74 protein-coding genes and 3 pseudogenes (1 of these 77 running past the window's edge) are annotated in these 54,440 nt (G+C 47.0%); 71 read left to right on the top strand and 6 right to left on the bottom strand.

The features are described 5' to 3' along the window. The 19 genes from MHB72_RS22690 to MHB72_RS22600 form a co-directional block, all read left to right on the top strand. On the top strand, positions 1 to 541 hold the 3' portion of the coding sequence (locus MHB72_RS22690; protein WP_340904419.1) for a phage minor capsid protein. It extends 284 nt beyond the left edge of the window; the window shows 541 of its 825 coding nt (coding positions 285-825); its start codon lies beyond the left edge, outside the window; its stop codon occupies positions 539 to 541. Then, on the top strand, positions 538 to 1,092 hold the full coding sequence (locus tag MHB72_RS22685; protein WP_340904418.1) for a hypothetical protein: 555 nt from the start codon (positions 538 to 540) through the stop codon (positions 1,090 to 1,092). Before MHB72_RS22690 ends, MHB72_RS22685 begins: the two co-directional genes overlap by 4 nt. A gap of 114 nt (positions 1,093 to 1,206) precedes the next feature. After that, positions 1,207 to 1,938, top strand: a complete 732-nt coding sequence (locus MHB72_RS22680) for a phage scaffolding protein (protein ID WP_340904417.1) — start codon at positions 1,207 to 1,209, stop codon at positions 1,936 to 1,938. Positions 1,939 to 1,991: 53 nt separating this feature from the next. Next, on the top strand, positions 1,992 to 3,083 hold the full coding sequence (locus MHB72_RS22675) for an SU10 major capsid protein (RefSeq protein WP_340904414.1): 1,092 nt from the start codon (positions 1,992 to 1,994) through the stop codon (positions 3,081 to 3,083). Between the two features lie 54 nt (positions 3,084 to 3,137). Beyond that, on the top strand, positions 3,138 to 3,350 hold the full coding sequence (locus MHB72_RS22670; protein ID WP_268327518.1) for a hypothetical protein: 213 nt from the start codon (positions 3,138 to 3,140) through the stop codon (positions 3,348 to 3,350). Between the two features lie 14 nt (positions 3,351 to 3,364). Further along, positions 3,365 to 3,751 carry a hypothetical protein gene (locus MHB72_RS22665; protein ID WP_268302666.1) on the top strand — a complete coding sequence of 129 codons (387 nt, stop codon included), beginning with the start codon at positions 3,365 to 3,367 and terminating at the stop codon, positions 3,749 to 3,751. Then, entirely contained in the window at positions 3,752 to 4,090 is a 339-nt protein-coding gene (locus MHB72_RS22660) for a hypothetical protein (RefSeq protein ID WP_340904402.1), read from the top strand. It begins immediately after the preceding gene. Beyond that, positions 4,087 to 4,497, top strand: a complete 411-nt coding sequence (locus MHB72_RS22655; RefSeq protein WP_340904400.1) for a hypothetical protein — start codon at positions 4,087 to 4,089, stop codon at positions 4,495 to 4,497. The genes MHB72_RS22660 and MHB72_RS22655 overlap by 4 nt, the downstream gene beginning before the upstream one ends. 3 nt (positions 4,498 to 4,500) lie before the next feature. After that, positions 4,501 to 4,875, top strand: coding sequence for a minor capsid protein (locus tag MHB72_RS22650; RefSeq protein WP_340904398.1), 375 nt, complete (start codon positions 4,501 to 4,503; stop codon positions 4,873 to 4,875). Between the two features lie 38 nt (positions 4,876 to 4,913). Continuing rightward, positions 4,914 to 5,459 (top strand): hypothetical protein, encoded by a 546-nt coding sequence (locus tag MHB72_RS22645; protein WP_340904397.1) that lies wholly within the window; start codon positions 4,914 to 4,916, stop codon positions 5,457 to 5,459. Between the two features lie 57 nt (positions 5,460 to 5,516). After that, positions 5,517 to 5,885 (top strand): hypothetical protein, encoded by a 369-nt coding sequence (locus tag MHB72_RS22640; RefSeq protein ID WP_340904395.1) that lies wholly within the window; start codon positions 5,517 to 5,519, stop codon positions 5,883 to 5,885. A 335-nt stretch (positions 5,886 to 6,220) separates the two neighbouring features. Continuing rightward, a complete protein-coding gene (locus MHB72_RS22635; RefSeq protein ID WP_340904393.1) occupies positions 6,221 to 9,037 on the top strand; it encodes a phage tail tape measure protein in 2,817 nt (938 codons plus the stop codon). After that, entirely contained in the window at positions 9,034 to 9,870 is an 837-nt protein-coding gene (locus MHB72_RS22630; RefSeq protein ID WP_340904390.1) for a phage tail family protein, read from the top strand. The genes MHB72_RS22635 and MHB72_RS22630 overlap by 4 nt, the downstream gene beginning before the upstream one ends. A gap of 20 nt (positions 9,871 to 9,890) precedes the next feature. Beyond that, complete coding sequence (locus MHB72_RS22625; protein ID WP_340904388.1) at positions 9,891 to 12,539, top strand: XkdX family protein; 2,649 nt, start codon at positions 9,891 to 9,893, stop codon at positions 12,537 to 12,539. Then, entirely contained in the window at positions 12,536 to 14,404 is a 1,869-nt protein-coding gene (locus MHB72_RS22620; RefSeq protein WP_340904385.1) for a phage tail protein, read from the top strand. The genes MHB72_RS22625 and MHB72_RS22620 overlap by 4 nt, the downstream gene beginning before the upstream one ends. Positions 14,405 to 14,415: 11 nt before the next feature. After that, positions 14,416 to 14,619 (top strand): BhlA/UviB family holin-like peptide, encoded by a 204-nt coding sequence (locus MHB72_RS22615; protein ID WP_088272966.1) that lies wholly within the window; start codon positions 14,416 to 14,418, stop codon positions 14,617 to 14,619. Between the two features lie 67 nt (positions 14,620 to 14,686). Beyond that, positions 14,687 to 15,667 carry an N-acetylmuramoyl-L-alanine amidase gene (locus MHB72_RS22610; protein WP_340904381.1) on the top strand — a complete coding sequence of 327 codons (981 nt, stop codon included), beginning with the start codon at positions 14,687 to 14,689 and terminating at the stop codon, positions 15,665 to 15,667. Between the two features lie 20 nt (positions 15,668 to 15,687). Next, positions 15,688 to 15,918, top strand: coding sequence for a phage holin (locus MHB72_RS22605; RefSeq protein ID WP_003181194.1), 231 nt, complete (start codon positions 15,688 to 15,690; stop codon positions 15,916 to 15,918). Between the two features lie 117 nt (positions 15,919 to 16,035). Continuing rightward, entirely contained in the window at positions 16,036 to 16,338 is a 303-nt protein-coding gene (locus tag MHB72_RS22600) for a hypothetical protein (protein ID WP_340904379.1), read from the top strand. Between the two features lie 14 nt (positions 16,339 to 16,352). Here MHB72_RS22600 and MHB72_RS22595 read toward each other — a convergent pair whose 3' ends face one another. Further along, a complete protein-coding gene (locus MHB72_RS22595) occupies positions 16,353 to 17,348 on the bottom strand; it encodes a Two component regulator three Y domain-containing protein (RefSeq protein ID WP_340904376.1) in 996 nt (331 codons plus the stop codon). A gap of 11 nt (positions 17,349 to 17,359) precedes the next feature. Then, a complete protein-coding gene (locus MHB72_RS22590) occupies positions 17,360 to 17,566 on the bottom strand; it encodes a helix-turn-helix domain-containing protein (RefSeq protein WP_326084815.1) in 207 nt (68 codons plus the stop codon). Between the two features lie 140 nt (positions 17,567 to 17,706). Here MHB72_RS22590 and MHB72_RS22585 point away from each other — a divergent pair, with 140 nt between their 5' ends. From MHB72_RS22585 to MHB72_RS22480, 22 genes and pseudogenes are all read left to right on the top strand, one after another. Then, a complete protein-coding gene (locus MHB72_RS22585) occupies positions 17,707 to 18,489 on the top strand; it encodes a helix-turn-helix domain-containing protein (RefSeq protein ID WP_340904371.1) in 783 nt (260 codons plus the stop codon). Between the two features lie 72 nt (positions 18,490 to 18,561). Further along, a complete protein-coding gene (locus MHB72_RS22580; protein ID WP_326087425.1) occupies positions 18,562 to 18,891 on the top strand; it encodes a YolD-like family protein in 330 nt (109 codons plus the stop codon). Positions 18,892 to 18,971: 80 nt separating this feature from the next. Continuing rightward, positions 18,972 to 20,117 (top strand): site-specific integrase, encoded by a 1,146-nt coding sequence (locus MHB72_RS22575; RefSeq protein WP_340904360.1) that lies wholly within the window; start codon positions 18,972 to 18,974, stop codon positions 20,115 to 20,117. Positions 20,118 to 20,177: 60 nt separating this feature from the next. Next, positions 20,178 to 20,399 (top strand): annotated as a pseudogene (locus MHB72_RS22570) (preQ(1) synthase); the annotation flags it as partial. A 452-nt stretch (positions 20,400 to 20,851) separates the two neighbouring features. After that, entirely contained in the window at positions 20,852 to 21,283 is a 432-nt protein-coding gene (locus MHB72_RS22565; protein ID WP_268387822.1) for a group I intron-associated PD-(D/E)XK endonuclease, read from the top strand. Positions 21,284 to 21,290: 7 nt separating this feature from the next. Beyond that, positions 21,291 to 21,644, top strand: a complete 354-nt coding sequence (locus tag MHB72_RS22560) for a helix-turn-helix domain-containing protein (RefSeq protein ID WP_340904355.1) — start codon at positions 21,291 to 21,293, stop codon at positions 21,642 to 21,644. Between the two features lie 530 nt (positions 21,645 to 22,174). Further along, the gene (locus MHB72_RS22555; protein ID WP_340904353.1) at positions 22,175 to 22,363 is read left to right on the top strand and encodes a hypothetical protein; all 189 of its coding nucleotides are present in this window, start codon (positions 22,175 to 22,177) and stop codon (positions 22,361 to 22,363) included. After that, positions 22,363 to 22,692 (top strand): hypothetical protein, encoded by a 330-nt coding sequence (locus tag MHB72_RS22550; protein WP_340904352.1) that lies wholly within the window; start codon positions 22,363 to 22,365, stop codon positions 22,690 to 22,692. The genes MHB72_RS22555 and MHB72_RS22550 overlap by 1 nt, the downstream gene beginning before the upstream one ends. Before the next feature lie 40 nt (positions 22,693 to 22,732). After that, positions 22,733 to 23,095: a hypothetical protein gene (locus MHB72_RS22545; RefSeq protein ID WP_340904349.1), complete on the top strand. Its 363-nt coding sequence runs from the start codon at positions 22,733 to 22,735 to the stop codon at positions 23,093 to 23,095. Between the two features lie 13 nt (positions 23,096 to 23,108). Then, positions 23,109 to 23,507 (top strand): hypothetical protein, encoded by a 399-nt coding sequence (locus tag MHB72_RS22540; protein ID WP_340904346.1) that lies wholly within the window; start codon positions 23,109 to 23,111, stop codon positions 23,505 to 23,507. Next, the gene (locus MHB72_RS22535) at positions 23,507 to 23,680 is read left to right on the top strand and encodes a hypothetical protein (protein ID WP_340904344.1); all 174 of its coding nucleotides are present in this window, start codon (positions 23,507 to 23,509) and stop codon (positions 23,678 to 23,680) included. Before MHB72_RS22540 ends, MHB72_RS22535 begins: the two co-directional genes overlap by 1 nt. Next, a complete protein-coding gene (locus tag MHB72_RS22530) occupies positions 23,681 to 24,007 on the top strand; it encodes a hypothetical protein (protein ID WP_340904343.1) in 327 nt (108 codons plus the stop codon). After that, positions 24,007 to 24,324, top strand: a complete 318-nt coding sequence (locus tag MHB72_RS22525) for a hypothetical protein (protein WP_340904341.1) — start codon at positions 24,007 to 24,009, stop codon at positions 24,322 to 24,324. Before MHB72_RS22530 ends, MHB72_RS22525 begins: the two co-directional genes overlap by 1 nt. Continuing rightward, a complete protein-coding gene (locus MHB72_RS22520; RefSeq protein WP_340904338.1) occupies positions 24,308 to 24,691 on the top strand; it encodes a hypothetical protein in 384 nt (127 codons plus the stop codon). The genes MHB72_RS22525 and MHB72_RS22520 overlap by 17 nt, the downstream gene beginning before the upstream one ends. Positions 24,692 to 24,707: 16 nt before the next feature. Continuing rightward, positions 24,708 to 24,881: a hypothetical protein gene (locus tag MHB72_RS22515; protein WP_340904337.1), complete on the top strand. Its 174-nt coding sequence runs from the start codon at positions 24,708 to 24,710 to the stop codon at positions 24,879 to 24,881. Next, entirely contained in the window at positions 24,878 to 25,081 is a 204-nt protein-coding gene (locus MHB72_RS22510) for a hypothetical protein (RefSeq protein ID WP_268327428.1), read from the top strand. The genes MHB72_RS22515 and MHB72_RS22510 overlap by 4 nt, the downstream gene beginning before the upstream one ends. An 18-nt stretch (positions 25,082 to 25,099) precedes the next feature. Continuing rightward, positions 25,100 to 25,867 carry an ATP-binding protein gene (locus tag MHB72_RS22505; protein ID WP_340904330.1) on the top strand — a complete coding sequence of 256 codons (768 nt, stop codon included), beginning with the start codon at positions 25,100 to 25,102 and terminating at the stop codon, positions 25,865 to 25,867. After that, positions 25,864 to 26,364 carry a hypothetical protein gene (locus MHB72_RS22500; RefSeq protein WP_340904326.1) on the top strand — a complete coding sequence of 167 codons (501 nt, stop codon included), beginning with the start codon at positions 25,864 to 25,866 and terminating at the stop codon, positions 26,362 to 26,364. The genes MHB72_RS22505 and MHB72_RS22500 overlap by 4 nt, the downstream gene beginning before the upstream one ends. Continuing rightward, entirely contained in the window at positions 26,364 to 26,567 is a 204-nt protein-coding gene (locus tag MHB72_RS22495; protein ID WP_340904323.1) for a hypothetical protein, read from the top strand. The genes MHB72_RS22500 and MHB72_RS22495 overlap by 1 nt, the downstream gene beginning before the upstream one ends. Continuing rightward, positions 26,564 to 27,907: a DNA helicase gene (locus MHB72_RS22490; RefSeq protein WP_340904320.1), complete on the top strand. Its 1,344-nt coding sequence runs from the start codon at positions 26,564 to 26,566 to the stop codon at positions 27,905 to 27,907. Before MHB72_RS22495 ends, MHB72_RS22490 begins: the two co-directional genes overlap by 4 nt. A gap of 11 nt (positions 27,908 to 27,918) precedes the next feature. Next, positions 27,919 to 28,413 carry an HNH endonuclease gene (locus MHB72_RS22485; protein ID WP_340904318.1) on the top strand — a complete coding sequence of 165 codons (495 nt, stop codon included), beginning with the start codon at positions 27,919 to 27,921 and terminating at the stop codon, positions 28,411 to 28,413. A gap of 124 nt (positions 28,414 to 28,537) precedes the next feature. Next, the gene (locus MHB72_RS22480; protein ID WP_340904315.1) at positions 28,538 to 29,518 is read left to right on the top strand and encodes a toprim domain-containing protein; all 981 of its coding nucleotides are present in this window, start codon (positions 28,538 to 28,540) and stop codon (positions 29,516 to 29,518) included. A gap of 29 nt (positions 29,519 to 29,547) precedes the next feature. Here MHB72_RS22480 and MHB72_RS22960 read toward each other — a convergent pair whose 3' ends face one another. After that, a complete protein-coding gene (locus tag MHB72_RS22960; RefSeq protein ID WP_165426398.1) occupies positions 29,548 to 29,796 on the bottom strand; it encodes a helix-turn-helix domain-containing protein in 249 nt (82 codons plus the stop codon). A gap of 165 nt (positions 29,797 to 29,961) precedes the next feature. On the opposite strand from MHB72_RS22960, the gene MHB72_RS22475 reads away from it, so the two are divergent. The 22 genes and pseudogenes from MHB72_RS22475 to MHB72_RS22370 all read left to right on the top strand — a co-directional run bounded on the left by MHB72_RS22475 (position 29,962) and on the right by MHB72_RS22370 (position 46,963). After that, entirely contained in the window at positions 29,962 to 31,188 is a 1,227-nt protein-coding gene (locus tag MHB72_RS22475; protein ID WP_340904313.1) for an AimR family lysis-lysogeny pheromone receptor, read from the top strand. A gap of 259 nt (positions 31,189 to 31,447) precedes the next feature. After that, positions 31,448 to 32,083: a sigma factor gene (locus tag MHB72_RS22470; RefSeq protein ID WP_165426400.1), complete on the top strand. Its 636-nt coding sequence runs from the start codon at positions 31,448 to 31,450 to the stop codon at positions 32,081 to 32,083. A 291-nt stretch (positions 32,084 to 32,374) separates the two neighbouring features. Beyond that, complete coding sequence (locus tag MHB72_RS22465; protein WP_340904307.1) at positions 32,375 to 32,887, top strand: hypothetical protein; 513 nt, start codon at positions 32,375 to 32,377, stop codon at positions 32,885 to 32,887. 247 nt (positions 32,888 to 33,134) lie between these two features. Then, positions 33,135 to 33,926: a hypothetical protein gene (locus MHB72_RS22460; RefSeq protein ID WP_340904306.1), complete on the top strand. Its 792-nt coding sequence runs from the start codon at positions 33,135 to 33,137 to the stop codon at positions 33,924 to 33,926. A 22-nt stretch (positions 33,927 to 33,948) separates the two neighbouring features. Then, positions 33,949 to 34,380 carry a hypothetical protein gene (locus MHB72_RS22455; protein ID WP_326171861.1) on the top strand — a complete coding sequence of 144 codons (432 nt, stop codon included), beginning with the start codon at positions 33,949 to 33,951 and terminating at the stop codon, positions 34,378 to 34,380. Then, positions 34,380 to 35,654, top strand: a complete 1,275-nt coding sequence (locus MHB72_RS22450) for a hypothetical protein (RefSeq protein ID WP_340904300.1) — start codon at positions 34,380 to 34,382, stop codon at positions 35,652 to 35,654. Before MHB72_RS22455 ends, MHB72_RS22450 begins: the two co-directional genes overlap by 1 nt. Beyond that, positions 35,655 to 35,834 carry a hypothetical protein gene (locus MHB72_RS22445; protein ID WP_340904299.1) on the top strand — a complete coding sequence of 60 codons (180 nt, stop codon included), beginning with the start codon at positions 35,655 to 35,657 and terminating at the stop codon, positions 35,832 to 35,834. 170 nt (positions 35,835 to 36,004) lie between these two features. Continuing rightward, on the top strand, positions 36,005 to 38,836 hold the full coding sequence (locus MHB72_RS22440; protein ID WP_340904297.1) for a DNA polymerase: 2,832 nt from the start codon (positions 36,005 to 36,007) through the stop codon (positions 38,834 to 38,836). A 435-nt stretch (positions 38,837 to 39,271) separates the two neighbouring features. Next, positions 39,272 to 39,886, top strand: a complete 615-nt coding sequence (locus tag MHB72_RS22955) for a hypothetical protein (RefSeq protein ID WP_445684630.1) — start codon at positions 39,272 to 39,274, stop codon at positions 39,884 to 39,886. A 148-nt stretch (positions 39,887 to 40,034) separates the two neighbouring features. After that, positions 40,035 to 40,553, top strand: a complete 519-nt coding sequence (locus MHB72_RS22430; RefSeq protein WP_340904291.1) for a crossover junction endodeoxyribonuclease RuvC — start codon at positions 40,035 to 40,037, stop codon at positions 40,551 to 40,553. A 4-nt stretch (positions 40,554 to 40,557) separates the two neighbouring features. After that, positions 40,558 to 40,827: a hypothetical protein gene (locus MHB72_RS22425; RefSeq protein WP_340904288.1), complete on the top strand. Its 270-nt coding sequence runs from the start codon at positions 40,558 to 40,560 to the stop codon at positions 40,825 to 40,827. Beyond that, positions 40,824 to 41,024, top strand: coding sequence for a hypothetical protein (locus MHB72_RS22420; protein WP_340904286.1), 201 nt, complete (start codon positions 40,824 to 40,826; stop codon positions 41,022 to 41,024). The genes MHB72_RS22425 and MHB72_RS22420 overlap by 4 nt, the downstream gene beginning before the upstream one ends. Further along, on the top strand, positions 41,021 to 41,209 hold the full coding sequence (locus MHB72_RS22415) for a hypothetical protein (protein ID WP_340904282.1): 189 nt from the start codon (positions 41,021 to 41,023) through the stop codon (positions 41,207 to 41,209). Before MHB72_RS22420 ends, MHB72_RS22415 begins: the two co-directional genes overlap by 4 nt. Continuing rightward, entirely contained in the window at positions 41,206 to 41,355 is a 150-nt protein-coding gene (locus tag MHB72_RS22410; protein ID WP_340904281.1) for a hypothetical protein, read from the top strand. Before MHB72_RS22415 ends, MHB72_RS22410 begins: the two co-directional genes overlap by 4 nt. After that, entirely contained in the window at positions 41,349 to 41,702 is a 354-nt protein-coding gene (nrdI, locus tag MHB72_RS22405) for a class Ib ribonucleoside-diphosphate reductase assembly flavoprotein NrdI (RefSeq protein WP_340904280.1), read from the top strand. The genes MHB72_RS22410 and nrdI overlap by 7 nt, the downstream gene beginning before the upstream one ends. Then, positions 41,695 to 42,114: a hypothetical protein gene (locus MHB72_RS22400; protein WP_340904277.1), complete on the top strand. Its 420-nt coding sequence runs from the start codon at positions 41,695 to 41,697 to the stop codon at positions 42,112 to 42,114. Before nrdI ends, MHB72_RS22400 begins: the two co-directional genes overlap by 8 nt. Continuing rightward, positions 42,104 to 42,889, top strand: a pseudogene (locus MHB72_RS22395) (ribonucleotide reductase N-terminal alpha domain-containing protein); the annotation flags it as partial. The gene MHB72_RS22400 and the pseudogene MHB72_RS22395, both read left to right, overlap by 11 nt. A gap of 153 nt (positions 42,890 to 43,042) precedes the next feature. Then, positions 43,043 to 43,774, top strand: coding sequence for an NUMOD3 domain-containing DNA-binding protein (locus tag MHB72_RS22390; RefSeq protein WP_340904276.1), 732 nt, complete (start codon positions 43,043 to 43,045; stop codon positions 43,772 to 43,774). 64 nt (positions 43,775 to 43,838) lie between these two features. Beyond that, positions 43,839 to 45,158, top strand: a pseudogene (locus tag MHB72_RS22385) (ribonucleoside-diphosphate reductase subunit alpha); the annotation flags it as partial. Beyond that, on the top strand, positions 45,146 to 45,382 hold the full coding sequence (locus MHB72_RS22380) for a hypothetical protein (RefSeq protein ID WP_146873962.1): 237 nt from the start codon (positions 45,146 to 45,148) through the stop codon (positions 45,380 to 45,382). The pseudogene MHB72_RS22385 and the gene MHB72_RS22380, both read left to right, overlap by 13 nt. 14 nt (positions 45,383 to 45,396) lie before the next feature. Next, positions 45,397 to 46,365, top strand: coding sequence for a class 1b ribonucleoside-diphosphate reductase subunit beta (gene nrdF / locus MHB72_RS22375; protein ID WP_340904272.1), 969 nt, complete (start codon positions 45,397 to 45,399; stop codon positions 46,363 to 46,365). A gap of 52 nt (positions 46,366 to 46,417) precedes the next feature. Further along, positions 46,418 to 46,963 (top strand): dUTP diphosphatase, encoded by a 546-nt coding sequence (locus tag MHB72_RS22370; RefSeq protein ID WP_340904270.1) that lies wholly within the window; start codon positions 46,418 to 46,420, stop codon positions 46,961 to 46,963. Here MHB72_RS22370 and MHB72_RS22365 read toward each other — a convergent pair. Further along, entirely contained in the window at positions 46,956 to 47,324 is a 369-nt protein-coding gene (locus tag MHB72_RS22365; RefSeq protein ID WP_340904267.1) for a DUF2513 domain-containing protein, read from the bottom strand. The two genes, MHB72_RS22370 and MHB72_RS22365, sit on opposite strands and share 8 nt — an antisense overlap. A gap of 99 nt (positions 47,325 to 47,423) precedes the next feature. Here MHB72_RS22365 and thyX point away from each other — a divergent pair, with 99 nt between their 5' ends. The 4 genes from thyX (at position 47,424) to MHB72_RS22345 (ending at position 50,439) form a co-directional block, all read left to right on the top strand. Next, entirely contained in the window at positions 47,424 to 48,218 is a 795-nt protein-coding gene (gene thyX, locus MHB72_RS22360) for an FAD-dependent thymidylate synthase (protein ID WP_340904264.1), read from the top strand. Then, positions 48,188 to 48,760: a 3D domain-containing protein gene (locus tag MHB72_RS22355; RefSeq protein ID WP_340904262.1), complete on the top strand. Its 573-nt coding sequence runs from the start codon at positions 48,188 to 48,190 to the stop codon at positions 48,758 to 48,760. Before thyX ends, MHB72_RS22355 begins: the two co-directional genes overlap by 31 nt. A 93-nt stretch (positions 48,761 to 48,853) precedes the next feature. Then, on the top strand, positions 48,854 to 49,882 hold the full coding sequence (locus MHB72_RS22350; RefSeq protein ID WP_445684631.1) for a hypothetical protein: 1,029 nt from the start codon (positions 48,854 to 48,856) through the stop codon (positions 49,880 to 49,882). Beyond that, positions 49,879 to 50,439: an AAA family ATPase gene (locus tag MHB72_RS22345; RefSeq protein WP_340904258.1), complete on the top strand. Its 561-nt coding sequence runs from the start codon at positions 49,879 to 49,881 to the stop codon at positions 50,437 to 50,439. Before MHB72_RS22350 ends, MHB72_RS22345 begins: the two co-directional genes overlap by 4 nt. On the opposite strand, the gene MHB72_RS22340 is transcribed toward MHB72_RS22345, so the two are convergent. Next, a complete protein-coding gene (locus MHB72_RS22340; RefSeq protein ID WP_340904257.1) occupies positions 50,428 to 50,814 on the bottom strand; it encodes a hypothetical protein in 387 nt (128 codons plus the stop codon). The two genes, MHB72_RS22345 and MHB72_RS22340, sit on opposite strands and share 12 nt — an antisense overlap. A gap of 110 nt (positions 50,815 to 50,924) precedes the next feature. Here MHB72_RS22340 and MHB72_RS22335 point away from each other — a divergent pair, with 110 nt between their 5' ends. From MHB72_RS22335 to MHB72_RS22320, 4 genes are all read left to right on the top strand, one after another. Continuing rightward, positions 50,925 to 52,199 (top strand): HsdM family class I SAM-dependent methyltransferase, encoded by a 1,275-nt coding sequence (locus MHB72_RS22335; RefSeq protein WP_340904254.1) that lies wholly within the window; start codon positions 50,925 to 50,927, stop codon positions 52,197 to 52,199. Beyond that, on the top strand, positions 52,199 to 52,588 hold the full coding sequence (locus MHB72_RS22330; RefSeq protein WP_340904251.1) for a sigma factor-like helix-turn-helix DNA-binding protein: 390 nt from the start codon (positions 52,199 to 52,201) through the stop codon (positions 52,586 to 52,588). The genes MHB72_RS22335 and MHB72_RS22330 overlap by 1 nt, the downstream gene beginning before the upstream one ends. Beyond that, positions 52,581 to 53,069: a hypothetical protein gene (locus MHB72_RS22325; RefSeq protein WP_340904248.1), complete on the top strand. Its 489-nt coding sequence runs from the start codon at positions 52,581 to 52,583 to the stop codon at positions 53,067 to 53,069. The genes MHB72_RS22330 and MHB72_RS22325 overlap by 8 nt, the downstream gene beginning before the upstream one ends. Before the next feature lie 88 nt (positions 53,070 to 53,157). Continuing rightward, positions 53,158 to 53,958, top strand: a complete 801-nt coding sequence (locus tag MHB72_RS22320; RefSeq protein WP_340904246.1) for a hypothetical protein — start codon at positions 53,158 to 53,160, stop codon at positions 53,956 to 53,958. Between the two features lie 33 nt (positions 53,959 to 53,991). Here the strand turns inward: MHB72_RS22320 and MHB72_RS22315 are convergent, their stop codons facing one another. Next, positions 53,992 to 54,324 (bottom strand): hypothetical protein, encoded by a 333-nt coding sequence (locus MHB72_RS22315; protein ID WP_340904245.1) that lies wholly within the window; start codon positions 54,322 to 54,324, stop codon positions 53,992 to 53,994. Positions 54,325 to 54,440: the final 116 nt, after the last annotated feature.

The raw sequence follows: 54,440 nt of genomic DNA, 5'->3' as shown, positions 1-54,440 counted from the left end.
GATCGCTTCCTTTTCACGTCTCAATAAAGAAATGGTTGCGGCTGCGGTTGCCGATACCCAGGCGGACCTATTAGCGGTCACGCAAAATATGGATCGAAAAACAAAAGCGGCCGTCCGCAAGGCCGTCTCCGATTCTATGCGTTATCACATGACGCGAGGTACAAATGGACGTCGTACTATTGCGTCTGATATCCGAAACACGCTTCAGCAGTCGGTGAAAACCGGAATAATTGACGCAGCTGGAAGGCGGTGGCGGCCGGAAGTTTATGCGGACATGGCGACGCGTACAAAAATGATGGAGACCTATCGGGAAGCAACGACGAATGAGGCGCTTAGTAGAAACGTGTATTATGCGAAGATCTCTTCACACGGAGCGAAGGACGCATGTCGTTTCTACGAAGGAAGGATCATGAAATTGACGGAAGACGCGCCCGGTAATTATCCGACGTACGATCAGTTGAAGGCGTCTGGTGAGATATTTCATCCGAATTGTAAACACGTATATTCACCGATCAGAAATCCAGAGGGGGCTTTATTTTGAACGTAAATAATAAAATGCGCGTTGGGATATCGAATGATTCCCACGGCATTAGCAAAGTTGTTGACGAATCGCTTGACGGTACAAAGGCAATTCCGGTTGTGTTCGTTCAGAAGACTGCGGAGGGGAGTTTCTCATACGGAACAGACCCGGAGGAAGGTACTGCGCTAGATAACGAGATGAGTTATCCAGTCGAAACTGACCCGGCTGGATCTGCCGAAGTTGTTGACGAAGATGTCGACGGATTAAAGGCAGTGCCAATCGTTCCTGTTACGAAAAACGCTGAAGGCAAATTCGTTTATGCGAGTATTGGCGGCGGTGATAGAGCCGTTGATTGGTCGGAAATTCAGAACAAGCCGGAGAATTTCCCGCCTTCATCTCATACACATCCAATTTCGCAAATTACCAACTTGCAAACAACGCTAAATTCGAAGCTGACTGCGAAACAGGCGTCTGCACAAGCGGATAGCACCGCAGAGGATATCGCAGGATTAGTCGCGGATTTTAATGCGCTACTTGCTGCTCTTCGCGCTGCAAAAATAATAGCGGAATAACAGTGGACGTCGAATACGGCGTCTTTTATTTTGTCCAAATTCGGTTATGACATTAAACTATCCGATAAATTCGTCGCGTTGGACGTTAAAAACGTAATAGGAGGAAACAAGGTTATGGAACTATCAAAATCTTTATTGTCGTTAGATTTACAGCATTTTGCGGAAGAAACTAAAGACCAGGCGGAACCACCGGCTGCGGAGCCGAAAAACACCGATACACCAGAACCGCCAAAAGACGAAGTAAAAACAATTCCTTACGACAGATTTAAGCAGGTTAACGACGATTTAAAATCGTTTAAGTCTACGTTTGAGGAATTAGGCATTGACGGAGTTGATTCACTTAAATCGCTTGTTGAAGACTATAACGCAAAGAGAACCGCCGAAGAGGAGCGTAAGCGTAGTGAAATGACGGAGCTCGAACGCCTTCAAAACGACTTGAAAGCGAAGGAAGAGGCCGAGAAAACTCTCGCGCAGCAACTTGAAGATCTCCAGAAAGCTAATGAACGCGAGAAAATCCGCAATGAATTTATTAAGGTTGCTACGAGCAATGACATCGCCTACATTGACGACGCCATTACGTTGGCTGACCTATCCGCGGTAAAGGTTGAAGACGGAAAGGTTGTCGGGGTGGAGGACATTGTTAAAACGCTCGTTGACAATAAACCGTTCTTGGTCAAGAAGAAGGCGCCAAAGCCTATCGGACAGAGCTCGAACGGAGATGCCGCAGGGGCTTCCGAAAAGACAGCGGAACAACTATTGAAAGAAGCCGCAGAAAGAGCGAAGCATAGTGGCCGGCCTGAAGACAAAGTGGCCTACGCAAAATTGAAAAGGGAATTATCGAAGTAAACAGTGCCTTAACGGGCGCTTTTTTTTAATGCGAAAATTGAGGGGGAAATCGAATGTCAAAAATTTTATCAGGTGAATTAGTAGGTAAGAAGGAATCCGTTGTAGATGAGATTCTACTTTTAAATGAACACCAAACGCCTTTGTTGAATCTATTAGGATTTAGCAATCCGGTTACTCAAGTCGAGCATCAATGGTTCGAGGACGAAATGATTGCAGATGAGTCCAGAGTCGTCGGAGCAAAAACTAACGCGGACACTGAGGTAGAAGTAGCAGACGCAGAACCTTTCCGTTCTGATCAAGTTGTTAAGATCGGCGACGAACTACTTAAAGTTGTAGCGGTTAATGGAACTAAATTGACTGTTGTACGGGGATATGCCGGAACAACTGCGGAAGCTATCGAAGATGGTGCGGTTATCCAAGTACAATTCGTTGAAGGTCGAGAAGGTGCTGACGCACGTGACGCTAAGTACAAGCCAAGAAAACGCGTATCTAACATCACACAAATCTTCGACGAAACAATTTCAATCACTGGGACTGCGGCAGCAGTAAGTAACTACGGCATCGACAACCTGTACGAGTACGAGAAGCAGAAGAAACAGCTTGAACTGGCGTTGCAGCTTGAAAAAGCCGCGATCAGCGGTATCAAGTACGAATCACCAGACGGAATCGTTCGTCAGATGGAGGGTATGCGCCAATTTATCAAAACTAATGTAATCGATGCACAAAATTCCGCACTAACTGACGAAAAAGTTAACGATGCTATGCAGAAAATCTACGAAAAAGGCGGGTTCACAACGGGTGGTGCGTTTAAGATTATGGTTGGCGCAAAACAAAAACGTGCGATCTCAAACTTCGATAAATCTCAAATCCGCCTGACTCGCGCCGACAATGGCCGCGGACAGGTCGTGGATCACTTCGTTTCTGACTTCGGCCAAGCGGAAATTCTTTTGAACAACAACCTAAACGCAGATGAGTTGTTCATCTTCGACGCAAACCGTACTGAAATCAAACCTCTTGCAGATCGAGGATTCTTCCACGAATACCTTGGCAAGAAGGGTGATTACTACGAAGGTCAAGTCGTCGGTGAATACACACTTCAATTCCTACAAGAAAAAGCACACGCGCGAATCAAAGGATTAGCGTAATCAACGGCCCGCAAATTGCGGGCCTATTTATTTTGACAGAGGTGTTGTGAAATAATGGCGGAATTCAAATCGAAATATCCCGAACTCGGGTTTTACGTGGGCGACGTATTTAAGTCGTTCAAAAACGGTGTATTTAAAACAGAAGAACCGGACGAAATCAAAATTCTGTCCGAACTCGCAGACGTAACTAGAATTGATAAACCAACGGAGGAAGACGCGCCTAAACCGGCAGCGAAGAAACAAACGCGTAAATCCTCCGCAAAATAACAGGAGGTGGCGATATGGCATTAAGCGTTGAAGGTGCTGACGAATATATCAACAGCATTACGATCGATAACGAGGATTGGAACGATTCTCCAAACGACAGGAAGCAGCGGATTTTAAACGTGGCTCATGACGTTCTCGTCCGTAAATTTCCCGACTATAAAATACCGGACGACGCAGTATACGAATTCGCGAACGTGCTTGCGATTGCCTACAACGATACGAACCGTCTGAATAAGCAAGGAATTGCGTCGTTCTCTCTGACCGGAGTGGCGTCGTTTAACTTTAAAGATACGATGAAAGTCGATGATGAATCGTTAATTCCGAAAAAGACACTCGATCTAATCGGAGAAGAGAACGGTGTGAAGCTCGGCGGACGGCGTATTCAGTGGACGGTGTTGTAGATGGCTATCGTTCCTATGCGGCAGACAATAACGGTGGAGCGGGACGGTTCAGGAGAGCTTGATTCATGGGGAAATCCCATAAAAATCGAACCGTTCGCAATTAAGTGCCGGGTCGACGAGGGTTCCCGAATCAGTTTGTCGCGGTCATCTGGCGTCATTAAAAGCGAAGAGTCCGTCGCCACTGCGAGAATTCTAGTCGATAAACTGGCGGATATTCGGTACTCGGATACGATCTTATTTACGAATGAACTCGGAGAGACAATTGCGAGAAAGCCGAAAGAGATCAACGTAAGAAGACACGTATCCGGAAAGCCGATTCTGACGGAGGTGATCGTTTGAGTTTTGATTTCGACGCAAGCGATTTCCTTAATCGACTAAACCGGACGGAACACGGCGCAGAACAAGCGGCAGTCCGAGCGCTGGAGGACAATACTGATGATCTCGCTCGTATCGCCCAAAATATCGCACCTATCGATAAGGCGACGCTTCGTAGAGGGATGCAGAAGAAGGTAAAACTATCGCGAGATCGGTTGATCGGTGAAGTATCCTTCCGTGCAGTAGAAGACGGATTTAACTACGCAATATGGACGCATGAGGCCGATTACAATCTCGGTCCTACATCCGCACAAGCAGGCGGAACGGACGGATATACGGTCGGTAACAAGTACCTTGAGCGTCCGTTAAAAGGAGAGGCCGAAAAGTATATACGGAACGTCGCAGAGGCCGTAAGAGAGGAGTTGAGGTAAACGTTGAAGATACTCGAATTAATATCGTTCATTAAATCGCGGGTTCCTGGCGTTTACTTTCCGAACAGATTCCCTCGCGAAGCACCTGACGAATGTATTTCCGTAAAGCTGACCGGCGGTTTTCCTACGTCACAGTGGACCGGGAAAAAGCAGCCATCATTTCAGATACTTGTAAGAGGGGGCGCAGCGGGCGAACAGGAATGCGAAGATAAAGCTTACGAGCTTTTTAATGCGCTCACCAATTTGAAAGAGGTAATGATCGGCGAGAATTCAGTTGTTATTATTCGCGCTACTACCTCAGTCCCGTTGTTTATTGGATACGACGACAATAATCGTCCTCAATACTCTTTGAATTTTGATTGTGTAATACGCCCCTAATCAGGGGCTTTTTATTTTGAATATAAGGGGGAAATTGCATGGCGGCAGGAATTAGAGGTATTAACGTACCGATCGGCCCAGCAATTGTTGAGTATGGCGAAGGCGCCGATATGGTTACCTATGACATCACTAAGGGCGGAATTCAGTTTAAGGTCCAAACATCAAAGCAAGACACCACCGTCGATCAATACGGAGACACAATTGTTAAGTCTACGATGAAGGGGAGGACCGCAGAAGTCACGATCCCTTTCGCTCTACATGACCTCGATAGACTTGCGGTAGCCATTCCGAACAGTCGGTTGGTGACCGACAGTACCGATTCGACAAAGAAAAAGCTAGTCGTTAGTGGTAAGGCGGGATTCGACATGCTCGCATCCGCAAAGAAACTCGTTATCAAACCAACTGCACCTTCGACAACGCCGAACGATTATATCACAATTCCGTTAGCAGGCGCAGTAGCTGATCCGGAGTACACTTACGATTCAGACAACGAACGGATTGCGAATCTGACCTTTGTCGCATATCCGGATACGGATAACGACGGAGACTTGTTCATTATGGGAGACGAATCCGCAGCAGAATAACCGAGAGACATCGCTTAACCGCGGTGTCTTTTTTATTTAAGAGAAAGGAGATGTTTTATGAAACTGTTCACCAAAAAAGATCCTGAACAGCTTTATTTCGGTGAGTACCCGGTTGAAATTCCGAAGCTCACACCGAAGAAGTGGAAGCAATTATTCGGGGCCGTCGATAAGCTGCCTGGAATTATCGTTCAAGTTCTTAGTGCGCCGCCGGAAGACTTTTACTCGTACGTGGTCACCGGGCTCGAAGTAGGACTCGATGAGATCGTTGGAATTGCCGCTGCTTTAAGCGATGTCGACGCTGATTACATTTCCGAAAACGTCGGGGCTGACGAGATGTTCGAGTACCTTGCCTTGACGGTTAAGAAGAACCGGTTATCTTCGATGGCAAAAAACGTGAAAAGCCTTCTTCCGAACCTCGGCAAGTAGGCGAAGAAGAAGGCGATTCATACACGATCGATGACTACTTAATCGATGCGGCTATTATTCTCGGAGTCACTCAGCGCGAGATTGAAAACGATTATTACATGGTCGATATTCCGAAGCTTATTCACGCCCAGGCAAAGCAGAACGCAATTAGACGCCTTGAAGAAGTCCGTATTACTCTCGCTACGAATAACCGATCAAGTGAGGACGAGGATTTCAAGTCTCTAATGAACGGGCTTACGAGAACAGCAGGAATCGAAAATGCTAATCACTTCGATAGAGATAAATTCGAACAATTGCGCATGATGCAAGCAGCTTTTCGGAAAGGAGGTAATTAGATGGCCGGAGCTACAGTCGGAGAAATACGCGCCCGTTTGATTCTCGATATGGCCGATTGGTCTAAAAAATCCGATCAAGCAAAGAGCGATATGTCGGAAATGGGTAAGTCGTCTAAAACGTTATCGAAGGACATGGGCCTCGTACAAAAGGCGTCACTAGCCGTCGGTGGTGCGGTGGTCGCCGGCATCGGGGCATCCGTCAAGACTGCGGCAGACTTCGAAGCGGCCATGTCGAATGTAAAGGCGATCAGTGGCGCGACCGGTCAGGAATTCGAAGATTTAAAGAATATCGCGTCTAAGATGGGCGCTGAAACGAAATTTACAGCGGTTGAAGCAGCGGAAGGTCTGCAATACCTCGCAATGGCGGGTTTCAGCGTAAAGGATCAAGTCGGATCTTTACCGGCCGTCCTAAACTTAGCAGCGGCATCAAACGAAAGTCTCGGACGATCAGCCGATATCGTATCAAACATCATGACAGGTTTCGGAATCAAAGCAGAAGAGTCCGGTCATGCGGTCGATGTTCTTGTTAAGACGATGACGACGGCGAATACAGATCTCGGACAATTGGGGGACGCCATGAAATATGTGGCCCCGGTTGCGAACGGATTGGGATATTCGATGGAAGACACGGCAGCAGCAGTCGCGAAAATGTCAGACGCCGGTATTCAAGGATCGATGGCGGGTACGGCGCTGAGAGCGACGCTATTACACTTGTCAAATCCGGTAGGGCAGACGGCGAAGGCGGTCAAAAAGTACAATCTCGAATTGGAAGACGCCAACGGAAACTTAAAGTCGCTGCCGGAATTGATCGGATACATTTCGAAGAACCTCGAAGGGATGTCAGACGCACAGAAGACGGCAACAGCGGCACAGCTCGTCGGAACAGAAGCGGCGTCCGGATTTGTAACGTTGCTTGGTGTTGGCGAAAAAGGACTGCGAGATTATTCTAACGCATTAAAGAACGCTGGAGGGACGGCTGATCGCGTAGCTAAAACGCAAATGGATAACCTGAAAGGCTCCTTCGAAAAGTTCAAAAGTGCGCTCGATGGCCTCGGCATCAAGATCGGTAACGAGTTTTTGCCTACTTTCCGAAAAATTGTAGACGAGGGAACGAAAATACTCGATTTCCTTAACAAGTTGAATCCGGGGATCATTACGACCGGCTTAGAAATGGCCGGAACTGCGGCGGCAATTGCGCTCGTAGCTTCCTCAGCCGTTAAACTTGGAGTTGCGTTAAAAGGACTTTTCGTATCAATGGGGCCTGCCGGTTGGGTCATTGCTGGGCTATCGATTCTTGGCGGCTTGTTGGTCGGCGTTGTAGAGGGTTACGATGCGATGAATACGGTCAGCTTAGAGGCAGCGGAAACCAAGCAAAAAGAGATCGAATCGATTGATAGTCTAGCAGTAGAATTCGATAAACTTAAAAACAAGACGAAATTAACTGCGGATGAGTTTGCGCGGTACCTGGACATAAATGATCAATTAAAGACAGAAACGGACCCTGACGTTATTAAGAGGTTAAAAGACGAACAGGCGAACCTCAAGGAAAATTCCGGGTTAACAAATAACGAATTCGATCGCTTTTTAAAGCTAAACGATGAAGTGATTAAAAAATCACCGGATACAGAGGCAGCAATCAGCTCTCAGGGGAACGCAGTCGCCAAGAACACAAATGCGCTTAAAGCGCTGAACGCGGAGAAAGCCGAAGAACTCCGGTTAGAACTTGAGAAACAAAAAAACCTAGCGGAGAAAAATTATGATAAGAACTTAGAGAAACAGAAGGATATCCAAAAAGAAATCAATGATCTCGCGCGAGAACGGCAGAAAATCGAGGCTGATGTTAAAGCGCAGTTGGATATCATAGAGTCAACTGAGCAGAAGATTACTCAAGCTAAATTAGACGGTAACCAGAAAGAGGTTGAATCGCAAGAAACTGTACTCGGAGTCCAAAAAGGAACATTAGCAACCCTTCGCGGACAGTTAGATACAATATACGGGAAAATCAGCGCTAAGAATACTGAGTTAAACAAGGTCAACGAAGAGCTTGGTAAGTTGGATACCATCAAACAAAAGATGGTCGATCTCGAACTCCGTCAAGTCGGTTTGAATGCGAAAAAAGGTGAGGGCGTAAGTGTACTCAAGAAAGAAATCGCTAATCTCAAAGACGCTAAAGCAAACCTAGAAAACAACACGACTGCTGCGGATAAAAAAACGAAGGAGTATCGTGATGCCGTTAAGGCAATAGATAAAGAAATCGCTCAGCTCCAGGCAGCAAAATCGAAGGTCCAAGCGATTACAAATGAAGCCGAAAATATGAACGCAAAGCTAGCGCGAAGGATCAATAAAAAGATCCACGTCACTTACAGCGCGGACGGATCGGAAATCGAAGAGAGTGCAGAGACATTCAAGAAGACGCACGGTAAGGGTGGACGTGAAACTCCGTACCATGTCGGCGGCATCGTCGGTCGCGGACAGATCAACAAGCTCCATACCGGAGGCCTTGCGTCTAAGTTCGAAAATGCTCCGATGAGCCACGAAGTTGACATACGGGCACTGCGGAACGAAATGATCCTGACGGAAGCACAGCAGGCGAATTTGATGCGAATGATTGACGCAGGCCATACGGCCGGACTCAGCGGCAGCATCCCCGAAATGGATCGGTTAGCCTCCGCAATAGAATTGCTTTCTCGAAAAGAAATCCGAGTCGTTTCTCAAATCGGAGGTAAAACGTTGGCTGACGAAACTTATCCGTTTTTTAACCAGAAAATGACGGGCGATCTGAAGAGTGAGATGCGGATTATGGGGGTGAAGGAATGAAGGTTCTTCATAATTTTAAAATCGTATATAAGGACGGCACTGTGTATGATATGGCTTCGGACTTTAACGTTTTGGTTCGGAGCTTTTCTATTTCTTCGCCCAGCCCGAACATCGAATCGGAGACGCTCGATGATGGCGACGGTTATGTTCGGATGGGGAAGACATGGGGGCCTCGAAACATATCAGCGTTATGTATGTTCAGTGCAGTCGATGATTATGACTATTCTTTGCTCGTCAATAAGCTTTTCCGTGTCCTGATGTCGAGAGACGAATACTATCTGATCGCTGATGCAGAGCCGTGGCGTCGGTGGCTCGTCGAGGTATCTAGCGAATGGAGTGCGGATCAGCTCGGATCAACCGGAGAATTTCAGCTCTCGTTTATCAGCGCCAGTCCTTACGCTGAGTCAGTCGGAACGTCTCTTTCGAACTTCACAACCGACGTAAATTTATGGGGATTTGGCAACGGTTTATTTGCGGAGGATTACCGGTACGTACACACGGATAAGTCCTTTCGAATATATAACGCAGGTGATGCGACCGTTGATCCGAGGAATAAACCGTTAAAGATTACGATTAAATCGAAAAAGAATATCTCGAAGGTCTCTATCAGCTTATACAACGCGACAACCAAAGACGAATGGACGTACACCGGAAGTATGAATACGACTCTGCCGATCGTCATCAACGGCACACGGACGGTGAGAAGCGCGACGTCACTGACCGATAAAACGAATTATGGTCTGATTACGCTTGCTCCCGGATGGAACAGCATACAGGTCACTGGCGAAGAGATAGCGGAAGTCTCGTTTGACTTTCGTTTTTATTATTTATAGACACGAAGGGAGGCGGATATATGGCGAATATTAAAGACGTAAAAGCGCCATTAGACCGCGAGTTTCGCAACACGATAAACGAAAATTTCCGGGCTATGAATGGAGATGTATCGGCATCAAAGGCGCAAATGGACGAAGCGCTTTCGGAAGCAAAAGCGGCCAACAAAACGGCAAGCCAAGCGTTAACGACCGCAGACGAAGCCGAACGCGTTGCGAACAATGTTCAGGAGCAATTTAACGGAGTTGTGCTCGAAGGTTCTATTGATCCCGAAACCGCACAAGCTCGTGTCGACTATAACGGAAAAGAGTACGCTACGTTAAAAGCGCGTATTGACGCAAACCAAGTCGAAGTTATGTCGACCCAATCATCGGTTCAATCGCTTAGTCTCAATGCGCTGGATTTCAAAGAGGAAGGCGACACAGATGCGGCGGCCATTAATAAAGCGATTGAGTATGCGTCACAAAACGGACTCGGCAACGTTCACATTTCGAAGGACGTTACGTTGGATGCTCCGATCTATGCGAAAAGCAATATCCGAATTACAAGCGATCCGGCTGCGAAGATTGAAGTAAACGGAGGAAACGGAATCGTCATCGAGGGATCTATCGGTGAGGAAATCCCAATTGCGGCTAACCTGACAATGGGTAGCACGGTTATAGAAACAACGGTAGAGCACGGACTCAAAGTCGGTGATTTAGTCCGTATTAAATCGCAAAGGGATGCGTTATCTGCCGACGCTGGCGATAACTGGCGGTTGGGTTACGCAACGGCTTCTGTGCCGGGATGTTATTTCGGTGAATATGTTCGGGTAAAAACCATCACGTCAATGACATCATTCGAAATTACAGCAGGACTCTTATTTCCAGATTATCGGACCGACAGCGCGAATGAAACGGCTTCGACTGCGCGAGCAACTACGACGATTCAGAAAGTCACGCCGATCGAAAACGTCATCATTGACGGCCTTAATTTTACTGGTAAAGCGTCTCGATTCATCACCGTGAAGTACGGCAACCACTGCTATACCCGAAACAACACGGCTTATAGCGTATCTGACGGGTACTTCATTATATTCGAAAACTCTCTCGCTTGTGGCGATAGCGGAAGCCGTATCTATTACGATACCACAACGGACCCAACCGAAATGTACACACGGAATGCCTTCAAGGTCGTATCGTCCCAGGCTTGTGGATTCTTCGGATCGTATGCAGAAAACGGTACGCAGCCGTTTGATATCACGTATACAACCGGAGAAACTCCGTCGATCAACTGCTACGTGAACAATTGTGAAACCAAAGGATCGACACAGAATCCGATGACGAGCCACGGCGGGACTTATGCAGTTACCGTTTTAGGTAATACGTTTAATGAGTGTCAGTTAAATGGTCCGATGATAAGAACGAGATCTTCCAGGATTTCGAATAATACAGTAATCGGAACCTCGAACAACTCAAGTTACGGTATCGGCCTTTATGAAGGATGGGCGAGGGATTGTGTTGTAACATCTAACACTGTTTCGAGCTTTAAAGATGGTATCCGGATCATTGATGGAACTGCCGCAGACCAACGATTTAAATGGGTCGGCGCAATCCTGTCTAACAACACGATCACCAACACAAACCAAGCGCTTTATATTTCGCGTAACGCTTCCAACCAATATATAGGCGAAGTTGGAATCGAAATTTTCGGCAACGTAGTAAACAACATGTCCGGTACAACAGCGAAACCTGTCAGGATTGAAGCCTACGTTTGCGGAGTCGAGATTCATAATAACGTCTTCAACGGTTCCGGCGTTTCAAACTACGGCATTTATGCGCATCCTAACACGAACCGTATCGCGATTGTACGGAACAAGCTCGTAAATACTGGACGCGGGATTCGCCTTGATGCTCCGACAGATTCAACAATCGGAACTCCCGTTTGCGAAATCGTTGAGAATAAATATCTCGACGGAACTCTCTCGGCAGATCAGATCGATGGATGGAAAACGAAAAACAAAGAAATCCTCGGCTTTTTAAATCCGAAACTGGACAACAAAGAATCTATCGGTATGAGTACGAATAGGTGGGCGTACATCTACGTTGCTTCCGGGACAATTTCGACATCAGACAGAAACTACAAGAAAGATATAGTCGATGAGACTCTCGGACTGAACTTCATTAGTCGCCTGACACCTCGTTCTTATAAATTTCTTGATGGAACAAGCAATCGCACACATCACGGACTAATCGCGCAGGAAGTCGAAGAAGTCGTCAACAGTCTCGGAATTTTAACGGATGACTTTGCGCCAATTTCAAAGAATCCGGAATATGACGAAGCAGGAAACGAAACGGGCGACTTTATTTACGGACTGCGATACGAAGAATTGATCGGACCATTAATTAAAGCTACACAAGAGCTTTACGCCCAGGTTCAAGACTTGACCGCAAAAGTAAATAAGCTTACGCCTGATTCGTCAGGTTCGATCGCTCTTTCGCAAAACGCCGACTTGCTCCTGTATCTAGCGGATTCAAGTGATCCGGATTGGTGGTTTAAGAACATTCGTATTCTTTACTCGAACGGAAAATATACGAAGGAGCAAGTCGCAAAGTACGTTACTCTTTCGAAAATTAGCCGTGAACAATACGCAGCAATTACCGGAGAAGTTTACGAGGAGGGCACCGAATGAAGATAAAGAATATAACCGGGTCTTCCGAAGTGCTGACCGGCTATACAAACCTAGCGATAAAACGGACAGTGAACGGCGATATTTCACTGTCTTTTTTATTGCCGAAAACAGATCATAACGCACATGCTTTCGATCTTGTCGAAGAGGAATCCGTCATAACATATAACGGAATCGACTATCGAATTAAGCAATGTGTCGATCAACTAGTCGGGGTTACGCCGGTTAAATCCGTCACGGCCCCGCACGTTTTTTTCGATCTAATCGACGAGGATTTTCGGTATGATACGTTGGCAGACGGCAACCATTCAATTAACGTCGTGTTTGATTTCATTTTCCGTGATACGGGGTGGACGTTTAGTATTATCGATTCTTTTGACGCGGAAGAGTTCAAGGATTTCGGAAACGACAATTGCCTATCGCTATTTAAGAAGGCACTTGATCAATTCGAAGCGGAATACGAAATCGTCGGACGGGACATCCGGATTTATAAAAAGATCGGTATCTCGCCAGACTTTCAGTTTCGGTATAATCACAACGTCAAAACGTTTAGGAAAACCGTCGACAGCTCGAATTTATCGACATATATTCGCGGAGAGGGTAAGAAGGACAAGAACGGAAAGCCGGTTGTCACTGCGGAATATACATCGCCTATGGCCGGAGTCTACGGAATTCGCCACGCGCCGATTTATACGAACGAGACGATTACGCATAAAGCGACTCTCGAACGTCATCTAAAGGAGAAGTTGCAGGATAAGCCGGAAATTACGATCGAACTTGATTTCGTCGAATTAAAAAACGCTGGCTATGCGGTGGCTAAACCGGGACTCGGTGATACTGTTCCGACGATCTACGAGCCGTTAGATATAAAACTGAATCTTCGCGTGATGGAGATCGAAGAATATCCGGAATCGAATAAAGCGCCGAGGATTACGTTAGCTTCGACATTAAAAACGTTCGCAAAGTCCGTTATTTCCTATTCGAAGCAGCTACTCGACAAGATATACGATGAGAACTCCGGAAAGCTTCGTTACAACGTGTATGACGAAGCGGTACAGCGCGCAACTGAGGCGCTTAATAATTCGTTAACCCAGCTTGAATATCCGGAAGGCATGGGAATTATTGCGCGAGATCCTAACGATCCAAACCGTTTCGTGGCGCTGAGATCTAGTGGATTAGGCGTAACGACTGACGGAGGCAAGACGTTTAAAGAAGCGATCACGGCGGACGGCGTCGTCACAAGCGTTCTGACGGCCGGACAAATTAAAACGAACAATATTCAGATCATCGGTAACGGTGACCTTTTTTATTGGGACGGGAACTATCTGATCGCGATAAACGAGGCGGATCGTAATAAGTTTGTTCGGCTAGACTCGAGCGGCTTGTACGTTGCAAAAGGGGCAGTGTCGATTGAGAGGCCGGATGGGGCTGTTCTCGTAAATAACGGAATGTTTGCGTTTAACTTAGCGGTTCAAGAAAAGCCGTTCTATGATCCGGCAGTCGTCGAATTCACCGGAAGCTATTACCAATCGGATTCGACTTCTTATACGAACGCAGAAGTTCTTTACATCTCTCACGACGCGCGATTCTTGAATCTAACGGTCGCAGCTCGTATACCTTATTCAGGAACAACTGACCCACTCAATACCTACGTTAGACTTACGGAATTTGGCGTAGATGGTGGTGCGGAATCGGTAGTATCCGAAGTGTCTATACCAACAGAGAAAAACAAGACGAACTATGCGCAAATTCAGGTTGATCTCGGTATACCTACGTATAAAGCTCGGAACTTTTATTTGCAATTTAAGTCGGGGTGGTCCGGCAGAGCTACGATGGTAAGAACTACTCGCGCATGGTTAAACGGATAGGAGGCGTATTTATGAACGAAATCGACGTAATTAAATACTTTTTAACGCAAGGGCCGTTCGCGGTCCTTTTTACGTGGCTGCTGATTTACGTAATGAAATCGAATCGTGAGCGTGAGTCACGGTTACAGGATCTACTCGATAAATTCAGCGATAAGTACGACGTCATTATCGATAAGCTCGATAGACTCGAAGAAAAGTTTCGCGGAAGAGAGTAACGCGCCCGTTCGGTGAGAGTCCGGCGGGCTTTTATATGCGCAAAATTAACGAAAGGGAGACGATTAAATGGCGATTTCAGTCCGGAAAAATCTAGTCGCGTCAAGCAAGTATTCCGTTAAGTGTCCATATTCAATGGATGCGAAGTACATCACGTTTCACAATACAGCAAACGACGCATCAGCAGCGAATGAAATTGCGTACATGATCCGCAATAACAACCAAGTATCGTATCACTTTGCGGTAGACGATAAAGAGGTCGTTCAGGGACTTCCGACTAACCGGAACGCCTGGCATTGCGGAGACGGAAACGGACCAGGCAACCGCTCATCTATTGGCGTCGAAGTTTGCTACTCGAAGTCCGGAGGCGCTAAGTATAAAGCTGCCGAAAAGCTTGCGATTAAATTCATCGCACAATTACTAAATGAGCGCGGTTGGGGCGTTGATCGCGTTAAGAAACATCAAGATTGGAGCGGAAAGTATTGTCCGCACCGTGTACTCGATGAGGGGCGTTGGGATGCGGTGAAAGCGGCTATCGCTGCGGAATTGAAAGCGCTCGGAGGAGAGTCGTCTAAGCCATTCGGCGCAACTTATACCGTTAAGAAAGGCGATACCCTTTCCGCTATTGGTAAAGCGAATGGAGTAAGCGTGGCGAACCTTCAGAGCTGGAACAACATCAAGGATCCGAATAAAATTTACGTTGGTCAAGTGCTGAAGCTTAAAGGGACGTCTAAGCCGGCTGCGGCTCCGAAGCCTTCCGGATCCTCTAAAAAGACGTTCACGCTGCCGGGCGGAGTCCTTAAAGTGACGAGTCCGCTGACGAAAGGTACGAAGGTAACGCAAGTTCAGACCGCGCTTGCTGCCGTTTACTTCTACCCGGACAAAGGCGCAAAGAACAACGGAATCGACGGCTATTACGGTCCGAAAACGGCGAACGCGGTCAAACGGTTCCAGTCGATGCACGGGCTGTCTGCTGACGGAATTTACGGACCTAATACGAAAGCTAAACTCGCTGCAGCGTTGAAAAAAGCCGGCTATTCCGTAAACTAATCGAAAAGGGAGACGATATTATGAACGTAAAGACAATCGAAAATATTAGCGCGGGCACAGTCGCCCGGTTCGTACTACTTGCGCTGGCACTCGTTAACCAGACGCTTACAATGACGGGGCACAGTCCGATTCCGGTCGATGAGGAAGGCGTGCAGCAATTTATTTCGCTCGCGTTCATGGGCGTAACTTCGCTGTGGGCGTACTGGAAAAATAACGACGTGACGAAGAAAGCGCGGACAAAAGGCGAATAAATAACGGAACTTTTGGCGGGCGCCTACGTATAAAAACGTAGGTGCTCGTGTACATAATTGTGATGACATAATAATTCGGCTAAGTTAAAATTGAGGAGAAAACAAGGGGGTTGGATTATGTCTAATTTTATTAAATACGTAGGTTTCGCTATACTAGCGGCTGGAGTCATTACTTTCTTATATTTAGGTCTTGGTATGAAAACATATGAACCAGGTTTAACAGAAGGGTATACATATGAAGAGCCGCACCCATTACGATGGATATATGCGATTGCGTCTTTACTTTCCTGCGCGTTTTTTGGAAGTGTATTACTTGGAATTTCTCGGATAATTAAATATAAAGAAGATGAATCTGAGTATTTAAAGGAAATTCATAATGATATTAGACATTTGAAAGCTCGAAATGGAATTGTAGAATAGAAAAAGCCCTGTCCTTAATCGGATGGGGCTTCTTTTACGTTTATTATTTTACTTTTGGCGGTAACTTTTCGGTTGTCGGAATTCTTAACAAAAACTTTCAACTGATACTGGCCGGCTTCATCGAAATTAATGGTCGTTTTATTGGATGGAGTATACATACGTTTCTCTATAGTTTTTCCGTCTTTATATAAGTACCATGCGAATGTTGATTCCGGGTCTGAACTGTGCGCATGAAATTCATGTCTCTCATTAATCTTAACGGGGGGATTTGGCTCATTGAGAAGCTTTATGTACGGGACTTCAGTTTCTTTCGAAATCATTCGCTTCAGATACTCCGGGAAATGTTTTGCGACGTCAGCATGATCTGAATAGTCGCCTAGATCCAAGTCATATTGTATACCTTTTTTATTCATCTCTTCAATTAGAGGTTTTACGTGGTGATTATAGTGATACTCGCGTTGCCCGACATGTATGTAAAGTCTCGGTGAAGACTTTGAAGCTCTTACGGTATCCTGAAGTATCGCGTTCATAAATTCCTTATCCTTCATATCGCTTCCTCCAGCAATAAACCTCGAAACGTCCGTCAAGGAATCGCTGTTAAAAAGATAGTCCCCTAGAAAATATTGCGGAGATCCAGAGATGACGCTATCGAAGTCGTATTTCACTCCGTAATAAATTGCCGCATAGCCTCCCTTACTTGATCCGCAGGAAATCACACGTTTTATATCATTGTCCCGAACTATTTGTTCTATTAGCGAAATGATGGATCTTTCGATATAAAAATCCCTTTTTTTACAGAGATAATAACTCGCTCTACATCCGAAGTCGTCTAATATGTATAGCTTATTGCAATCGTACCCTTCTAGTGCGCGTAAATAGTTATAGGCAGGAGGCTTTCCCTCAGCTCCAAATGCAGAAAAGACCACAACTAGGCTTTGACTTGTGGATGACTTTTGGAAGAGGTATTTAACTTCTGTTTCTCCTTTAAAAACGGCTTCCCCTTTGATCATCTCTATCCCCCCTACTCTCGGATCTCAAATAATTCGTTCATATCCGTAATCCCCAAGCCCTTCGCAACTTTGGCGATGTGCTCACGGTTAAACGAGCTACGTTGGTTTGCGCAGAGCTCAGATACTACGTTATGTCTCACGCCAATTTCTTCAGCGAATTTCGTTTTTTTTATTCCTCGCTTGTCCAATATTTCCTCAAGTTTTATGTAAAGGCGCATTTAAACCACCCCTAAACGTTTGATAATTCTATTATATCGCTTTATCGATAATTTGTAAATAAGTTATTGACATATCGATAATTAATCAATATTATTTAATTATCACCATATTGATAATTCGATGGAAGGGGGTGAAGTATATGCACTACTTAGCGGAACACCAAACGTTCAATTCTACGGCCGAACTCAACGCGGCTGTTTACGAACATATCAAACGCAATACATACGAATTAAACGACACGGACCGTCTGACGCTGAAAACGATCGCTCGTTACGCGGTCAAGTTTGCCGGCGCTGCGCATCTCAAAGCGGAAACACTCGCGGACCTCATCGGAAAGTCCGTCAAGACTGCGCGTCGTGCCGTCAACAAACTCGCATCACTTTCGATCATCCAGAAGGTCGCGACAACACGGAAAATAAACGGAGGCCACGGCGCCAATATCCTCGTCATTCTCCCGGTTGACCAGTCGACAATGACCACGCGTGAGGATGTCGAAAAGCCAACGGAGCCAACGTCTGAAGCGCCTAAAATTACGAATGAACCATCGCATTCTATTAATCTTTCAAAAAATCACGTATTAGATACGGTGCCGGCCTGCGGTCTTAAAAACGCGTTACCAAGGGAAATCTACTCCGCAATGGCGCGCTGCTTCGAAGCGGACGAAATTTATAAATACTACGGAATCTTATTGCGGGCTAAAGCAAGCGTAGATCCGACGCTGATACTCGAAGAACATCCGCAGCCATTCGTTGAAGCGTGGCACGCAGCGATTCTCAAACGAAAACAGCAGAAAATCAGACGCTTTGACGACTACCTATACGCTAGCTTCCGACAAGCCGCATGGACGGTAAAAGCCCGTGAAAATCGCATGAAAAACGTTGGGCTATTGGCGGAGTTCGAAACGTTCCTCCAAGCGGAATAGATTGCGTAAGAACATTTGTTCGTGTTATACTTTCGTCATAGATAACGAATAGGTCCGAAGGAGGAATCACGAATGACATTACGCGATAGAGGAACGATGAAGTGGACGTCGATATTCTTGCCGGAGCACATTGCGCAATTGAGGCGCCTTAAATCCGAAATCGATCACGCATATGAGCGGAAGCCGGCGATTGATCCGGAACAGTGGTCGGACTTTGAATCGAAAATACAATACGCATACAGGACCGGCCAGGCTTGCGAAATCCGTTACTGGCGTAATTGGGTGGCGGAAGCGGTGAGCGGCGTGATTGATTCCGTTGATCCGGTCGGAGGGGCATTGCGGATTGATGGCGTTGACATTCCGTTTAAGGAGATCGTCTGGGTTGCGTTGGAGGACGTGTGACTCCCTAAAAAGGAATCATAGTGATATAATAGAAGACATCACAACTAGCATTAATCTTTCGCTCAGTTGGAGTGAGGATAATGACAGTTATTAAAAAAGATGATAAAACCGGAAAATATTATTTTGTATATTCCGGCGGGGTTCACCCGATAACCGGTGCAAGAATTCAAAAAAGAAGGCAAGGAATGTCGAGTCTACGAGAAGCGAAAGAAGCTTTAAAACAGGTCATAATAGAGGTAGAGAAGGAGAAGAATTCTCATAACCCAAATAAAAGCGTGTTTAGTACATTTGCTGAAAAATGGTTCGAATCAAAAAAGGTTAGACTCCGATCAAGTACAATCGTCAATTACCGGGAGCAGCTTGATTACAACATACTTCCATATCTAGGAACGTTTAAAATTAAAGACATCACTGAGGAAGTCTTGCAGCATTATATTAACCGACTTCACAATGAACGGAAACTTGCGCCAGCAACCATCCGGACAGCTTTCGGTATTGTCGCCGAAGTCTTAAAGAAAGCTTCCCGAAAAGGGGCGTTCGATCTTGCAATCCTTGACGATGTAAACCTTCCGCCCGAAAATCGTATTTCTAAAGTATGGAACGAGTCGAATGTACAAACGTTTTTGAATGCGCGCAATCGCATCGTATCACTAACTCGTTATTTTATCGGGATGGTATTATCCGTTATTACAGGCATGCGAATGGGGGAGGTTCTCGGATTGCGGTGGTCCGATATAGACTTCGAAAAGGGTTATTTAACAATTCGACAAACTCTCGCTAAGATAGACGACGAAGGTAATTACGGATTAGTTCCCGAGGTCAAAACTGCGGCGGGCTTCAGGACCGTCCATTTACCGAAATTCTTTATCGAATACTTAATCGAACATAAGAAAATGGTCCAGCGCGAAAAAGAAATTCTCGGCGATGACTACATCGACTATGATCTCGTAGTGTGTACGAAGCACGGTAAGTGGGTACATCCGAATAACTATCGACGGGCATTTACTCGGTTAATTGCGCAGCTTGAGCTCCCGAAAATCCCTCCGAAGAATTTGCGACATACTCATGCGACGTATTTAATCAGTATCGGAATCAGTCCGAAGATTGTTCAGGAGCGTTTAGGCCACGCACATATCAAAACGACGCTTGGAACGTACAGTCATGTTTTGCCTTCGATGCAGGCGGAATTAGTCGGAAAATTGGACGATCTAATCGAGAAAGTGTGACCGCAGTGTGACCGTTTTGTGTGAACGGGTGTGTGAGCGTTGATACATCAGCGTTTTGAATACGGATTCAACCACGAAGACTGCATGAACATCATCATGAACGATTTAATTGAGCTGATGGACCCGCGCTACATCGAAGTCTGGGGCAAATTCACGCCGAGAGGCGGAATCTCAATCGACCCGTACACCAACTACGGCAAACCCGGCACAAAGTATGAAAAAATGGCCGAGTATCGGATGATGAATCATGATCTGTATCCGGAGACGATTGATAATCGGTAAGAGGTGCATCAATGTGTGACCGGTCACATTAAAATCCGAACATTTTTACGTCAATTATAGGCGGGAGTGTGACCGAAGTGTGATGCCGGTGTGACGTCGCTGTGACGTTTTTTATCTATAAAATAAGCGAAATTTAATGCTAGTGTGACTTAGACGTACGATTGAGTGCGTCTATTTTTTTTTGCCCAAAACGCTGTCCGATCCGGAAAGTTTATACGCAACTAATAATGAACGCAGAAAAACGTGTGCCATTCCGAAAGTGACTTCGCAGTTATATATGACAGCGAAATTTTAATAACGGTGTCCATTTCGGAAAGTTGATGCGCAGTTATAAGTGAAGGCGGAAAAATTTCGATTTTATTGTGCGGTTTTGAAAAGTCGCGGGTATTATTTCGTGAAGGCTACAGCGGGGAGTTACTAACGCAAAGGAGGCGGTTGCTATATTACCGAAAATGAGGATTACGGGCGCAGCAGCGGAAATGATCGTAGTAAGCGATCTTATATTGAAGGGCTACGAGCCATACTTACCTACGATGGGGAATACGGAATGCGACATGCTCGTTGAAAAAGACGGAAAGGCTTATCGGGTTCAGGTGAAAAGCGCGCGTTCAGAAGACGGTGAAAAGGTAAAATTCGATATCACGCGTCCAAGCGCTACGAGTAAACACTATAGTAAGGAAGATTTCGACATCCTTGCGCTACACGACTTTTACTCCGGAAAAACGGCGTATCTAGTTTGGCGGGATCTTCCGCATAAGAGGAGTATTACGTTGAGATATTCGAATACAGTCGGCAGCAACGCTTTTGTAGGCGCAAATGGACGTCTGTTCTTCGATGACTACTTAGAATTTCCGGAGATCGTTACGAAAGAGATTGCGGGGTGATAAACGAATGACAAACGAAGAACGAGGCGTTTTGGATTTACGCGAGCACAAATTCGCGCAAGTAGCGAGCAGCGTATTGGTCGACGTCAAGATTCTCGACAAGAGTGCGCAAAAGCTCGTTTATACGATGTTGTCGATGCACGCGGACAATCACAGCAAGCAGTCGTTTCCTTCGATCAAAACGTTGGCAGCCGAATGTTTCTGTTCGGAGAATACGGCCCGGGAGGCTTTGCGGAAGTTGAAGGAAGTCGGCTTGATCGATATTCGTGAAAGAAGGAGCAGGGAGAGCGGACAATTATCGAACCTGTACGTGTTGCTTCCGATACCGAAAGCATTCGAAAATGAAGCCGGGGGTTCATGAGGTGAACCCGTCCCTTGCTCAAACGACAGACGAACTATACTCATTTACTATACGCATTATCTATACTCAATTAAATAATAGCGCTCATATACATTCGCGCGGATATTCTTAATAAAAGATATATCGCGATTAGTAACATCTGCAAGAGTGAGCGAAAGCGAACGATTGCTAGGTCTTAATAATAAACGGAAGGGATTGCGGAAGTATGAATGATAAGACGATTCTCAAGGGTATGATCGAAAGTTACCAAAACGAATTTATGTGTGGATACGACGGACCTGATAAGGATGAGCTGCGTATTATTTTCTTAGAACTAATCGTACACGCTACGCAATATATTAACGACTTTAGGTACTGTAGTAACCCGAAGTGCCCGTGTAGTCCGGAGTTTGGCATCGGAAAGCTCATGCGCAATCACGGACATAAAGTAACCTCTGTACTATTCGGCGGTGCATTCGGACTAAGCGAAGTTCCGATGCGGCCTATCCGCGATTTCCTCAATCAATTTAATAACGAAGGAGCTGACGAAGTTGACGGAATCACAAACGAATGACCTGAAGTCGACAATCGAATTTTTACTCGACAATATGGAACTAGTCGCCCGCCAAGTCGAACTAAACGCGGTCCTGATGCGAAAAGGAAAGGACGCCCTTATCCGCGCAGGATTCACCGAAGACCAGGCGTTTGAAATTATCAAAGCGAGAGGAGCGATGCTGTAATGCCGATTGAAATTCCGATTTCCCCCGACTACAAACTCACGTCAGACGAACGCAATATCATCGTCAATGAACGCTATTTCACGGATCCAACAAAAGCGCCGAACTGGCCGAAGCGGCTCGCCGAAAATCCCGACCTTGATCCGTCACCAATCGCACGCTGGCGAGAGGTCGCGTACTTCTCATCGGTTGATCGCGCAATCATGTACGTAATGGATCGGCGGATTAAATTATCGGACGCCAAGACGCTGGAAGACCTCGCACGAATTATACGGGAATTTCGCGGGGAATTAGCGTCTTTGCTGACGGTCGAGGGTAATCGTAAGGGCTGACGTTAGAATTGGCGAAAATACACGGAATGGAGGCGTTAGAATGACGGATGAAATCGCAGATATACGTTATGAGATCGACAGATTGACGAAGGAAAACGAAATGTTAATCGGGGAACTTGCGGCAATTCGCGATATGCTACCGAGAGATTATGGTTTCGAAGAAGGGGAGCTCGAATACGCGGTAGCTTATCCGGAGGGCGTAAGAAACCTCGTAAAGCAAGTGGTTGATCGAATGCAGGCTTCCGACAAATTCAACGAATACTTATACGAAGAATGCGACGAACACAACGTTAAACTTATCAAAATGCTCGTGGATTGTCTGCCTGCTTTGGACGAAAGTGCTACAGATTATACGGAGTTATCAAAAGAGATCCGGGAACTATACGATTCATTATCAGTATAAGGAGGCGTTAAAAATGATCGTTCCAAAATTCGATAGAGATCGCATTATCCAGGACGCAAAGGCACTCGGAATTGAGGTGCGGGAAGTTGCGCCGGGAGAGGGTGGCGTATTTATCCAGGAGGAAGACGGATCAGAGCGGGAGGTGATGACGTTCGATCTGTTTCCGGAAGCTAAAGAAATCGCAGACCTACGTTGTGCCGTTGCCGGATTGATTGCGGAAAACGAGCGGCTGAAGCAAACGATCGAGGAAGCGGAAGAACTAACGGCCGACCTCTACGTCCGGTCAGAGCGTCAGCCATCAAAGCCGGGCGTGATTCCGATGAAACTTCCGGAGAATCTTTCGGATGACCAGCGGCATATCATCACCGCATTGCATGGACTGCTAATGCGCGAATTAAAGGAGGACGAATGATGAACGTTATGATTACGATGTCTGACGACGAGATCGAGAAAATTCTACGGGATCATTTTGCGCAGAAAGGATTTAACGTTAAGGGATCGCAGATATATTCGGACGGCAGCAGCATTGTTCGCTTCGATATTCAACTGTATGCGTACGATATTCTTGCGAAGGGGGACGAATAGATGAGCGAAATTAACAAGCCGGTAATTACGAAGGAGCAGGCGGATTCGACAGAGGCGTTTTTAGAGGTGGGGACAAAAGAAGAACTGCTTACTGCTAAAGTGCACTGTTGTCATTTTGGAGATGAATATTCCGGAATTAATACTATCGACATCATGACGCTCGCGGCCGCATTAATCAACGGATATGAAGTTGAAAAAACGCCGGAGGAGAAGGTGCGGGAGTACTACGAATCTCACGGAGGTTCACCTAGCGCAGAGGAACGGAAAGCGGCCATTCGCGAAACGTTATACAAACTAGGAATCAAAATCGAAGGGGTGAATGCGTAATGACAAAAGACGAACTCGAAGCGATCCGTCAGCGTGTGGGAGCGGCAACGGAGAGCTATTGGGCCGCAGATGATAGTGAGTGGCCGGGAAACGAAAATCTTCGGTATTGGGTAAACACATATTGGGACGGCGTTGCGGCGGCAGTAACGAAAGAAGACGCTGAGTTCATCGCACACGCCCGCCAAGATATTCCGGATTTACTCGATCACATTGCGGCGTTGCAAGGAAAAATCGATCTCTACGAAGCCTATGCGCAAGAAAACAATTATTATGCGATTCTTAACGAAATGGGTGACGAAGATGCCGACGACAGATAAACCGATATCCAAATGGAATACGCGCGACTTCCAGGCGTACTTAAAAGCGGAGCATGAGCGACTGTACGGCGTCCCTTACGTTCCGATGCCTACTCGCGAACCTTGGAAGGCGGAAGCGGGAATGCTCGGGCGCTGGGTCGGAACGAAACGAAAGCCGGGCGAATACGGGCCGGAAGTAACGAAGCGATTCATCGATCTGTGCTTTGCGGAATATAGGCCGACGGAAGAATGGCCGGGCGTCAGCTTCGGATTTATGCAGAAGTGGATGGGACGGAATTTACAGCGGGCAGTTGCGGAAATTAGGGCCGAAGAAGCGGCGCAACAAAGACGGGAGCAGCAGGCGGAAATCGGCGACGACTTTTATTAAACGGAGGGATTGCGGTATGGCTAAGACGAAAAAGTATGTGCGTAATACCCACTCTAAAAAAGTGTATGAGATACTGCATGATATTCCAGAAAGCAGTTGCTTTCTTGTCAGTGATGGTAATTATATTTTTCTGTATCCTAAAGAATTTACAGAACCAATTGACGACAGTCGGACAGAGGTGGGCGAATGAGCATCGGACAGCTAACGTTTGGCACGCCGGAATACGTAGAGGCTGCGAAATTGGCCGAAAGACAAGGTCATACGGATGAGTTAATCGATAAGATCGAAGCTTTGACGGAAGAGCTTCATTCTAGCGACTATTACATCGGTTCTTATGAGCAACGAAGAAGAGTCACTTTAATAACGCATTTGCTTGCGGAATTGGTCTAACGAAGGGAGTGAACGCCATTGACTAACGAAAGAAATTGCGTCCTGGCTAACGGATGCAAAGCAGCCGGAACGTCCGCCTGTACCCGCCAATGCCCGCACTTCATCGCAATGCACGGCGCATCGGGCAACGGCGGCCGAACTGCGGCGGCAGGCTTACCGCGAGAATATCGACTGACAACGCTCGCCAATTCTCCGGCCAGAGCGGATCAGCCTGCGGTATATAAATCGGTTGAAAACTACGTCAAGACGTTCGATCGCCAATTTGAGCAAACGGAAGGCTATATCGAACCAGCTGATCGGATCAAGTCGTTGTATCTCTACAGCGCGAATTCCGGCACCGGAAAGACAACGACAGCGGCGGCAATCCTTAACGAATGGCTGCGTGTCTATTACAGCGGATCGTTGCGGCGTGGCCTTGAACCGTCACAGCGTCCGGCCTATTTCCTCGATGTGAACGAATGGCAAACGGAATTCAACCTCGCAACCATGACGAACGACGAGGGCGGCCTAGCGGAATTCCAACGTAAGATGACGCTTGCGATGTCGGCTCCTTTTGCGGTACTGGATGACGTCGGAGTGCGGGATTGTACGCCAGCTTTCCGCGGATATCTTCACGCAATAGTTAACGCAAGGGTGACGAATCAACTTCCGACAGTCTATACGAGCAATATCGCTCTCGGACGACTTTCGGATGTGTTCGGGGAGAAAAGGCTTGCGGACCGGATCGGGGATTTGTGTTGGGTGAGTGAATTCGTAGGCGAATCGAAAAGGGGGCTGCGGAGATGAAAACGGACATCACTTTCGGAGACCTGGTCGCAGTAGACGGGTACCCTGACCGTATCTTCTTCGTTGATTCGCGCCGAGACGTTAAGGAAACGGATGATGCCGGCGTCTCTACCTACGTTGAGTTCGATTTGACAGACGCAATTCACGGCGAATGGATTCTCGCAGATGCAAACGATATCCGCCTAGTCTGCCGCAGTCAGTTTGTTGACGAATATCTTGACGGAGTTGATTACGAAAACTACCCGGAGCCGGAGGGAACGGCGATTCATTGGGCGGAATTTCTTCCGGAATTGCCTACCGAAGAAGTCGTAACTAAGCTTAGCGAAGGAATTAAAAAGGCGTGGGATGACATGGCGAAAAAGAAGACGGAAAAGATCGATGGGCTGCTCGACGAATTAAACGATTACAAACGTTTAGAAGCGATGTATGGTGACGAGGAATACAAGGCGAAGCAGGACGAAGTAAAGGCGAAATTGAAGCGGGAGGTTGAGCGATAATGTATCGGCTACTCTATCCGTTAAAGTGGACGTTTGCTGCGCTAGATTGGGCGTTTTATTACACCGGAGTTGCTGCGGACTACGTTTCGAGCGTGTTCGGTGAGGTGTCCGACTACTTCCGCATTCGAATCGAAATCGCAGAGCAGGCGAAAAGAGGCGTCCGAGTCATTTACGTTAAGAGAGTGAGGAGGGATCGCGGATGAACTACGGTGTCTTAATGTTATCGAAGGTGATCGAACAGAACGATCCGAACGCGTTGTTGCGCTTTAATATTACCGCCGAGGATCTGCCAACGGAAGGCGAACGCAAGGCACTCCGATACATCACGGAATATGCGGAGAAACACGGAGGGCAGGCGCCGACGGCCGAGATGGTGGCGAACGAGGTGTCGGACTTCCAGCCGGATTTTAATATCGAGGCCAATTACGATTACCTTGCGGAGAAATTGCGGAAACAGGCAGCGTTGCGAGAGTTCGTTGATATTGCGGAAAAGGAGCTTCCGGAACGGTTTAGCCAAGCGCAAGATAATCCGGAAGAATTATTTTCATGGTTGACGGAAAAAGTCGAAAGTCTTAAAATAAGAACAAACGTTCGTAGTTCTATCGGTCGGACGTTGAGTGAAATTAAAGAATCGTTTAGAGACGAGTATAGAAAGCGTGAAGAAGGCAAGTCATTCCGGATTTATAAGACGCCTTTTCCTACTCTTGATAATGAGATATCGGGGTGGTTTACAGGTGATATTTATGGAATCATGGGTGAGTCAGGGCGCGGTAAAACATACCTAGTCTGTCGAATTCTCGATTCATTACTGCGCCAAGGTGCAAACTGTCTCGTTAAATCATTCGAAGTTAAGGAATACACGTTTATTTCCCGTCTTATTTCAATTGCAACAGCTGTCGACGAGGTATTGATAGACGAGATCGGCCGGAAGGTAGGTATACCAAACAAAGCTATTTTATCGGGAAAACTGGATGATGTTGTTCGGGAAAAGTTCTTCGAAGTCTTAGAGTTACTCGATTCGTACTACCCCGGAACACTTTATTTCCAAGGGAAAAGCGGAAGAGAGTTGACACGGTCATTAGCGGATCTTGAGCGGGAGCTGAGTACAGGAAAAATTGACGCCGTTTTTCTTGATCCATTCTATGGACTTTCAGATGTTTACGGAAAGAACGTAAATAAAACAGCAGGGGGCGCAGCCGAGTACGCGGCAACACGTTTCGAAAATATAGTGGGTGATTATGACGTAGTTGGATTTTACACCGTTCAGGCGACCGTAGATAAAAAAGAGGTTAGCGAAGACGGCGTGAGGGAGCTACGAATTCCTACTCGCGAAAAGGTAAAAACCACCTCTCGCCTGTTAGATATCGCGACGAATTTGATCGGATTTGATTCGGTATCTAAAGAGGGAATAGCCGGAATTGGAATCGAGAAAGGCCGGAATGGTGGCGAAGATTTCATGCTCGAGCTCGTTGCGCTATTCGACTACGGTGTTTTGCGAGAATTTCCGAAAGGCGAATCTGCCGCAGAGCAGTTCGAGTTTTAGGGGGTGTCTTCTTGAAAAAGATACCTCTTAGTAATAATAAGGTCGCTATAGTTGATTATAGTGATTATGAGTTGGTGAATCAGTACAAATGGCATTATAACCAAAATGGATACGCTGTTAGGAACCAACGGGTCGGAGTAAATAAGTACACAGCTGTTTATATGCATCGGTTCATTTGTGGCCTTGTACCTGGGGATGGGAAGATCGTGGATCATAAAAATGGAAACGGTCTAGATAACCGAAGAGAGAATTTAAGGGTGTGTACTAAGACTCAAAACCAACAAAATCAGAAGCCAAGACACACTAGAGTAAGCAAATACAAAGGTGTCGGGTTCTATAAAAGAGACCAAAAATGGAGAGCTAGGATTGTTGTTGATAAAACAGATATAGAACTCGGGAAGTTTGATACTGAAATTGAAGCGGCGAAAGCATACAATGAGGCAGCAAAAAAGTATCACGGAGAGTTTGCCTGGATAAATAAAATTGAAATGGATGATGTTGGATAACATTGTCAACATTTACCGCAGAAAATTCTGAATACTTTCGACAAAATACGATGGAATTTTTCGAAATCAGGGCGTAATATATAGAACAATCCGGCCTAATTAGGACGAAAGGAGTGATACGAAAGTGCCGATTTTAACGTTAAATGGCCGCCAGGTCGACGTCGACATACGATACGAACTCGAACAATTCGAATGGACGCGGCCGACCTGGACGGACGAGCGCCTTCTGGCCGCAAGTCCTTTCCGATATGACCGGACGCCAAGCTTTTACGTTTACCTTGACAATACGACATCCGCAAAGGCCGGCTATTGGGGAGATAGCGGCTATTATGACGCAGAGTATGCACGTGGCGGTTTCGTTAAGCTACTCGCCTTCTTGCGCGAAGAAACCGAAGAAGAGACGGTCGAATACCTCATCGATGCGTATGCGCCGGAATCAGATGACGGAAAACTTACGCTCAGGCTGCCGAAGCTGAAGATCGCAAAGAATCGCGAACCTTTGAGCGAATCGATTCTCGGCGGCGTAGTTGCGGGACCTAACGATTATTTAAACAAGCGCGGGATCATGCCGGCTGTCCAGCGTCTAATGGGCGTAGGAATGGCTGGCGGTGCGGTTGCGCTACCCTGGCGGCTTCCAAACGGACGGCTCGCTAACGTAAAGTATCGGTCAACCCGGGGTAAGGCGTTCTGGTACGTCAAAGGTGGCTGGCCGATACGGGACCTTGTTTACGGAATGAATGTCGTGTATGACCGGCGGCTGACGCGCGTTGTCTTATGCGAGGCGGAGATCGATGCGCAGTCGTGGATGACGGCGGGCGTGCCGGCGATCGGTACCGGAGGATCTTCGTTCAACCAACGGAAGGCGGACATTATCGTCCAGTCTCCGATCGAACACGTAACCATCGTGACGGATAACGATAAGGCCGGCGGGAAGTTGCGGGCGGAGGTCGAGAGTTATTTATACGGAAAAGTCGGACTGGCACACGGATATATTACGGAAGGAAAGGATGCGAATGAATTTTTGCTTGCGAAGGGGAGAGCGGAGTTGAAGGCGGTGTATGAGCGCGCGGAGGACGTAAAGCAACATATAAAATTGTACGTATAAACACGTACGTCCGGTCGGCGGAGGATGACTTACTCCTCCGTTTTTGTGTCGGATACCCATTCCCATTCATACAAGTCAATCGGATCCACTTTAAGAAATTCCGCGATATTACGTGCTCGTTCAATACTTGGTATGTGGCGTCGTGAATTTATATAATGGTTTAATGTTTGCTTTGATATTCCGACCGCATCTGCTACTTGGACAAGTTTATATCCACGAATATCACACCACTCGGGTATCCGGCATCTGCCGACCTTATACGTAATAAACACCTCCATTCTTCAAGGTGTCCAATTTATTGTATAGTATTGTCTTTTCAATTTCCATAAATATAGAGAAATAATTATTGACATATTGATAATTTAATAATTATAATTGGGATAAGAACTTTCATCTTAGAATTTCTTCATTATTTTTCGAGAGATAGAGGGGGTCTTTACACAATGACAGACGCAAAGACTTTTTTGTTCAATAAGATAGAAGACAGAGACGACTTAACCGATGAAAAGTTACTAGGTGTATTAGATGTTTGTTCCAGGCAGCTTACATACTTGAGGAATGGACAGAGAAATCTTACCTTTCACCATATGTTAAAACTTTGCATGCTGATTGAGCCTGCGGAATATAAAAGGTTAATGCGGGAATTATGTCCGTCCCTTTCTACAGATAACTGCATCAAGAATTCGTTTGAATATGCAGCGGTCACAAGGGATCTTGATCTACTTGAACAGCTGTTAGACATTCATGCGAAGGAAAAAGGTACTGTGGGTGAGTATGTTCGGTTTTATTCATTTTTATTTAAATATATGAAAGGCGAGATAAAGTTTTACATGCTGAAAGAAAGCCTTTCTGAATTCCAAAAATCAAGTGCCCATACCCTCAGAATACTTGTAGACATTTACGATTGTTTGGCTGATCTAATAGAAGGAGACTGCCTCAATGTTCTCGAAAAATCAAAAAACATCGGTGATAACATAAGATCCCTGAACGAAAGAAATTATTCTCTCATGAAAGAATTTTATGCGTACCGACTGTCCGAGATTTTAGCTCACTCACACCTACAACTAAACAATCTAGAATCGGCGAGAAAATACGCAAACATTCTCGTACACGCAAATATTAATAAGAGAATAGAGTCTGATTCTTATTATGTCCTTGGAATGTCCCACCTGCTAAGTGATCCAGATAAATGTCTGATGTATCTGAGTAAAAGCTATTCAATCGCGAGAGAACTTGGAGATATTTATGAGTCGCTTGCGTTCTTCAATTTAAACTTCGCAAAATTGCTTCTTAATAACAAGATCGAAGAAGGAGCTCATCCCTCGCTTACCTCCCTTCAAAAAATAATTAATGGGGAGAGCACGTATAACGATGAGTATGATAGTCTGGTAAGCATTAAAGATCCGCAATTCATTGATTATGCAGAAAGTTATCGGAGCAAAGAAGATAAAGTAAATAAATTTCTCGATTTTGTGTCCAACTCTAAGTTTTTCTACGCAGTTATTATTGTAAGGGATATTATAAAAGCGGGAGAGGATTCCGAGTTCGTAATGTCTCTTATAAACCTGAAAAATAATCGAGAAGAAAAAGGAGATGTTTTGTTTGAAGAAGATTTTATTAGGAGTTTTAGGGTTGGCAGTGATTATCAGCATCGGATTATTTGGCGTTGAGGTAGCATCTAATTCGACAGTGGAAACAGCAGCAAATCAGTTAGGAGGTTAATAAAGGACAAGGCGCGATCTGAAAAGGTCGTGTCTTTTTTATAGGTATATTTTGAACAAGCAGGAATTTTATAGTGTTTGTTCCTTTTTGAAAAATTCAGTATTTTATATGCTACTATTCTTATAAAGAAACAAAAATAAAAAAATTATACATGTGAGTGTCCATTCTCTAATCTGGATACGCAGTTATAAGTGAGAGGTGATTTAGTTGAAAATAAACAAAAACTTAATATCGGTCATTGAGAAGTATCAAGACACAAAAGATCCCGGATTATTCAATCAGGTTTTTGAGCACTTTCAATATCTGATCAAGGGGGTTGCTTTGAAATACACCAAGAATTGTCGACTTCTTTACGATGACATGGTCAGTGTTCTGAATGAGAGACTATGGTTTTGTATCGATAATTTCGATTCAACAAGAACTGACGACGTAGAAAACCATCTGAAGGTTCAGTTATTTAGATGTGCCATAGATTTCACAAGAGGAAAACAGATGACTTATGTTAATAGAAGAATTCCAGTCGACACAACTGCGGAGGAGAATGCGGCAACATTTGAATCCGACGAGCATTTCAATCTTGAAGAGTACGTGATTTCACGTACTTCTGGAGAAATAAAAACGGACCATGATAAGCGGCAACTTATCAGGGCCCTCACAGAAAATACCGACTCAATAACGACGGCAATCGTTAATGAGCATCTTGCAAGCGAACGACCTACTTACGCATCGATTGGAAGTAAAGTAGGCGTCCATTACAAAAAAGTCGAACGTGTAATCAAAGGCTTAGCGAAAAATTACGACGCATCGAAATACGGCGAACTTAACGCTTTTCTATCTGTATAACACGTTTCAAACGTAACTAGCCCGGAAGGCATCGCTACATCCTCATCATATACAATCTGTTGTCAAAAGACAAGCGAACAGTATACGAACACACCTTCCTGTCTAGTACGTTTTACCCAAAATATATGGAGGCGAACGTACTATGAATATCCCCAAAATTAACGAATCCAATACGTATCCTGAGCTAGATCCGCGCAAACTAACCGAAATTTTATACCAAGGCGCATGGCCTGTCGACGAAGATCCTGCGGACTACTACCGACCACAATCGATAAAGGCGGTGCGCGTCGGATGAAACAATACGAAGTCACAAAACACGCTAAGGAGCGCGCGGTCGAACGTCTCAATGTTACGCCAACAGTGGCGGAAAATCATCTCGTTCAGTTAATGCAAACGGCAGTCTACGTCGGAAGTACATCGAATAAAAGAGGTGGAACGGTTTCCGTATACGATCATCATAAGAATAGAGTTCGATTAATCGTTGACGATAACCGCATCGTAACCGTTTATCCAATGGCGGAACCACTTAACGATCTTCCTGCCGAAATGAAGACGGCACTACGGCGCAAAGCAAACGCAATGATCCGCCGCATTAAACGAGAAGTCCGCGCTCTTAACGTTCAGCTTGCGGAAAAGAACCTCGAAATTGCGCAGCTCGAATTGAATCGCGCAAAGGCACGTTCGAACAAAGTCATCGCAAGCATCGACGCAAAGATTTCCGTTTTGAAATCAGAATATAGCGAGCTTGCGGCCAAACGCTCGGAATTAACCGAGAAGGAAAAAGGAGTCGCCGCCTATGTCTAACGCATGGATATTCGAAATATTTGCGGTGATTGCAGCGCTTGTCATTGGCGGACTTATTTACGAAGTTAATCGCGAAGAAGGCGAATAAGGGCGGTGGATATGCGGCCCGGCGCTCGGAGAATGTCGGGGTGGCCGTTAAGTAACAGAGTCGCGTCGCTACTGCTTTGCGCTGGCGGCGTTTCGGACGCAGATACCGGCATTTTGCGAGGGCGAAAAGCCTCAAAATTAAAACGTAGGGGGAAATCGAATGAGTCAATTTCAAAAAGGCGCGGCGGCGCTATCAGCATTACAGGCCGGCGGAGGTGATGGCGGCAATTTAAACACGGCCGATTTCGCTAAGTTTAGTGTAGGCTCTTCGTATAAGGTCCGTGTATTAGGTACGCAGGACTTGATGCAGTATTTCGGATACGGCGTCTTCAAAAAAATAAGTACGTTTGTTGCAAAGAATCCATCTACCCGGAACGAAAAGGGTTTTGTAGTTAGCGACCATACACCGTGGGACTTGGCCGAAAAGTATCATCGCGATCTCCAATTCGCAGCGAAAGAAGCTGGCAACGAAAAAGAGGAGAAAGCGCAAAGCAAAGAGGCTGGTAAATATCGTGGTAAGGAACGTTTCGCAATGGGCTTCGTTGATCTGGCTACGGGTAAGGAAATCGTAGTTGATTTAACGCGCAACCAAGCGCTGGACGTATACGAAACAATTACGAAATACGAAAAGAAGCTTGGCAAGCTTGCATTTGAGTTAACGAAAACGAACACAACAGGAGAGGCGAAAGACACCAAAGTCACACTGTCACCCCTTATCGATTTCGAAGAAGATCTCACCGAACAGGAACGCGCAAACTTCGCTAAATTCGACGGTAAGGAATTCAACGCAAAACTGTTCGACGGCCTTCTATTCGAAGCTGACGAGAAGACGCAAATCGAAAACCTGGTCGCAGCTGGATTCGATATTAGTCTTATCGGTCTGTCGCTAGGTGCCGGTTCGGATAACGAAAAATCTAACGAAGGTGTAGACGAAGAAACGTTGCCGTTTTAATAAAACGAAGGAGGACGATTGAATGGCGCATCTCAAGGAAACTATCGGCAAGTATTCCGAACTGATCGCCCGTGCGGCTTTATTAGCTAGCGGGTGGCAGGCGGTATCAAAATCGGAGACAGAAGAATCCTTCGATATCAGCGCAAGAGATCCGGGCACTGGCGAGTGGAAAACGTTCCAGGTTAAGACGATCCGGGACCGTAGAGAAGATCGCGGTTTCTTAACGGTAAACGGGCGCAAAGGAGACGGCCAGCCTTATACGCCTGAAGACGTCGACTTCTTCATCGGTGTGCTGATCGGTGAGGGGGAATTCCCTCGCGTCTGGATGATCGATAATCGCGGCATTACGGACTATTGGGGGCCGTCAGAACGGGAAGGCAAGCGTTGGGTCGAAATGGATCTGAATTTCATGCGGGAAGATTTTGCGGAAAATAACGAAGCGGAGGCGGTATGATGGCGAAATTAGAAGGCGTTAAAACTCTCGATATGGTGAACGGTGAAATTACGAAGGTTGCGTATGGTGGAGCGGAGTATGAGCGTGTGGAAGGCGACGCTCAGGAGGGTGATCTGGTGCTAATTACGGACGGCAGTTGGTGTGATGCTACAAAAGGGGAGTTTTATTTATCCGTAGGAATTAGCGCTAAAGATCCGAGGATTGTCGATGATATTGATGAGGTTGACAGTAACTATGACGAAAGCTATGCGCTATTCCGCAAAGTCTCCTCATCTCAACCGTCATTAGAAGATCGCGTCAGCACGAACGAAAAGGATATCGCGGCATTAAAATCCGACGTTGCTGCGCTAAAAGGCGAAGCCAAGACGGAATACGTACGGATTGCCAAGAGCGAGGCGAAAGCGGGCGATTTCGTTAAGTTTGACGAAGCTCCGAACAGCTATCTAACCGCAGGGAAGTATTACGAAATCTGTCGTGTAGATGATTACGGAGATCCGCATATTGTAGCCGATGATGGTGACCGTTTTGATATGTACTATGCCGACGATTTCGAAGTCTACCGCAAAGTCAGCGCCGCAAGCGTAGAGGCCGAGCCGAAGCCTGAGCGCCTGAAGGTCGGTGATTATGCGAAGGTGGTGAACGCAACTCAGAGTTGTATGTCCGGTTTTAGTAATGGAGAGATCGTGGAGATCATTGAAAATCCTTACGGTGAAGATGATTGTGACTTTCGCGTTAAGTCTATCGCAGGGAATAGGTACGGGTACACGAAGAAGACATCGGACTATATAATCAGTGCCGCTGACGAAGAAGTTGCCGAAGCAAAAGACGCAGCAGCTCGCGCGAAGTTTAAGAATGGCGATAAAGTCCGGTTGAAATCTGGCGGCGGGGAGACTCCCTTGTACGGCTTTGAAAACGGAAAGGTATATACCGTAGTAGACAACGATTACCCACAAAGTAGAACCGAAAAGAAAATTCAAATTGAATGCGATTGGTACCACGGATACGCAACGCCTGATCAACTCGAAATCCTAACGGAAGAAGATGCCGCTGAAATCGAAAAATGGGCCGCAATCGGACGGAAGGTTGGCGAGTATAGGGTCGGGGATATTGTTCAGTATTTATATGATGGGGAAATTTGCGAGGTTGTGGCTGTCACCGAGGACGGTTGCGTAAAAGTCGCTACTCAGGACCACGGAAATTGCACAGAAAATCAGTCAAGCATCGAACTAATCGCGCCAGTCGAAGCGCGTTTCGATCAAAAGGACGACGAGTAAGTGGGCGCAAAACCTGCCGCAATCTGCGCCGTATGTAACCGGATTTTAAACGAAGGGCGATCCGCAACATACGATTCGCTCTTCAACCGGTACTTTTGCGACGACGCTTGCTGGTCGGATTGGTATGCGGATAACGAGGCGGAATACAGATGGAAATGGACGGAGGAGGTCGATTTATGAGGACGTTTAGTTATTTCGTCGGAGTGATCAGCGGGGCCCTATGCGCTTTTTCGTTGTTGCAAAGCGAATATGGGAACGCGATTCACAACGCAATTAACTTCCTATTATTCGCGTTAATAAATAAGATGTCCCGATAGTCCGAACCAATCACGCGAGGAAGGAGGATGCGAATGGAACTCGGAAATCTTCGGTTGAATCTTAGCGCTTTGACGCCTAAAAATGACGAAGTTAAAAACGAAAAAGTTTCCGAAACAGCTAAGCGGAAGCAAAGCGCAAAGCGAGAGGAGACGTTAGAGGAAGCGTTCGATCGTCTCGCCAGAACGTGCAAATTTAACGACAAGGAAAAGCGGGAATTTAACGCTGCTCTCCGGTCGTTTAAGGACGGAAGCTTAGTCCGTACCAAGACCGGCAAGTTTACGAAAACTGAAGCGTGCGGACTTGGCCGTCAGATACTCGCGAAGGAAAACGAGGCAAAGCGGCACGAACGCATTCAGGAGACGCTTAAGACAAAGCCGGATAACTACTTCGTCATCACCAAAAACGAAGACTTGGCGCCTATGATCGAACGATTACGTCAAGAAGTCCAAGCGCAGCAGCTCAATCCGTGGTTCCGGAAAGTTTTCGATCTTTTCAACAATACGCACATCCGACGGAAGTTAGCCGAGCGTGGGATCGAAATTCCTCTCGCGATGTCGTTCACCGAATGGGATACGGAGACATCCGGGACAGATACACGAATCGATATGTCCGGTGGGTATTCGTTCTGGCTGCCGTGTCTTAACGAAGGTTATTACGTTGCTTACGGACATTTGACTGACGACGAACAATGCTCGCGGTCTGCTGCGTTGGAAATTTGCCGGGCTTTTATCGAAGACGCACGTCATATCAAATCGTTTCACAACACGCCCTTCGACTACTCGATGTTTCTGAATGACGGACTAGAGCCGAAGGGTTTCCGATATGACTCGTTAGATGCCGCGCAGCTTATGAACGAGCATGAGCCTTCGATGGGTTTGAAGGAGCTTGTCACGAAGTACAAAAAGTACATCGGCGCGGATCACCTGGACGATTTCACATTCGAGGATCTTTTCGGAAAGGGCTCCCCGATGGTGTACTCGCCTGAGATCGTCGGCATATACGCGATAAAGGACGTTGAGAAAGGGTGGCTCCTTACGCGCTGGCAGATCGATATGATGCTGAAGATCGACGACTTGTATTATCCGTATTTTGAGATCCGGCAGTATCTATACGAAGTCAATACGACGATCGAGCGAACTGGGTTCGTGATCGATGACGATGAGCTCTTACGGTTAAAAGCCGAGTATGAGCCGCAGCTACAAAAAGCGATCGACGACATTCACGAAGCATACGGTATCGACGACGACTTCCTCTATAAAATGTCGATGCACTTAAAGGGCGACAAGATCAAAGCGTGGCAAGATAACCGCGAGAAACAGATCGCAAAACAGCAGGAGATGCTTGCGAAGTGTGAGGCGGAAATTGAGAAGGCGAACCCGGCAACGAAGAAATATACGCAATTAAAAGAGCGTATTCGAAAGTACAAAACGGAGCCTCTTGCGCCAGCTATTCCGCAGAACGCGCCGGACTACATTCACGAATTCAATCTCGATTCGGATCAACACCTTCAGTATTTAATCTATGACGTAATCGGGATCGAGGACAAAACGAAGATTATCGATAAGAAGAAAACACGGGCTGTCAGTAAGGACGTATTAGCGCTCTACTTCAAGGAAGATGCGCGGCTCAAACCGTTAGCGATATTTTCGGAGCTGACGACGTTATTGGGAACGTTCATCAACCGGATTCCTTACGTGAAAGACGTCGACGGCCGTCTCCATACGCAACTACAAACCGTATCGACCGGGCGCTACAGCTCAAAGGGATATACCGGAAAGGACAACGACTTATATCGCGTAGACATCAACGACGACAACTTCCTCGATCACATGCGCGTTTTAGTCGAAGCGCCGAAGAAGACGGAAAAGGGGCGGAATATCCAGAACATCCCGTCGCGTACCGAAAAGGGGCAGCGGGTGCGGATGGCGTTCAAGCCGCCGGAAGGATTTACGTTCTTAGGATCCGACTTATCATCGATAGAGCCGAGGATTCAAGCGCATAGGATGGCGACGGAGTTTAACGACGAGATATTCGCGGATATGTATCGGAGAGGACTCGACCCATACGTTGAATTTGCTTCCACTATGTTCGAAGTAGACCGTAAGCTTTGCCTAGAGAAGTATTATGACTCAGTTAAGGGTACACCGAATGAAGTTCCGGCGTATCGAAAACTGACGAAAGATATGTTCCTGGCAAAGGGATACGGGCAAGGAGAAGATCAGTTTATTAAGACCGCAATCAAACGTGGGATAACCGAAGAATCTGCGAAAAAAGCCTATGCACGTTTTGACGAAATATTGCCGGGATTCAAAGGAATGGTCGAAGCCACATTCGCTCACCTACGCAAGCACGGATGGACTGCGACGATCTTCAAACAGAAGCGCAGGTTTCCAGGGTACGTCGAGAAATACAAACAGCTTTGTCAACTAATGCGTAAGTGCGGCATCAAAGACAAAAACGATCCGGAACTCGGCAAGAAAACGAATAAATTACGCTGGGAAGAACGCTCTGAATTTTGGGATCTGATGCGATTTACAGGCGGTTGCGAGCGCGCTGCGTTTAACCATACGATTCAAGGGTCGGGTGCGAATATTCTTCAGATGTGTATGATCCGTGCTTACTACGAATGTGTGCTTGAGCGCGGGTGGGAGTTTCCGCTGACACTGCACGACGAATTGAAGTTTGCTACACCAAACGATCAATTAACGAAAGAAGCAACGGATTTATTAGACGATATCATGACAAACACATTCACGCTAGTCCTTCCGTTAGCTTGCGACACAGTAATCGAGCCGTGTTGGATGGAGGAATATAGCCCGAATGATTGGGTTTTTGAGAGCGGAAAACCGAAAGGAGACGATTAATTGACGAATTCAAACGGAAGATTAGCCGCAAATTCATTGCGGGCACATATAAAGGAGCCGACCACATACGCGCAGCAGATTGCGGATGAGTTGGTCGAATATCTGAACGAATGGCACTCGCTGCCGGAGACGTGGGATAACGCCCTGGACGCGCAGATTCATAAATGGTACGCCAATGCTCCGAAAGTCTTTCCGAAGAAACCGTATTTCTCGCCGTCATCTGCTAACGCTTGCCCTCGTGAGCTTTACCACAAGGCGATCGGATCTCCGAGAGACGAAACGAAGAAGCCTCCGCATCAAGGACGATGGACTCGCATCGGTACGGCGATTGGGGACGTAATCCAGCGCGACATTCTCTTCATGGAGAAACATTTCGAGAAGAAGACCGGTCGCCCCTGTTCGTTCAGCTTCGAAAAGAACGAAGACGGAACGCCAATGTTCGAGGACTTCGCGAAAAGGAATCATCCGGTCACACATCGCGGCTACTCGTTCAACCTTTACGGAACATGCGACGGCATCATGCGCTACGTAACGGAAGATGGCGAAGTGCTGCGCGTTGGACTCGAAATTAAATCGAAGCAGACGACCGCCGCAAAGACGTCCCTCCATTCGATGCGACAGCCGGAGGAAAAGCACGTTAAACAATGCGTCGCCTACGGTCCGATGTACGGCGTCGACTTATACGTCATCCTCTACGTAAACGCGTCTAAGAAATCGTGGACGTATCCGGAAGGGGAATTCGAAAAGTCGCCGGATATGCGGGCGTTCGGCATCGAAATTACGGAGGAAGACGTAGAGCACCTATTCGATAGATTCGTAGAGATCCGCAAGTCTGTCGAGGAAGGAGCGCCTTTACCGTTGGATCTGAACGGATGGACATTTAACGGATACAAGACGGCGATTGCGAAGTCGCTGACGGACGAAGAGCTGGCGGAGATTCGCGCAAAAGTATCGCAAGTACGGAGGTCGAACGTATACGAATCTACGAAACGGCAGTACGTTGAGGCGCTCGAATTTATCGAAAGAGTTCGCGAAGGGGAGGCGGAATGATGTGTTTCGAAGAGTATGACGACATTCTAACAGATTATTGTCATGTTGTTCTCAAGAGAAGAATCTCGGGATACATCGACGAAGAGAAGAAAGTTCGTATGTTGCGAAAGATTGAAGAGTGGCGAGATGCTGCGCTTTCGGTGATGCGATGAGTAGCGCCAAGCCTATCCGGATCCTCGGCCTTGACCTTTCGCTAACATCGCCAGGATTCGCAATCATCGAAGCAAAGGGCGGGAAAGCTCGCCTCATAAAGTCCGCCCACTTTAAAACGTCCGCATCAACCGATCAGCCGTTGCGCTATGAGGAGATCGAAGCATTTACGCTACTATTTGTTCGCGACAATCAGCCGTTCGACGTAATCGTTCGCGAGATATGGCCGCCAAGCCGTAACTATGCGCAAAACAATAAGATTCACGGAACCTGGTCGTCTGTTGAACGGGCGTTACACCGATACGGATACGATATCGACGTCCATGTGACGCCGGCAAACGTTAAGAAGACTGTCACCGGAAACGGAAACGCCAAGAAGCCGCAAGTTGCCGAGGGCGCCCGCGAATGGCTCGGTCTACCGGGCGACCACAAATTCGCGACGGACGATCATAGCGATGCCTGTGCGGTGGCGCTGACGTACCTGATTCGCGAGAAGATTATTAAACCGAAGGAGTGATCGGATGTTTAAACAGCGACTTATCGGAGCATTAGCGTACTTGATTGCGCTCACCTTATTACTCGGACTGTTTTCTGCAGGATGTCTGACAGGCTACATCATCGTGACGGCGCTACTATCGGTCCCGGAGGTCGGCGCAATCGTTAAAGTCGGAGCCACTATCGCAGTAGTCTTCGTAGTGACCGCATTACTCACCGGATTAGCTGACCGACTGCACACCGCATACCGCGAACATAAACGCGTTCAAAAGGACGTAGAGGAGGAAACGCAATGACATACGAATGCTACGGCGCACCGGCCGCACAGTTGCGGCAGTCCTTGCGATGGCTTGACGAACAACTTACCGATGTTGATTACGCAATCAGCCGACATGAGCGGAAGAAGGTCGAATTGGAAATCGAACGTGACCGGATTCTGGCGCGGAAAGACGAAATAGAGGCGGAATTAAAACGGAAGGAGTCGATCGAATGACACGCGAAGAAATCGAAAAAATGATAGCGGATTTGGAGTTCGAGATCGATACTCACGAGGACGAAATCGAGGATCTCCGAGACGATATTCGATACCTCGAAAATAAGATCGAGGCGGCGGAGTACGAAATCGACGAATTACAGTTCGAACTCTCGAAATTAGAAGACGGAGATGATTCCGAATGACATACGTTGCGATAGCGTGCTTAGCGCTTCTTACATTGCTGGTACTCGGACATGAAGCGAAAACAAAAGCGGAAAGGTTTGCGAAAATTATCGTCCTAATTATGTACGCGATTCCTATCGGAGTGTTGGTGGCGTCGTTATGCTAATCGCCTACTACTCGCTGGCCGGAAACGTCCGCCGATTCGTAGCCAAGACCGGCCTTCCTGCGGTCGAAATCAAGGCGGATATGCTATTAACGGAGCCATTCGTCTTGGTAACGGGAACTTACGGATTCGGCCAGGTCGCCGGCACCGTTTGGGATTTCCTCGCGGACAATGGCGATTTAATGGCGGGCGTGGCTGCGTCAGGCAATCGCAACTGGGGGAGTAACTTCGCAAAGGCTGCGGATCTGATTGCGGAAGAATACGGAGTGCCGATCGTGCACAAGTTCGAGCTGGCGGGGACGGCGGAGGATGTTCGGATATTTACGGAAAGGGTGAGCGCTCTTGGCTGAAAAGACGATCAGGGATCTTCAATGGAAATACATTAACGGTGAACTCAGCCTGGATGAGATGAAAACTTTTTTAAGGCATCTCAAGTCGGATTTTTCCGCTGAATTCCGCGAGGAACGGATTCAAAAGCTAGAGAGCGATATACAAAAGGGCGAGGATAAATTATTAGCAGAGACCATAAACAGACATGAGTACCTAAACGCGGCAGTTGAATATAAAAAATTAACAGACGAGTGGTTGCGTTTGGGAGCTTATTGGAAACCTCTCGGCACATCTATAACAAAATGGTATTACAAAGACTCTTGCTTTTATACATGGTTTAGTGGAGCAGAGACTACCGAGGAGTTAAAGAGAGCCAAACAAGCCGACGAGGAGCTGCGAAAACTAATAGGGGAGGACGCCAATGACGAATAAACACGCGAAGTATATCGAACTTAATAACGAAATTATGATACGGAAAAACGGCGGCTTTCAATTCGAAAAGGATGCCGAAGCCGTCCGGAGTTATTTCATAGATTACGTGAATCAGAATACGGTATTTTTCCACGATCTGAGCGAAAAGCTCGACTATCTAATCGAGAACGATTATTACGAACGCGAAGTCTTCGAGCCGTACACGTTCGACGAAATCAAAGCGGTCTACAAGGCGGCTTATGCGAAGAAATTCCGTTTCCCTTCGTTCATGAGTGCGTTCAAGTTTTACAACGACTATGCGCTCAAGACGAACGATAAGAAGAAGATCCTTGAACGGTACGAAGACCGGATTGCCATCTGTGCGCTATTTTTCGCGAAAGGAGACGCAGACAAGGCGGTCGAGTTTGCGGAAATGATGATCCGGCAGGAATATCAACCGGCTACACCGACGTTCTTGAATGCCGGCCGGAAGCGACGTGGCGAATTAGTATCGTGTTTCCTTCTCGAAGTAGGCGACTCGTTGAACGATATTCAAATGGCGATCGGGACAGCGATGCAACTATCGAAGATGGGTGGAGGCGTAAGTTTAAATTTATCGAAGCTGCGAGCGAAAGGTGAATCGATCAAAGGAATTGAGAACGTAACGAAGGGCGTCGTCGGAGTTATGAAACTCCTCGATAATGCCTTCCGCTATGCAGATCAGCAAGGCGCAAGAGCGGGCGCGGGCGCAGCGTATCTTAACGTATTTCATGCGGACATTGATGCTTTTCTCGATTAATTGGTAGTCGCCTATCCAAGCGATTGGGTAGTGAAAACCTTGTGAACGCACGCAAAAGCGGTGTCCTCATTCGAGGGCTAACGGGGAAACCTCAGCGCGTAGTGGCGGTGGCAATCCCGTGCCAAGCCGAGCACAAAAGGAGGTGAAATCGTGGAGGCTGTATACAGAATTATTAATTCAAAGAACGGAAGGTATTACATCGGAAGTAGTTTAGACTACAAAAAAAGAAAAAGAGATCACTTCAACTTATTAAAGAGAGGGAATCACCACAATAAACCAATGCAAGAGGATTATAACATTTATGGTGCTGAATCCTTTAAATTCGAGGTTCTAAAACTCTTTAACGGAATAGACAGAAACGCATTATTTGATATTGAGCAGGAGTTTATTTCTAAATCTAACGAATCGATGAGATATAACCTATACGATAATGCTTTTGGGATGTCTTATAGAGGTAAAGATAACCCAATGTTCGGCAAAACACATAGCGAAGAAATTAGACAAAAGTTGTCTGAAATAAATTCGGGAGAGAATAACCCGTGGTACGGAAATTCAGACCATATGAAAATGATGAGAAGCAGGATTACAAAACGATTTGACGGCAGAAAGCACACTGAAGAAACCAAGTTGAAAATGTCTGTTGCGCATATGGGGAGAGAGAAGACAGAGTCAGAGCGCCGTAAACTTAGATTAAATAATGGTAATAATGTCGGGATCTTTATAGATGGACTGTTTTATCGTTCGATGGCGGAGGCCAGTAGACAATTAGGAATAAGTAGAACGACTATAACAAGTCGAGTGAATAATCCAAGATTCAAAAACTATTACAGGTGCTCGGAAGGTGTAGAGACTAATAGTAAGCCGGAGATTAGCGCCGGTTGAAGCGCAAGGCATCTCTAGTAGATGAAGATATAGTCCAGTCCTTGTAGAAATGCAAGGGTAACTGACCAAAAAAATATCAGCAGATGAAGACGTAAGGGTCAAGACGTTATCGATCGGCGTCGTCATCCCGGATAAATTCATCGAATTGGCTCGCGAAGACCGGGACGCATACGTTTTCTATCCGCACACGGTCTATAAGGAATACGGAGAGCATCTTGACGAAATGGATATCGGAGAAATGTACGATAAGCTCGTCGAGAATCCGAACGTCCGCAAAGACAAGATTAATCCGCGGCAGCTGCTCGAAAAACTCGCGATTCTGCGGTCCGAATCGGGCTATCCGTACATCATGTTCGAAGATAACGTAAACGCAGCTCATGCGCTGAATCACATTTCGAAAGTGAAATTTTCGAATCTCTGTAGCGAAATTCTTCAGGTATCGCAGGTTTCCGAATACACCGACTACGGCGAAGAGGACGCGATTGGCCTCGACATCTCGTGCAATCTCGGATCGCTAAACATTGCGAACGTTATGAAAAACGGCGACTTCGGAAAGATCGTTAAGTTGTCCGTAGATGCTCTAACGCTAGTCTCGGAATCAACGAATATCAAGAACGCGCCGGCAGTCGCTAAGGCTAACCGTCAGATGCGTTCGATCGGACTTGGCGCGATGAATCTACACGGATATCTTGCGCAAAATGGGATCGCTTATGAATCGGAAGAGGCGCGCGACTTCGCTAACGTATTCTTTGCGCTCGTCAATTATTGGTCGCTGGTGCGGTCGATGGAGCTTGCGAAGGAAACCGGCAGCACGTTCGAGGGCTTCGAAGGGTCAACGTATGCGGATGGTAGCTACTTCAGAGATTACTACGACTATGAAACGGAATTCCTTCCGCAGACAGAGCGCGTGTCTAAGCTTTTCGAAGGTTTTTATTTACCACATCCATACGACTGGAAGATGCTTTCGAAGAACATACGGAAATACGGACTATACCATTCATACAGACTTGCGATCGCACCGACGGGTTCTATTTCGTACGTTCAGTCGGCTACTGCGTCAGTCATGCCGATTATGGAGCGCATTGAGGAGCGTACGTATGGTAATTCGAAGACGTATTATCCTATGCCGGGGCTTAGCGCGAAGAATTGGTTCTTCTATAAGGAAGCGTACGACATGGATATGTTTAAAGTCGTCGATATGATCGCGACAATTCAGCAGCACGTCGATCAAGGCATCTCATTTACGTTGTTCTTAAAGGATACGATGACGACGCGCGATCTGAACCGGATTGACCTTTACGCACATCACAAAGGAATTAAGACGCTGTATTATGCGCGGACTAAAGATACCGGGCAGGAAGGTTGCTTGTCATGCGTGGTTTAGATAGTGAAGAAGCACTCTTATTAATTGGCGTCTACATTTTGTCTGTAATACTCAGCGCATTAATGTTGCATTACGCTATTAATAACAATTGGAAAAGCGATAAACCATGGCGAGATTGGTGGGATTTTGTAGACACACTCATTGTTCTACTTCCTGTATTTAATATATTTTACACTCTCCCACAATTCATTGATGCATTCTTTTACCAACGAGGATGGCAATAAAGGAGGACGAATAATTGACGAAATATACAGCGGCCAACTGGTCGCAACACGACGACGGGTTCACGCAGATGTTTTACGAACAGAACGTTAAGCAGTTTTGGTTGCCGGAAGAGATTTCGCTAAACGGCGACCTTCTAACGTGGAAGTATCTCGGAGCCAACGAACAAGATACGTATATGAAAGTTCTCGCGGGCTTAACGTTACTCGATACGGAGCAAGGGAACACGGGAATGCCGCTAATTGCCGCCCAGGTATCCGGCCACCAACGTAAAGCCGTCCTGAATTTCATGGCGATGATGGAGAACGCAGTCCATGCGAAATCCTATTCGAACATTTTCATGACGCTCGCACCAACGGAGAAAATAACGGAACTGTTCGAATGGGTGAAGACGAATCGCTATTTGCAGCGGAAAGCCGAAATCATTGGCGGACTGTATAACGCGATTGAGGCAGGCGATGACATTTCGTTATACAAGGCGATGGTTGCGTCGGTATACCTCGAAAGCTTCCTGTTCTACAGCGGCTTTTATTATCCGTTATATTTCTACGGCCAAGGAAAGCTGATGAACAGCGGCGAGATCATTAATTTGATTATCCGCGACGAGGCGATCCACGGCGTCTATGTCGGATTGCTTGCGCAGGAAATTTACAACCGCCAGTCACCGGCTGTTCAGATCGAATTACGCGATTTTGCCGTCGAATTGCTTGCGGAACTCTACGAGAATGAGGCGGCGTACACCGAGGATATTTACGATCAGGTCGGACTGACTCACGACGTTAAAAAGTTCGTTCGATACAACGGAAACAAGGCGTTGATGAACCTCGGATTCGATCCGTATTTCGAAGATGAAACGGTAAATCCGATCGTGCTGAACGGGCTGAGTACGAAGACGAAATCGATGGACTTCTTCAGTCAAAAGGGCAACGGATATAAGAAGGCGACTGTTGAAGCGCTTCAGGATGACGATTTCTATTTCGAGTGAGCGCGTCCAATAACGAAAGTATATACGCAACTATTAACGAGGAGGTTTTCGAATGAACGTAAATATCAAACGCTTATCACCCGATGCACAAATTCCGCAATATGCTCACGCTTCCGACGCTTGCTTCGACCTAGTTGCGGCAGAAGACGTTGTTATCGAGCCGGGAGAAACCGCGCTAGTCAAAACGGGGCTAGCGTTCGAGATTCCGGAAGGCTACGAAATGCAGATCCGGCCACGCTCCGGCATTACGCTGAAGACGAAGCTTCGCGTTCAGCTCGGTACAGTTGACGCGGGCTATCGGGGAGAAGTCGGAGTGATTGTCGATAATATTGCGCATCTGAAGGTGCTAGGTATCGATCTTGACCGGAAAGCGATCGAGTATGATGAGATTGCTTCGCCGGAAGTCATTGGAGACCCGCTAGATAACAAATGGGATTACTTCGGTTTTTATCCAAACAATACGTATCTCATCCGCAAAGGAGATCGTATCGCCCAGGCCGTAATTAAGCCGGTCGAGCAGGCGGCATTTACGGAAGTAGCCGAGTTGGACGATAGCGATCGGGGAGCGGGCGGCTTTGGGAGTAGCGGGGTTAGCTAAGTCCTAATTTCTGCTTAATATAACTGACCGCAACTTCACCTAATATAGAAAGAGATGCTCCTTTAACCTTCGCTGCAGTGTCTTTAGTTTTAGCCCATATATCCGGGTCTCGAATATTATCGAGAAACTGATGACCATAGTAAGTAATATCGGAGACATCCAAACCGCCTCCCATATAGGAGTGGGACTTTATGAAACCAGCTTCATTTAGTTTGTTAATTGTATACACTACATCTGCTGGACTGTAATCTTTCATTGTTGGTAGTGCCGTGATCTCAGAAGTACTTAAAGTCGAGTTGAGTTTTAGATTATCTTCGAGAGTTAGTAATAAATCTCTAACACAATCATGTTTTAGTTCCATATAAATGTTCCTCCTATTTCTTTGATAAGGTAATTATCTCATTGATCTTCAAAAAACGAAATGTATTTTACTGTAGATTGAAACGGAGTTGGTATATAAATGGCGGAAACCAAAATGAACGTACAGCTAATCGCACATACGCAATTAAGCGAGAAATTTATCCATTCGCTGGATTACGGAGAATTTGCTGAGAATCCGCTAGATGATCACGACGTAACAGACGGCCAAGCGGTCGCCCTAACCGCAATTAGAACGTGCTATTCCCCGAACAAACCGTCCGAAATCGTCGCAGAGGAAGGCGCCAAGTATTTCGGCTCCAAAGCGTCAGATGGCGGCGCAGGCACGGACGCCGATCGCCTTTTCCGAATGATCGTCCGGTCCGGCCACACGTCGACTCTCGAACACCTAACGTTCACCTTTGCGATTGAAGGCGTCAGCCGGGCGTTATTGGCGCAGCTTACTCGCCATCGCGTCGGATTTAGCTTCAGCGTTCAGTCACAGCGCTATGTGCGGATGGGAAGCGATGATAAGATCGGCGGGTTCGATTATATTGCGCCGGATAGCGTTAAGAACGGTGATAAAACATTTGTTGACGACGACTTGGACGTCTATGATGCGGAGGGCGTTCTCGCTCGCGCAATGAAATGGGCGCAGAAGTCATACGATGATTTACGGAAGCTGGGCGTTCCCGCAGAAGATGCCCGCGCTGTCCTCCCGCAAGCAGCCGCAACTAATCTCGTAATGACTGCGAATCTACGATCTCTTCTCGAATTCTACTCGAAACGGAAGCCGGGCAAGGGTGCGCAAAAGGAGATCACTGACCTTGCGGAAGCTCTACGCCAGGAAGTCGTTAATGTAGAGCCGTGGACCGCGCAATTCTTCGAGGAGGTGTAAGCATCGGAATCCTAACGAATTTCACGCTAACAGCGCAGCTATTCTCCGGCCATTGTCCGGCAGATCAGCCGCCAGAACCGCCAAGGATAACGCCAGAGCAGGCCGCCATCCAATCGGCTGAATCACGCAGCAAAGAATTAACGAAAGAGATAACGAAAAAGGACGCGCAGATACAGGCGCTTGAGGACGAAATCAAGGCGCTGAAGCAGCCGAAGAAAACGGTCGCAAAGAAATGGAAAACGTTCGAGGCCACGGCTTACACCGCATTCTGCGCGGAAGGCTGCACCGGCATCACCAAAACGGGAGTCGACGTCAGCCATTCGATCTATTACGAAGGAGCACGCGTCATAGCGGTCGATCCGTCTGTGATTGCGCTTGGCTCTACGGTTGAAGTCCGGCTCGCTGACGGTTCGAGCTTTCGGGCAAAGGCGATAGATACCGGCGGCGCGATTAAAGGCGCACGGCTCGATTTATTGGTCGCGAATGAGTCAGACGCGGTTCAGTTCGGTCGGCAGCCGGTAGAGTTGCGGGTTATTAAATAACGGGAGGCTGATCGGATGGCCATTTATATTAACGGAAAGAATCTCGCTGACATGTTTGTTACGGTAGATAAGATTGCGAAGGAGGATGAAATTATGACGAAAACTAACGAAAAAATCCACGTATTGGCTGACGAATCACTTGGCGGAATCAAACGCGAATATGTAGAGGTCGACAGGAAGGCGGAGGTTGGCGATAAGATTATTGCGATCGAAGAAAGTCTGCCTTATTTCTGCGAAGGAGATTGCGGAGAGGTTAAAAACGTGGGGTGCGATGATGTTTCGGCTAAGTTCGAGAGTAATTACGATAATGCATCGTGGTTCATTTCGCATGAAAGATACAACGTCCTCGAACCGACCAACGTCGTCCACATTGACGGAGAGCTCTACGAAATGGTCGACCGAGAGGCGGAAGTAGGCGAGAAGATCGTTATTGTTGATGCGATCCTATCCTTCGGGACATACCACAATGGCGACATTTTTGATGTGGCAACAAAACGATCGGCGAGCGCTAGAACAGCCTGCGGAAAGTGCATCTATGACGAAGAATATCGCGTCCTCGTCCCGGCCGAATCCTCCGAAGAAGAACCGCAACCATCCGACCCGATCGACGTTATCGCTAACCTGGCGACGCGTGTTGCGGAGTTGGAACGCGAGAACAAACGCATCAAGGAAGATCTCGGATGGAACGAAATGGGGCCGGGAAGAATCGCTGAGCTGCGGAATGCCGATTCGGACATCCGCCACGATATCGCTACGTTAGAGGAGAGAGTCGCTTCTAATTACGAAGAGTATGATTTGTGGTCCGATCACGCCCACGAAAAGATGTCCCGCCTACAAGACGAAATCGACACGCTGCACAAAGACAACCGGATGCTCGGCGAAGAATTGGCGCGATTAGACAAAGGCGTACACGCGCAATCGCAACGACATTTATACCGCCAACAAGAGATTGAGCGTGTTTGGGAACGTATGGATCGCATAGAGTCGGAAATGGAGACGCTGAAGTATGCCGCAAAGGAAACCGACGGAAAGGTGGCGCACCTCGAATCCGACTCAGATACGCGCTTGTTCACTGCCGAAGAAGTTATCGCACTTCTTAACGAAATGAGGGAACGCCAATGAAGATCGCCCTCACCGCACCCCTTCGCGCAGGCAAGTCGCTTGCTGCATCGTACATCTCGCTTCACTACGATTTCCAGCCGTTCGCATTCGGCGACGAGCTGAAGGACGCATTCCACCGCGCATTCCCTCACGTTCCGAGAAATCCGAAGCCGCGCGCTCATTATCAAGAGTTCGGACAGTGGGCGCGGAAACAGTTCGGAGAGGACGTATGGATCGACGCTCTCATGCCGAAAATAGCCGCCTATCTCGAACGCCATCCTTGCGACTGCGGTAACACAGCGCTAAAGAATCGCGTGATCATCGACGACTGTCGCCAGCCTAACGAATACAGGCGGCTGAAGGACGAAGGCTTCGTATTTATCCGCATAACAGCACCGGCCGAGATCCGTATTGAACGCGCTAAAAAAGCCGGCGATCAATTCGACCTTGCCGACTTGGAACATCCGACTGAGCTTGCCGTTGACAGTTTCGAAGTTGATTACGAAATTGATAACGCAGGTAAGCCGGAAGAGTTGTACGAGAAACTGGACGCGATTATGGCGGAACTACTCGTCTAACTGAAACGCGTATGTATGCTTCGGATAAGCTAGGTACGGTTGTTTTGACGCCTCGCCATCGCCGATCAAATAATAGCGTTGCGGAAGCATATCGACATTAATGCCGATTTTACGCAAGAACGGCCATGCCGAAACGTTGCCCCGCTTATCGAATTTGAACGGAACGTTATTGGGGTGATTAACGAGTTCGGGCTTGCCGGCTACAATGCGCTTTTCTGCCGCGTCATATGCGATGGATAAATAAAACGGTCCGTCCGTAGGCAGTCCGATGACGCGCCGCGCACCGGCCGAAATAAATAAACGTCGTTGCTTTTCGATTGTTATATACGCTTTGGTATTGCGATCAAAGTCGTTTGAAATCCACGTAAGTGCCATAACGAATCTCCTTACGAAAGTATTTACGTTCAGTATAGACGGAGTAGTTACCGATAGTCAACGGAGATGTGCGAATTGTTAACGAAGTTATTAACGAAGGAGGAAACTGAATGGGGAAAGCCGCTCGCAAACGTTGGGAAGGTAACGTTAAATCAATGGAAATCATCGCAAAGGAACGCGACCAAATAACCGAAGAAGATCTCGAATTCTTACGACAAAACTATACGTCTGCTGGCGGACTGTTACCGAACGCATTCTCAGGCGGCGCATTCTTCACACCAACCCACGTCGCTAAATTCATATGGGACGTACTGAAGCCGCGCTTACCTGAGAATCCGAAAGTCCTCGAACCTTCCGTCGGCGCCGGTGTCTTTCTCGAACACGCTCCGGACGGAGCCGATCTGACTGCGTTAGAACTCGATAAGACAAGCGCAAAGGTAACGTCGTTGCTTTATCCAGACGCTGAAATTATTGAAGGGAATGCGCTTGTTCATGATCGCCGGGACTATTACGACTTAGTTGTCGGAAATCCTCCGTATGGCGTCACTGTTAAATTCGAACCGCAAGAGGGCGAAGAGTGGCGGTCAGTTACAAAAAAGAAGAGCGAATACGGCGGAAAGTCAGAGGTTGCGTTTATTGAACTTGCAATCAAGGCGGCAAAGCCTGGCGGATATATTGCGTTTGTCCTTCCGTTAGGACTATCTTACGGTAACTACGCGGCCAAGATTCGGAAGTTGATGCACGAAACGTGCTGGCAAGTTGCGACGATTATGTTGCCGAGAGAGACGTTCCAGCACGTAGGAACAACGGTTCCAACGCAGATTTTGATTTTACGGAAGGCGCCACCTGGTACGCAATTAATATCGCCCGCGACTATAAAATGGGAATCGAATTTTAGAAGAGGTGGAGACAAAGACATAACGGAATACGACGCAAAGTTTCTCGAAGGCCAGCCGCCAGCCTATTTCGCTCAAGTAACAGATATCGGATGGGACGCGAAAGGTGAGTCGACGGATAAATGGGGCGATGGTCTAACACAACTTGACGAACTTCTTAACGATTTTACTGACGACAACCTAATGCGCGAAAATCTATATCCGCACCTTCCAAGCTGGCACGGAATCGAGAAAGGTAACGACGCGTTTTTCTTCTCTCATGGTAATGGTATCTGCGACGGCCACAGAGACGCGGAAAGAACGTTCTCAGACGGGCCTTACCGATGGAATGAATTAACGCTAGGGGCAGGAGATGAGATCGAATGGAATGGCCGTATGGTGAGCTCGTTTGATTTCGATTGGCAGGACGAAATTGTCCGCAACTATTTCGATAGACTGCGCGATTCCTACGGTGAACGACATAACTCAGCGAAATTGGAGGCGGTTTAATGGGATCAGTCAAAGTCGATCTACACCGAAAGGATCGCGAATTTGAGGCGGCTTATGCGCTAGACAATGCGGAGGGCGTCAAAACGTTGCTCTCCGATTATCCGAAGTTCGTCAGCCGCAAACGACTCGGAGAATACGAAGCTGCCGAAGTGCTGCTCGATCTGCACAACGCGATTGAGCTTGCGGATCTGACCGAAAGACAGCGTGAGGCCATTCGGCTTGTATACTTCGAAGACCTGACGCAAGTCGAGGCGGGGAAACGGATGGGAGTCGGCAAGGATTCCGTTAATCATCTGATAAATCGAGCGGCTGATTCAATCGCAGATATTTACTACTATTGGGCGGGACATAACGAAGGGTACACGATGGGAGGACGAATTAATGGATAAAGCGCTACTGCACGAAATGATTACGGAATTACAGCAACAAACGAAAGTCGGAGAGCTTGACCGGATCGAACGAATAGAGGAGATCACTGCGCTGGCTGACGCTTATTTTGATGCAGTCGGAGAGCACCCGGATTCTATCGCGCTTGAACGTATGGCAAATCTCGTAATCTACGAAGAGCTAACGAACCCACACCCGGATAAAATGGCTCGCGAAGAGTACCCGATCATGAGCGAAACACAGCGAGAGGAGCGTATCAAGTCGGAAGCGTCCGAAAAACTTGCCGAAGAGTACGGGGCAGATGGCCGAAACTATAAAGCTCCCACGCGAAGAAAACGATCTTCCTACGAGGAAAAGTTTGTTGATAGGGCGGCCAGGGCGCGGAATAAAGAACGAAGGAACCGCTATAATGATTTCGTAAAGGGAAGATCCCCGGGACAGTTCACGATCGTTATCGAAACCGGAGAAAAAATTTCTCATTAAACACCGATATTTTAGCCGTTTAGCTGTCTATACGTTATGAGGGCGCCATACACGCGCTCTTTTATTTTGCGAAAAAGGGGACGATATTTTGAAAAGATTACGAGTAGTAAACGCAGAGACAGGCGAGGATCTATCGACAGATTACACGCTAAGGCACCGGAATCAAGACGAAGCCTTCCGGGAGCAGCAAAAGCAGACGCAGGACAGGCGCGACTTTTCCAACGCGAATATGCCGAACATTCACGAAGTCTATGACGCTCTCACGACGGCACAATGCGGCTATCTCATGCTGTTGCAATGCTACGTTGATTATAACGGTGTTCTCGTTAAATCTAGCCGCGACAAAACGCCGATGACCACTACGGATATGATGTCCGTTCTACAGCTCGCGAAAAAGCGCATGACATTCTACGATTTCCTGAACGCCTGTACTGCGCATGATATTATCCGGGAGGAAGGCGGCATATACTCGGTGAACGAACGCTATCATTTCAAGGGCAACTTCGGCAGCCAGTACGTCGTCAAATTGTATACCGCAAAGATTAAGAAGGTTTACAGCGAAGTGAAAGCGACGGACATCGGGCTGATCTACCGGATGCTACCGTTCGTCCACTACGAAACAAACGCTCTTTGCGAAAATCCATTCGAAAAGAATCCGAAGCATATCCGATGGTTCAATAAGAAAGAGCTTGCGGAGGCGATCGGAGTAACGCCTGATACGCTTGGCCGGCGGCTGAAGCAGATGAAATTCGACGGTGAGTTCGTTGTCGCGCGAATAAAGGTCGGCAGCGAACCGGAACGATATACGTTTAATCCTAACGTGTTTTATCGACAGTCGAAGGCGCCTGATAAGACGCTACTTGCGATGTTTAACGTTAAGAAGCCGTAGATGAACGAAAAAAGGGCGCCGTAATTGGCGCCTCTATCTCGTCTTAAATCCGTTCACAAAGCTCTCTCCATCCTTTTCTGTCGCGATAAGCTGCTGGGCGCTTTGGCTGATGTGTTGAGCAAGCGCCTCTTGCGCTTTTCCTTCAAAGCTGTAGAGAAGCGATGAATAGACGCTGTTCATTTCTTTTTGTATATCGTCTATCTTAAACTTCGGTCTTAGTGTCGTTTTAATGCCTTCAAGCTTCGTTGCGGCCGTTCCTCTCATGCCCGTTTTCAGCATTTGAAGCTGATTGCGCCGTATGAAGAGGGTATCTTCTTGATCTCCGTTTAAGTTGTTAAGTGAGGCGAGTTTATTGAAATTTTCCATTATGTCATCTCCTAAAGCTTAAGCCAGTTTGCCAGCATTTTATCTTTCGATTTAAAATCTTTTGCAATCTGCGCCAGGTACCCGCTGATGTCTTCTAAATCTGAAATCGTATTTTT

The sequence above is a fragment of the Bacillus sp. FSL K6-1284 genome, assembly GCF_038002625.1.
Lineage (GTDB): Bacteria > Bacillota > Bacilli > Bacillales > Bacillaceae > Bacillus > Bacillus paralicheniformis.
Note: the sequence above shows the minus strand (reverse complement) of the source record. Positions and strands in the feature narration are given on the sequence as shown.

Excerpts from the sequence above, each read along its gene's own strand:
- MHB72_RS22680 (WP_340904417.1), top strand. The coding sequence starts at position 1,207 with ATGGAACTATCAAAATCTTTATTGTCGTTAGATTTACAGCATTTTGCG.
- MHB72_RS22675 (WP_340904414.1), top strand. The coding sequence starts at position 1,992 with ATGTCAAAAATTTTATCAGGTGAATTAGTAGGTAAGAAGGAATCCGTT.
- MHB72_RS22670 (WP_268327518.1), top strand. The coding sequence starts at position 3,138 with ATGGCGGAATTCAAATCGAAATATCCCGAACTCGGGTTTTACGTGGGC.
- MHB72_RS22665 (WP_268302666.1), top strand. The coding sequence starts at position 3,365 with ATGGCATTAAGCGTTGAAGGTGCTGACGAATATATCAACAGCATTACG.
- MHB72_RS22660 (WP_340904402.1), top strand. The coding sequence starts at position 3,752 with ATGGCTATCGTTCCTATGCGGCAGACAATAACGGTGGAGCGGGACGGT.
- MHB72_RS22645 (WP_340904397.1), top strand. The coding sequence starts at position 4,914 with ATGGCGGCAGGAATTAGAGGTATTAACGTACCGATCGGCCCAGCAATT.
- MHB72_RS22640 (WP_340904395.1), top strand. The coding sequence starts at position 5,517 with ATGAAACTGTTCACCAAAAAAGATCCTGAACAGCTTTATTTCGGTGAG.
- MHB72_RS22635 (WP_340904393.1), top strand. The coding sequence starts at position 6,221 with ATGGCCGGAGCTACAGTCGGAGAAATACGCGCCCGTTTGATTCTCGAT.
- MHB72_RS22630 (WP_340904390.1), top strand. The coding sequence starts at position 9,034 with ATGAAGGTTCTTCATAATTTTAAAATCGTATATAAGGACGGCACTGTG.
- MHB72_RS22625 (WP_340904388.1), top strand. The coding sequence starts at position 9,891 with ATGGCGAATATTAAAGACGTAAAAGCGCCATTAGACCGCGAGTTTCGC.
- MHB72_RS22620 (WP_340904385.1), top strand. The coding sequence starts at position 12,536 with ATGAAGATAAAGAATATAACCGGGTCTTCCGAAGTGCTGACCGGCTAT.
- MHB72_RS22615 (WP_088272966.1), top strand. The coding sequence starts at position 14,416 with ATGAACGAAATCGACGTAATTAAATACTTTTTAACGCAAGGGCCGTTC.
- MHB72_RS22610 (WP_340904381.1), top strand. The coding sequence starts at position 14,687 with ATGGCGATTTCAGTCCGGAAAAATCTAGTCGCGTCAAGCAAGTATTCC.
- MHB72_RS22605 (WP_003181194.1), top strand. The coding sequence starts at position 15,688 with ATGAACGTAAAGACAATCGAAAATATTAGCGCGGGCACAGTCGCCCGG.
- MHB72_RS22600 (WP_340904379.1), top strand. The coding sequence starts at position 16,036 with ATGTCTAATTTTATTAAATACGTAGGTTTCGCTATACTAGCGGCTGGA.
- MHB72_RS22595 (WP_340904376.1), bottom strand. The coding sequence starts at position 17,348 with ATGATCAAAGGGGAAGCCGTTTTTAAAGGAGAAACAGAAGTTAAATAC.
- MHB72_RS22590 (WP_326084815.1), bottom strand. The coding sequence starts at position 17,566 with ATGCGCCTTTACATAAAACTTGAGGAAATATTGGACAAGCGAGGAATA.
- MHB72_RS22585 (WP_340904371.1), top strand. The coding sequence starts at position 17,707 with ATGCACTACTTAGCGGAACACCAAACGTTCAATTCTACGGCCGAACTC.
- MHB72_RS22580 (WP_326087425.1), top strand. The coding sequence starts at position 18,562 with ATGACATTACGCGATAGAGGAACGATGAAGTGGACGTCGATATTCTTG.
- MHB72_RS22575 (WP_340904360.1), top strand. The coding sequence starts at position 18,972 with ATGACAGTTATTAAAAAAGATGATAAAACCGGAAAATATTATTTTGTA.
- MHB72_RS22565 (WP_268387822.1), top strand. The coding sequence starts at position 20,852 with ATGAGGATTACGGGCGCAGCAGCGGAAATGATCGTAGTAAGCGATCTT.
- MHB72_RS22560 (WP_340904355.1), top strand. The coding sequence starts at position 21,291 with ATGACAAACGAAGAACGAGGCGTTTTGGATTTACGCGAGCACAAATTC.
- MHB72_RS22550 (WP_340904352.1), top strand. The coding sequence starts at position 22,363 with ATGCCGATTGAAATTCCGATTTCCCCCGACTACAAACTCACGTCAGAC.
- MHB72_RS22545 (WP_340904349.1), top strand. The coding sequence starts at position 22,733 with ATGACGGATGAAATCGCAGATATACGTTATGAGATCGACAGATTGACG.
- MHB72_RS22540 (WP_340904346.1), top strand. The coding sequence starts at position 23,109 with ATGATCGTTCCAAAATTCGATAGAGATCGCATTATCCAGGACGCAAAG.
- MHB72_RS22535 (WP_340904344.1), top strand. The coding sequence starts at position 23,507 with ATGAACGTTATGATTACGATGTCTGACGACGAGATCGAGAAAATTCTA.
- MHB72_RS22530 (WP_340904343.1), top strand. The coding sequence starts at position 23,681 with ATGAGCGAAATTAACAAGCCGGTAATTACGAAGGAGCAGGCGGATTCG.
- MHB72_RS22525 (WP_340904341.1), top strand. The coding sequence starts at position 24,007 with ATGACAAAAGACGAACTCGAAGCGATCCGTCAGCGTGTGGGAGCGGCA.
- MHB72_RS22520 (WP_340904338.1), top strand. The coding sequence starts at position 24,308 with ATGCCGACGACAGATAAACCGATATCCAAATGGAATACGCGCGACTTC.
- MHB72_RS22515 (WP_340904337.1), top strand. The coding sequence starts at position 24,708 with ATGGCTAAGACGAAAAAGTATGTGCGTAATACCCACTCTAAAAAAGTG.
- MHB72_RS22510 (WP_268327428.1), top strand. The coding sequence starts at position 24,878 with ATGAGCATCGGACAGCTAACGTTTGGCACGCCGGAATACGTAGAGGCT.
- MHB72_RS22500 (WP_340904326.1), top strand. The coding sequence starts at position 25,864 with ATGAAAACGGACATCACTTTCGGAGACCTGGTCGCAGTAGACGGGTAC.
- MHB72_RS22495 (WP_340904323.1), top strand. The coding sequence starts at position 26,364 with ATGTATCGGCTACTCTATCCGTTAAAGTGGACGTTTGCTGCGCTAGAT.
- MHB72_RS22490 (WP_340904320.1), top strand. The coding sequence starts at position 26,564 with ATGAACTACGGTGTCTTAATGTTATCGAAGGTGATCGAACAGAACGAT.
- MHB72_RS22960 (WP_165426398.1), bottom strand. The coding sequence starts at position 29,796 with ATGGAGGTGTTTATTACGTATAAGGTCGGCAGATGCCGGATACCCGAG.
- MHB72_RS22475 (WP_340904313.1), top strand. The coding sequence starts at position 29,962 with ATGACAGACGCAAAGACTTTTTTGTTCAATAAGATAGAAGACAGAGAC.
- MHB72_RS22465 (WP_340904307.1), top strand. The coding sequence starts at position 32,375 with ATGAAACAATACGAAGTCACAAAACACGCTAAGGAGCGCGCGGTCGAA.
- MHB72_RS22460 (WP_340904306.1), top strand. The coding sequence starts at position 33,135 with ATGAGTCAATTTCAAAAAGGCGCGGCGGCGCTATCAGCATTACAGGCC.
- MHB72_RS22455 (WP_326171861.1), top strand. The coding sequence starts at position 33,949 with ATGGCGCATCTCAAGGAAACTATCGGCAAGTATTCCGAACTGATCGCC.
- MHB72_RS22450 (WP_340904300.1), top strand. The coding sequence starts at position 34,380 with ATGGCGAAATTAGAAGGCGTTAAAACTCTCGATATGGTGAACGGTGAA.
- MHB72_RS22440 (WP_340904297.1), top strand. The coding sequence starts at position 36,005 with ATGGAACTCGGAAATCTTCGGTTGAATCTTAGCGCTTTGACGCCTAAA.
- MHB72_RS22955 (WP_445684630.1), top strand. The coding sequence starts at position 39,272 with ATGTTCGAGGACTTCGCGAAAAGGAATCATCCGGTCACACATCGCGGC.
- MHB72_RS22430 (WP_340904291.1), top strand. The coding sequence starts at position 40,035 with ATGAGTAGCGCCAAGCCTATCCGGATCCTCGGCCTTGACCTTTCGCTA.
- MHB72_RS22425 (WP_340904288.1), top strand. The coding sequence starts at position 40,558 with ATGTTTAAACAGCGACTTATCGGAGCATTAGCGTACTTGATTGCGCTC.
- MHB72_RS22420 (WP_340904286.1), top strand. The coding sequence starts at position 40,824 with ATGACATACGAATGCTACGGCGCACCGGCCGCACAGTTGCGGCAGTCC.
- MHB72_RS22415 (WP_340904282.1), top strand. The coding sequence starts at position 41,021 with ATGACACGCGAAGAAATCGAAAAAATGATAGCGGATTTGGAGTTCGAG.
- MHB72_RS22410 (WP_340904281.1), top strand. The coding sequence starts at position 41,206 with ATGACATACGTTGCGATAGCGTGCTTAGCGCTTCTTACATTGCTGGTA.
- nrdI (WP_340904280.1), top strand. The coding sequence starts at position 41,349 with ATGCTAATCGCCTACTACTCGCTGGCCGGAAACGTCCGCCGATTCGTA.
- MHB72_RS22380 (WP_146873962.1), top strand. The coding sequence starts at position 45,146 with ATGCGTGGTTTAGATAGTGAAGAAGCACTCTTATTAATTGGCGTCTAC.
- MHB72_RS22370 (WP_340904270.1), top strand. The coding sequence starts at position 46,418 with ATGAACGTAAATATCAAACGCTTATCACCCGATGCACAAATTCCGCAA.
- MHB72_RS22365 (WP_340904267.1), bottom strand. The coding sequence starts at position 47,324 with ATGGAACTAAAACATGATTGTGTTAGAGATTTATTACTAACTCTCGAA.
- thyX (WP_340904264.1), top strand. The coding sequence starts at position 47,424 with ATGGCGGAAACCAAAATGAACGTACAGCTAATCGCACATACGCAATTA.
- MHB72_RS22350 (WP_445684631.1), top strand. The coding sequence starts at position 48,854 with ATGACGAAAACTAACGAAAAAATCCACGTATTGGCTGACGAATCACTT.
- MHB72_RS22345 (WP_340904258.1), top strand. The coding sequence starts at position 49,879 with ATGAAGATCGCCCTCACCGCACCCCTTCGCGCAGGCAAGTCGCTTGCT.
- MHB72_RS22340 (WP_340904257.1), bottom strand. The coding sequence starts at position 50,814 with ATGGCACTTACGTGGATTTCAAACGACTTTGATCGCAATACCAAAGCG.
- MHB72_RS22335 (WP_340904254.1), top strand. The coding sequence starts at position 50,925 with ATGGGGAAAGCCGCTCGCAAACGTTGGGAAGGTAACGTTAAATCAATG.
- MHB72_RS22330 (WP_340904251.1), top strand. The coding sequence starts at position 52,199 with ATGGGATCAGTCAAAGTCGATCTACACCGAAAGGATCGCGAATTTGAG.
- MHB72_RS22325 (WP_340904248.1), top strand. The coding sequence starts at position 52,581 with ATGGATAAAGCGCTACTGCACGAAATGATTACGGAATTACAGCAACAA.
- MHB72_RS22315 (WP_340904245.1), bottom strand. The coding sequence starts at position 54,324 with ATGGAAAATTTCAATAAACTCGCCTCACTTAACAACTTAAACGGAGAT.